The organism is Mesorhizobium sp. B3-1-6 (assembly GCF_006439555.1).
GTDB lineage: Bacteria > Pseudomonadota > Alphaproteobacteria > Rhizobiales > Rhizobiaceae > Mesorhizobium.
Genome location: NZ_VFTM01000006.1, coordinates 57672 through 115342, shown reverse-complemented (window position 1 = coordinate 115342; position 57671 = coordinate 57672). Strand labels below are relative to the sequence as shown.

The 57671-nt window shown below is 65.3% G+C and carries 49 protein-coding genes (1 of these 49 only partly in view); 18 read left to right on the top strand and 31 right to left on the bottom strand.

Going from position 1 to position 57671, the window contains the following annotated elements:
* The 18 genes from FJ414_RS07990 to tssA all read right to left on the bottom strand — a co-directional run.
* Positions 1 to 917, bottom strand: partial view of a hypothetical protein gene (locus tag FJ414_RS07990; RefSeq protein WP_140643177.1) — the 5' portion only. The gene continues 127 nt to the left of window position 1, outside the view; only the first 917 of its 1044 coding nucleotides appear in the window; it begins with the start codon at positions 915 to 917; the stop codon falls past the left edge of the window.
* A complete protein-coding gene (locus FJ414_RS07985; protein WP_140643176.1) occupies positions 914 to 1999 on the bottom strand; it encodes a DUF2169 domain-containing protein in 1086 nt (361 codons plus the stop codon). Before FJ414_RS07985 ends, FJ414_RS07990 begins: the two co-directional genes overlap by 4 nt.
* A 3-nt stretch (positions 2000 to 2002) precedes the next feature.
* Positions 2003 to 2482 (bottom strand): hypothetical protein, encoded by a 480-nt coding sequence (locus FJ414_RS07980; RefSeq protein ID WP_140643175.1) that lies wholly within the window; start codon positions 2480 to 2482, stop codon positions 2003 to 2005.
* 3 nt (positions 2483 to 2485) lie between these two features.
* A complete protein-coding gene (locus tag FJ414_RS07975) occupies positions 2486 to 2908 on the bottom strand; it encodes a hypothetical protein (RefSeq protein WP_140643174.1) in 423 nt (140 codons plus the stop codon).
* 9 nt (positions 2909 to 2917) lie between these two features.
* The gene (locus FJ414_RS07970; protein WP_140643173.1) at positions 2918 to 3790 is read right to left on the bottom strand and encodes a DUF4150 domain-containing protein; all 873 of its coding nucleotides are present in this window, start codon (positions 3788 to 3790) and stop codon (positions 2918 to 2920) included.
* Positions 3783 to 4334, bottom strand: a complete 552-nt coding sequence (gene tagF, locus FJ414_RS07965) for a type VI secretion system-associated protein TagF (protein ID WP_140643172.1) — start codon at positions 4332 to 4334, stop codon at positions 3783 to 3785. The genes FJ414_RS07970 and tagF overlap by 8 nt, the downstream gene beginning before the upstream one ends.
* Positions 4316 to 7858: a type VI secretion system membrane subunit TssM gene (gene tssM, locus FJ414_RS07960; protein ID WP_140643171.1), complete on the bottom strand. Its 3543-nt coding sequence runs from the start codon at positions 7856 to 7858 to the stop codon at positions 4316 to 4318. Before tssM ends, tagF begins: the two co-directional genes overlap by 19 nt.
* Position 7859: 1 nt before the next feature.
* Entirely contained in the window at positions 7860 to 9182 is a 1323-nt protein-coding gene (tssL, locus tag FJ414_RS07955; protein ID WP_140643170.1) for a type VI secretion system protein TssL, long form, read from the bottom strand.
* 4 nt (positions 9183 to 9186) lie between these two features.
* Positions 9187 to 10521 (bottom strand): type VI secretion system baseplate subunit TssK, encoded by a 1335-nt coding sequence (tssK, locus tag FJ414_RS07950; protein WP_140643169.1) that lies wholly within the window; start codon positions 10519 to 10521, stop codon positions 9187 to 9189.
* 43 nt (positions 10522 to 10564) lie between these two features.
* Complete coding sequence (gene tssJ / locus FJ414_RS07945; RefSeq protein WP_140643168.1) at positions 10565 to 11017, bottom strand: type VI secretion system lipoprotein TssJ; 453 nt, start codon at positions 11015 to 11017, stop codon at positions 10565 to 10567.
* 4 nt (positions 11018 to 11021) lie between these two features.
* The gene (gene tagH, locus FJ414_RS07940) at positions 11022 to 12476 is read right to left on the bottom strand and encodes a type VI secretion system-associated FHA domain protein TagH (protein ID WP_140643167.1); all 1455 of its coding nucleotides are present in this window, start codon (positions 12474 to 12476) and stop codon (positions 11022 to 11024) included.
* Positions 12473 to 13540, bottom strand: a complete 1068-nt coding sequence (gene tssG, locus FJ414_RS07935; protein ID WP_140643166.1) for a type VI secretion system baseplate subunit TssG — start codon at positions 13538 to 13540, stop codon at positions 12473 to 12475. The genes tagH and tssG overlap by 4 nt, the downstream gene beginning before the upstream one ends.
* A complete protein-coding gene (tssF, locus tag FJ414_RS07930) occupies positions 13504 to 15378 on the bottom strand; it encodes a type VI secretion system baseplate subunit TssF (protein WP_140643165.1) in 1875 nt (624 codons plus the stop codon). The genes tssG and tssF overlap by 37 nt, the downstream gene beginning before the upstream one ends.
* 1 nt (position 15379) lies before the next feature.
* Positions 15380 to 16132, bottom strand: a complete 753-nt coding sequence (tssE, locus tag FJ414_RS07925; protein WP_140643162.1) for a type VI secretion system baseplate subunit TssE — start codon at positions 16130 to 16132, stop codon at positions 15380 to 15382.
* The gene (locus tag FJ414_RS07920) at positions 16119 to 16568 is read right to left on the bottom strand and encodes an Hcp family type VI secretion system effector (protein WP_181166839.1); all 450 of its coding nucleotides are present in this window, start codon (positions 16566 to 16568) and stop codon (positions 16119 to 16121) included. Before FJ414_RS07920 ends, tssE begins: the two co-directional genes overlap by 14 nt.
* A gap of 71 nt (positions 16569 to 16639) precedes the next feature.
* Positions 16640 to 18145: a type VI secretion system contractile sheath large subunit gene (gene tssC, locus FJ414_RS07915; RefSeq protein ID WP_140643158.1), complete on the bottom strand. Its 1506-nt coding sequence runs from the start codon at positions 18143 to 18145 to the stop codon at positions 16640 to 16642.
* Between the two features lie 3 nt (positions 18146 to 18148).
* A complete protein-coding gene (gene tssB, locus FJ414_RS07910; RefSeq protein ID WP_140643156.1) occupies positions 18149 to 18685 on the bottom strand; it encodes a type VI secretion system contractile sheath small subunit in 537 nt (178 codons plus the stop codon).
* A 6-nt stretch (positions 18686 to 18691) separates the two neighbouring features.
* Positions 18692 to 19864: a type VI secretion system protein TssA gene (gene tssA, locus FJ414_RS07905; protein ID WP_140643154.1), complete on the bottom strand. Its 1173-nt coding sequence runs from the start codon at positions 19862 to 19864 to the stop codon at positions 18692 to 18694.
* Positions 19865 to 20200: 336 nt separating this feature from the next.
* On the opposite strand from tssA, the gene tssH reads away from it, so the two are divergent.
* The gene (gene tssH, locus FJ414_RS07900; protein WP_140643152.1) at positions 20201 to 23038 is read left to right on the top strand and encodes a type VI secretion system ATPase TssH; all 2838 of its coding nucleotides are present in this window, start codon (positions 20201 to 20203) and stop codon (positions 23036 to 23038) included.
* Positions 23039 to 23063: 25 nt separating this feature from the next.
* Here the strand turns inward: tssH and FJ414_RS07895 are convergent, their stop codons facing one another.
* The 3 genes from FJ414_RS07895 to FJ414_RS07885 form a co-directional block, all read right to left on the bottom strand.
* Positions 23064 to 23798: an SDR family oxidoreductase gene (locus FJ414_RS07895; RefSeq protein WP_140643150.1), complete on the bottom strand. Its 735-nt coding sequence runs from the start codon at positions 23796 to 23798 to the stop codon at positions 23064 to 23066.
* Between the two features lie 25 nt (positions 23799 to 23823).
* Complete coding sequence (locus tag FJ414_RS07890; RefSeq protein WP_181181559.1) at positions 23824 to 24594, bottom strand: fumarylacetoacetate hydrolase family protein; 771 nt, start codon at positions 24592 to 24594, stop codon at positions 23824 to 23826.
* 163 nt (positions 24595 to 24757) lie between these two features.
* Entirely contained in the window at positions 24758 to 25207 is a 450-nt protein-coding gene (locus tag FJ414_RS07885) for an Lrp/AsnC family transcriptional regulator (RefSeq protein ID WP_140643146.1), read from the bottom strand.
* A gap of 127 nt (positions 25208 to 25334) precedes the next feature.
* Between FJ414_RS07885 and FJ414_RS07880 the strand changes: the two genes are divergently transcribed.
* The 6 genes from FJ414_RS07880 to FJ414_RS07855 all read left to right on the top strand — a co-directional run bounded on the left by FJ414_RS07880 (position 25335) and on the right by FJ414_RS07855 (position 31959).
* Entirely contained in the window at positions 25335 to 25655 is a 321-nt protein-coding gene (locus FJ414_RS07880) for a DUF1330 domain-containing protein (protein ID WP_181181558.1), read from the top strand.
* Positions 25656 to 26315: 660 nt separating this feature from the next.
* A complete protein-coding gene (locus FJ414_RS07875; RefSeq protein WP_140643142.1) occupies positions 26316 to 27569 on the top strand; it encodes a sarcosine oxidase subunit beta family protein in 1254 nt (417 codons plus the stop codon).
* 13 nt (positions 27570 to 27582) lie between these two features.
* Positions 27583 to 27852 (top strand): sarcosine oxidase subunit delta, encoded by a 270-nt coding sequence (locus FJ414_RS07870; RefSeq protein WP_140643140.1) that lies wholly within the window; start codon positions 27583 to 27585, stop codon positions 27850 to 27852.
* A complete protein-coding gene (locus FJ414_RS07865) occupies positions 27849 to 30728 on the top strand; it encodes a sarcosine oxidase subunit alpha family protein (protein WP_140643136.1) in 2880 nt (959 codons plus the stop codon). Before FJ414_RS07870 ends, FJ414_RS07865 begins: the two co-directional genes overlap by 4 nt.
* Positions 30721 to 31245, top strand: a complete 525-nt coding sequence (locus tag FJ414_RS07860; protein WP_140643134.1) for a hypothetical protein — start codon at positions 30721 to 30723, stop codon at positions 31243 to 31245. The genes FJ414_RS07865 and FJ414_RS07860 overlap by 8 nt, the downstream gene beginning before the upstream one ends.
* 51 nt (positions 31246 to 31296) lie before the next feature.
* On the top strand, positions 31297 to 31959 hold the full coding sequence (locus FJ414_RS07855; protein WP_140643132.1) for a TetR/AcrR family transcriptional regulator: 663 nt from the start codon (positions 31297 to 31299) through the stop codon (positions 31957 to 31959).
* Positions 31960 to 31983: 24 nt separating this feature from the next.
* On the opposite strand, the gene FJ414_RS07850 is transcribed toward FJ414_RS07855, so the two are convergent.
* The 7 genes from FJ414_RS07850 to FJ414_RS07820 all read right to left on the bottom strand — a co-directional run bounded on the left by FJ414_RS07850 (position 31984) and on the right by FJ414_RS07820 (position 40606).
* Positions 31984 to 34011 carry a CocE/NonD family hydrolase gene (locus FJ414_RS07850; protein WP_140643129.1) on the bottom strand — a complete coding sequence of 676 codons (2028 nt, stop codon included), beginning with the start codon at positions 34009 to 34011 and terminating at the stop codon, positions 31984 to 31986.
* Between the two features lie 15 nt (positions 34012 to 34026).
* Positions 34027 to 35037: an oligopeptide/dipeptide ABC transporter ATP-binding protein gene (locus FJ414_RS07845; RefSeq protein WP_140643126.1), complete on the bottom strand. Its 1011-nt coding sequence runs from the start codon at positions 35035 to 35037 to the stop codon at positions 34027 to 34029.
* Positions 35034 to 36014: an ABC transporter ATP-binding protein gene (locus FJ414_RS07840; protein WP_140643124.1), complete on the bottom strand. Its 981-nt coding sequence runs from the start codon at positions 36012 to 36014 to the stop codon at positions 35034 to 35036. Before FJ414_RS07840 ends, FJ414_RS07845 begins: the two co-directional genes overlap by 4 nt.
* Positions 36011 to 36838: an ABC transporter permease gene (locus FJ414_RS07835; RefSeq protein WP_226892000.1), complete on the bottom strand. Its 828-nt coding sequence runs from the start codon at positions 36836 to 36838 to the stop codon at positions 36011 to 36013. Before FJ414_RS07835 ends, FJ414_RS07840 begins: the two co-directional genes overlap by 4 nt.
* Before the next feature lie 37 nt (positions 36839 to 36875).
* On the bottom strand, positions 36876 to 37823 hold the full coding sequence (locus FJ414_RS07830; protein ID WP_140643122.1) for an ABC transporter permease: 948 nt from the start codon (positions 37821 to 37823) through the stop codon (positions 36876 to 36878).
* A gap of 47 nt (positions 37824 to 37870) precedes the next feature.
* On the bottom strand, positions 37871 to 39430 hold the full coding sequence (locus FJ414_RS07825; RefSeq protein WP_140643120.1) for an ABC transporter substrate-binding protein: 1560 nt from the start codon (positions 39428 to 39430) through the stop codon (positions 37871 to 37873).
* A 183-nt stretch (positions 39431 to 39613) separates the two neighbouring features.
* Positions 39614 to 40606: a membrane dipeptidase gene (locus FJ414_RS07820; RefSeq protein WP_140643118.1), complete on the bottom strand. Its 993-nt coding sequence runs from the start codon at positions 40604 to 40606 to the stop codon at positions 39614 to 39616.
* Positions 40607 to 40808: 202 nt separating this feature from the next.
* Here FJ414_RS07820 and FJ414_RS07815 point away from each other — a divergent pair, with 202 nt between their 5' ends.
* On the top strand, positions 40809 to 42839 hold the full coding sequence (locus FJ414_RS07815; RefSeq protein ID WP_140643115.1) for a prolyl oligopeptidase family serine peptidase: 2031 nt from the start codon (positions 40809 to 40811) through the stop codon (positions 42837 to 42839).
* Between the two features lie 12 nt (positions 42840 to 42851).
* Positions 42852 to 44111, top strand: a complete 1260-nt coding sequence (locus tag FJ414_RS07810) for an FAD-binding oxidoreductase (RefSeq protein WP_140643113.1) — start codon at positions 42852 to 42854, stop codon at positions 44109 to 44111.
* Between the two features lie 13 nt (positions 44112 to 44124).
* Here FJ414_RS07810 and FJ414_RS07805 read toward each other — a convergent pair whose 3' ends face one another.
* Positions 44125 to 45018 (bottom strand): LysR family transcriptional regulator, encoded by an 894-nt coding sequence (locus FJ414_RS07805; RefSeq protein ID WP_140643111.1) that lies wholly within the window; start codon positions 45016 to 45018, stop codon positions 44125 to 44127.
* A 118-nt stretch (positions 45019 to 45136) separates the two neighbouring features.
* Here FJ414_RS07805 and FJ414_RS07800 point away from each other — a divergent pair, with 118 nt between their 5' ends.
* Complete coding sequence (locus FJ414_RS07800) at positions 45137 to 46489, top strand: aromatic ring-hydroxylating dioxygenase subunit alpha (RefSeq protein ID WP_140643109.1); 1353 nt, start codon at positions 45137 to 45139, stop codon at positions 46487 to 46489.
* 134 nt (positions 46490 to 46623) lie between these two features.
* On the top strand, positions 46624 to 47187 hold the full coding sequence (locus FJ414_RS07795) for a hypothetical protein (protein ID WP_140643107.1): 564 nt from the start codon (positions 46624 to 46626) through the stop codon (positions 47185 to 47187).
* 493 nt (positions 47188 to 47680) lie between these two features.
* Here the strand turns inward: FJ414_RS07795 and FJ414_RS32075 are convergent, their stop codons facing one another.
* Positions 47681 to 47791, bottom strand: coding sequence for a hypothetical protein (locus FJ414_RS32075; protein ID WP_348639996.1), 111 nt, complete (start codon positions 47789 to 47791; stop codon positions 47681 to 47683).
* Positions 47792 to 47997: 206 nt separating this feature from the next.
* Here FJ414_RS32075 and FJ414_RS07790 point away from each other — a divergent pair, with 206 nt between their 5' ends.
* The 7 genes from FJ414_RS07790 to FJ414_RS07760 are packed head-to-tail and all read left to right on the top strand — an operon-like array spanning position 47998 to position 56114.
* Positions 47998 to 50007, top strand: a complete 2010-nt coding sequence (locus FJ414_RS07790) for a CocE/NonD family hydrolase (protein ID WP_140643105.1) — start codon at positions 47998 to 48000, stop codon at positions 50005 to 50007.
* Between the two features lie 13 nt (positions 50008 to 50020).
* Entirely contained in the window at positions 50021 to 50971 is a 951-nt protein-coding gene (locus FJ414_RS07785) for an ABC transporter permease (RefSeq protein WP_140643103.1), read from the top strand.
* Between the two features lie 34 nt (positions 50972 to 51005).
* On the top strand, positions 51006 to 51842 hold the full coding sequence (locus FJ414_RS07780; RefSeq protein ID WP_246672325.1) for an ABC transporter permease: 837 nt from the start codon (positions 51006 to 51008) through the stop codon (positions 51840 to 51842).
* Positions 51839 to 52804, top strand: a complete 966-nt coding sequence (locus FJ414_RS07775; RefSeq protein ID WP_140643098.1) for an ABC transporter ATP-binding protein — start codon at positions 51839 to 51841, stop codon at positions 52802 to 52804. Before FJ414_RS07780 ends, FJ414_RS07775 begins: the two co-directional genes overlap by 4 nt.
* Positions 52801 to 53829: an ABC transporter ATP-binding protein gene (locus FJ414_RS07770; protein WP_140643096.1), complete on the top strand. Its 1029-nt coding sequence runs from the start codon at positions 52801 to 52803 to the stop codon at positions 53827 to 53829. Before FJ414_RS07775 ends, FJ414_RS07770 begins: the two co-directional genes overlap by 4 nt.
* Before the next feature lie 16 nt (positions 53830 to 53845).
* Positions 53846 to 55393 carry an ABC transporter substrate-binding protein gene (locus tag FJ414_RS07765; protein WP_246672324.1) on the top strand — a complete coding sequence of 516 codons (1548 nt, stop codon included), beginning with the start codon at positions 53846 to 53848 and terminating at the stop codon, positions 55391 to 55393.
* A 43-nt stretch (positions 55394 to 55436) separates the two neighbouring features.
* Entirely contained in the window at positions 55437 to 56114 is a 678-nt protein-coding gene (locus FJ414_RS07760) for a TetR family transcriptional regulator C-terminal domain-containing protein (protein ID WP_140643092.1), read from the top strand.
* A gap of 1 nt (position 56115) precedes the next feature.
* Here FJ414_RS07760 and FJ414_RS07755 read toward each other — a convergent pair whose 3' ends face one another.
* Entirely contained in the window at positions 56116 to 57654 is a 1539-nt protein-coding gene (locus tag FJ414_RS07755) for a trimethylamine methyltransferase family protein (protein WP_140643090.1), read from the bottom strand.
* Positions 57655 to 57671 lie beyond the last annotated feature (17 nt).

The following is a 57671-nucleotide window of genomic DNA, read 5'->3' as shown; positions in this document are numbered from 1 at the left end:
AGCGCGCCGCTGGCCGCGCCGGTGTCGCCGATCGTCATCGCCGGATAGGCCGTCGCCATCAGGGTGCGGTGCGTGCGATAGAAGCGCGGTCGGGCAATCAGCATCTCCCAGCCGTGGTAGCGCTCGCCATTGCCGTTCGAGACGACGAAGTCGATGTCGGGTTCCGATGGTCCCGATCCCGAAACGGCGTCGCGCAGCGCGCCGAGCATGGCGCGACCCTGACTGTAGCGCTCGGAAAGGACGCTGTCTGTCTCCTGGGCGATGCCGATACCATGAATAGCGGCCACGACGGGCTCGCGGTCGGGTTCCCGCAGCAGCCGCACGAAGACGGCAGCCTCGCCCGGAACCAGTCCTTGGGCGTTGTTCGCGCCCTGTAAACGCCCGGCCCGGCTGAGCCGGCCGAGGTCGGTGTGGTTGACAAAGCTGTCGACGCCGCCGAGCAGCACTTGCGCCACGCCTTGCTCCTCCATCAGCGCAAGCGCCGTTTCGATCAGCCCCACGCTTGCGGCCGCGCCGCCATCAACGACGCGCGAGGTGTGATGGAACCTCATGCCCGTCGCATCGACAACGGCGGCCAGGAAATCGCGTGCCGGAATATCCGCGAACCCCGGATGGTTGCGAAAGCTCTCCGGCGTTGTAATGAGCAGCGCGGTTGCCGCCGCGACACCCGGCCCGTCAGTGCCGAGTGCTTCGTTGATGGCGCGGGCGGCCATGTTGACCAGCCATTCGCCTTCGTTGCGGCGCAGATGCCGGTGAGCGGGTATGCGCGCGACAATCTGAGGTACCCCGAACGGTTCGGCGAGCGTGATTTCGTCGAAGGCCGAAAGGCTCGCCCGAATCGCCGCGATCGTTTGCCTCGCGTTCAACCCGGCGGGCGTGACGGCGCCGCCGCCGGCGAGGTAGAGCGGCCGCTTCATGGCTGCCACACAGCGCGGTCGAGGGTGCCGTCGCCGCCGCGCGGGCTGAGATAGGTCTTGCGCTTGCGCCGGGCCACGAGAAAGGCGGGCGTGACATGGCCGAAGACGATTTCCCGCAGCGCCGGTGTGTTCCGTTTTGTGACGTGTGAAAAGCGCGCTTTCAGTGTGACGCGCCACAGTTCCGGCTCGACAATCACCGTGTCCGCGGCAATCGGACGTTCTTCGACGCGATCGTCATAGATCAGCCGCACAGGCGCAACGACGCGAGGCAGGCGGAAATCCCAGCGGCCGTTCGGAACCATGCCGATGATCGTGACGGTCTCACCGCCATGGATTGCCGGCAGGTGCTGGTCCGCCGGGGAGCAGAGATTGTAGCGCGGATCGAAATCTCCGGGAGGCAGTGGCCACTGCGTGTCGATCCAGCCTTGGTCATAGGTGCCGGCGAGCGGCAGTCTCGGCGTCCAACCCCGCCCGAGCGGGCCGAAACCGGCCGGTTTCGGTCGATCGGAAGGGCTGAGATAAGGCTCAGCGGGATAGGTGACATTTGGGGCTTGTGTGCGCACTGCCGGATCGGCGGAGGAGGCATGGTGATAGCCGACACCGACCGGGTTGCGTCTGTCAAGCCGGCCATCTGGCAGCGTCCCGCCATAGGCTCGCTCGTAAACGATCGGCATGGTTCGGAACGGAGCCGGCGCGCTGTAGCCACCAGCGCCGTAGATGCGGTCTCCGACGACGTTGAGCACCTTTTGCAAGCCACCGACGCGAAAACCGACCTGCATCTCCGCCACCGGTCGGCCGTTCGGCGCGTGCGCCGAACCGTTGATAAGGATTTCGGCGGCCGGCTTATGCGGCGCGATATCGGCTTCGTAGCGAATGGAGGAATTGGCCGGATCGCCGAAAGGGATATCCCAGAGCGCGACCGGCATCTGGTCTTCGCAGATGTCCAATGCCGGTGCGCCGTCGAGCGCATCGAAGGTTGCCGAGAACATGACGACCAGAACTTCCTGGCCGTCGGCGTTGAGTTGAACGTGTGTCGCGGCGGCGAAGGGCGTGTGATTCTCGATTCCGACCGCAAACGCCATCGCTCAGCACCAATTGCCGTGTTCGTCGAGGCCGATCGGCCAGTAGGGCATGGCGGTCAGCAGCGTCGCATAATCGTCGTGGCCGCCCTGGATCAGCCACTCGAGAAGAAACACCTCGGGAGGCACCGCGCTCGACTCGGAGCGCCGGTTTTCCTCGTCGCACGCGAGCCAGTACTTACGCACGAGCCAGACCACTCTCGGGTGGCCGGCGGGGCCGGCAATCCCGTTGGCCTCGATCGTTCGGAGGATTGCCTCGTCGATCGGCAGGCCGGTCTCCGTGCGCTCCTCGACACTCGCGTTCCAGGTCTCGGAGGCGATGGCGAACGCGTCCACGAAATCGAGCAGATAGGCGGCGAACAGGTCGCGATGGCCGGCCGTGCCGACCGCTGCCGCCGTCTCTTTCGTACGGCCTCGGACGTCGCCGGGCGCTCGCAGCAGCCGGTAGGTACCGTTCTTGATGTTGTGGTTGACAAGCAGCGCCATCACTCAGCACTCCTCGAATTCCGGATCTTCCCCGACGGGAATGAAGTCGAACCTCCTCATGAAGTCCGCCAGCTCGGGCTCGGTATCGTCGAGCCAGGAGAGCAGCAGTGTCACCGGCGGGACCGGCCCAGCCCCTTCGCTTTCCTCGGATGATTGCTTGGCGTCGGAGCCCCACATCTCGTTCCCCTGTTGCGGCTCACCGCGCAAAAGCAAATCGTTCAGCCTTGTCGTTTCGAAGTAGTACTTCCGAAACAGGGCAATGATGCGAGGATGACTCGCGGGTCCTGCCGGCCAGCGAGCGTCGACAAGCCCCTTACTGACTTCATGTGCGTGTAGATCATTCCACCATTTCAGCAAAGGTGGAACGGCACTCTTCAATTCAGCTGTCCACTGATTGTATATTTCTTGATGCTTTCCCGAAATCATTTCGTATCTCTATATATTGAGACCCCTGATGTTCGCATTCATCGCGTCGTACAGTTCGCGGCGATCAAGCTCGCGCATGTCCCTGGACTGCTGCATGCTATGGGCATGACAATGCGGCTGGCACGGAAGGTCGCGCATCCGCTGGGCGAAGTTGTCCGCATCATGGCACGCTCCCATCTCCCATGCGACCTTCTGCGGCGGCTGGTGATCGGCGATCATCGTGACCTTGCCGTCGGTCTGCTTCTTGATTTTCGCGTCGATGGCCTTCAGCGCCTTGTCCTTCGCTGGCCCTGGAGTCCGACGAAGGATGTTGGCACGGTCCTTCTTGCACTGCCAGCAGGCCTGCCCCTGCACGGAGGCGCGCTGGGTCTCGGTCGTGGGGGTATAGTCCTCCGAGTATTTGTAGTCGCGCGGGCAGTCTTCCTTCATCGCATCCTTGCCGAGCACCACCGAGAAGTCCACCATGGCGGACACATCGACCGTGTTCGGCAGCGGGCTCGCGGTATTCTGCTCCATCGGATCGCCGTGGCGGCAGACTCCCTTGCCCTCGACCTTGACCGTGAACGACCAGAGCTTGAACGAGCCCTTGCCCTTGATGCGATGGGTGATCACGCCGGCTCCCAGTCCCGGCGTGGCCGCTTCGTTGCCCGTGCTCAGCGCCACTTCGGAAGAGTTCTCGAGCGCCGTCGGTGTTCCCTGCACCTTGACGCTCTTGCTGCCTTTGATGAGATCGCTGGCCGAAAGCATGTTGACATATGGAACCGGCACCGGTCCCGCCGGCGGCGGCGGCGGGCTGAGGCAGACGTCGCCCGGCGCGACGCCCTTGCCGCCGCTTGCCTGGTGGAAGAAGCCCATCTTTTCGGCGTAGACCGTGTTACCCATCGCCGTGGACTCCGCCGTCTCCGGCCGTGCCCGCACGCATGGCGGGCAGGGCATTTTTGGCAAGGTCGTGGATGTCGACGAAGCCGAACTCCGCAACCTCCCAGTCGTCGCTCCAGAATGCGATCTTGTCGGCCGCGGCGGCGGCGCCCGGAGGTGACAAAATCTGAAGGCTTTCGGCCAGTCGGGCCTGCGCCCAGGAGTTATCGACGCAGTTCTGAAGAAGCGAGGCCACGGCATCGTACCACGGGTCGCTGGGCTCCGGCGGTGGCCCCAGTCGGACGATGGCGAACGGATAACGGCGGCCGACGCGATCCTCGCTCATGCGCCAGGCGCCTGCACAGGGCTGGTCGCCGAAAATGCCGCCCTTGACGATGAAGCGCCAGACACGCGAATCCAACTCTCCTTCGTCCGGTCGCGCGCGCAGTTCCATCGACATCCACCGGTCCCAGCGGTCGATGAAGGTTCGCGGCAGATTCGCGGAAACGAAATCCCCCGTCGCCGGAATCTTGCCGAAGAAGCCGATGTTCAGATCTGTGGCGGACATGTGAACTTCTTGAACATTTCGAGCGTGTAAGGGTTCTCGACGCTGGCCGCCTTGAGCTCGAAATCGGCCCACATCCCCTTGGTGCCGAGCCGCAGGCTGTAGACGTCGGTGAGCTTGGTCGCGTTGAAGCGGCCGCCGCGCAGCATTCTCAGCCACGCCCAGCTGCCGGTCTCGTTGAGCATTATCTCAGGCGAGCCGTCGACCGGCTGGAAGGCGAGCGAGATCACGCCGGTGCCGTCCTTGCCGGGCCATGTCATCGGCTGCGGCCTTGTCGCGTTGTTGTAGTAGACGAGGTTCTGGCCATCGAGGTTGAGCGTCACCCGCGCCACGTTGGGCGACAGATCCTTCGGCTCCAGCGTAAAATTCATCACAGGGCCGGTGCCGCCGGGGAAGAGATCGTCGCGGATGTGGCGCGCCTGCTCGAAGGCCGCCAGCGCCGCCGGGTCCAGGCCGAAATCGGCGCGCCATTTCCACGGTTCGCTGGCGGTGTCGACGTAGTTGATCAGGTGGTCGTTGGTGAAGGCGTCGATCAGCCCGGTCGGCCCGAACAGGCGCTGGAAGTCGCGCACGTTGACGTCGACCGCGCTCTCCGGACTGAACGGATAGCGGTTGTTGAGCGCGGCCTGGCAGAAGGGCAGGATGTCCGCCCGCCAGATGGCGTTGAGCTCGTTGGTGACGGCCTTCTGCGACAGGCCGCTGGTGTCGCCGGCAATCCCGCCCAACCAGTCGTTGATCGGCGAAGGCAGGATCTGCGCTTGTCTGGCAACCGCGCCTGTCAGTTCGGCGAGGCCGCCCTGCTTCTTGATGGCGTCCTGCGGGTCGGGATTGGCGGTCACGGTCTGCAGCACGTTGGACAGCGCCGTCAGCGCCACGACGGCGGCATCGAGCGCCGGCGGTTGGCCGTCGACCTGGGCGATCGTGCCCTTGAGCGGCTTGAAATGCTCGGCCACCAGGCTGCCGGTCATGTCGACCTGGTCGGCCGAGCCCGCGCGGGGCAGCAATTTCGCGCCGGTCTTCACCACCTTGCCCAGTTTTCCGAGCTTGCTCAAGAGCTTCGAGCCGGTCTTGGCGGCGCCGCCGCTCTTGTCGTCGGCCGCCGCATCGTCCGAACGGGTCAGGTCGGTCTCCTGCACCACCGCGGTCAGCAGGCGCTTCAGCGCGGAGTCGGCGCTGGAAAGATCCTTGAGGTTCTCGCTGGCGACGTTGAGGTCGGTCAGCGGCGCCAGCCGCATGTCGCGCAGGAACGAATCCCACTGCGCGATATAGTCGTCGTAATAGAGCTTCAGGATGTCTTCCGACAGCGCCGAGACCGACGTCTCCGAATTCTCCGAGCAGCCGCCGGCAAACACGGCGCGGTCGAGCGCCGCCTGTCCGGCGACGTCCTCGACCCGGTCGAGGATCGCATCGTGGAAGCCGGCATAGGTGTAGGGGCCTGGAACGCCCACGCGCAGCGTCTTGTCGGAACGGCGCGCGAACACCTTCGCGCCGTTCGGTCCGGCGAAATTGGCCGGCACCCATTCCTTGACCGCTGCCACTTCCGGGTCGGCCAGAAGCTGCTTGTAGGCGCGCTCCGGCAGCGAGATCGTGCACACGGTCTTCAGCGCTTCGGCGACCAGCTCCTTGTCCGGCGCGATGTAGCTGTCGTCGACCGCCATGCGGCGGATGGCGGCGAGCTGGTGCTCTTCGGCGTCGGCGGTCGGGAAGGGTGCGGCCGGCGCGAATTGCGGCAGGCTGTTCACCCACCAGTTCTGGACGAAGTCGGTGTCCATCTGCGACAGGCCGGTCATCATCCGGTAGGTCTTCAGCGCGCCGAGCATGAAATCCGGATCGCGGATCTGCCGCCACATCGTGGCCTCCAGCAGCGCGACCATATGCGGCTCCAGCACGTTGCGCAGCGCATGGTCGTAGGTATCGGTCTGCGCGCGCACCAGCTCGGCCGATGCGGTCGGGCCGAGCAGGTTGTGGATCGCGTCCGGCGGTGCGGTGCGGGCCGTCGCCACCGCGTCCATCGCCGCCAGCGCGCCGTCCATGGTCGGCTGCTCGACCGCGGCCGGCATGGCGGCGACGTCGGTCAGGGGCTGCTGCAGCGCCTCGAATTGGCCGGCCTGCGCGGTGATCGCATTGCGGTTGTCGAGATAGGACCAGGTGAACAGTCCGCCGGCGAGCAAGGCGGCGAGCGCGCAGGCGGCGGCGGCTCCGCGCCAGATCCAGGCGCGGCGGCGCTGCGCCAGCGGATCGAACGTGCCGAGGCCGGCTTCCTTGAAGATCACTTCGGTGAGCAGGTTTCTGAGGAAGAAGCTGCGTTTCTCGACGCGCGCCGCAGGCATGGCGCGACGCGGCGGCAGTCCGAAGGATGAGGAAAGGGCGGCGGTCAGCCGGTCGATCGGCGCGCCTTCCTGCGTCGCCGAGGTCAGATAGAGGCCGCGCAACCAGGCGGCCTCCTCGTAGCGGCTTTCGCCGAACATCGCCTCGACCAGCACCTGGATCGGCTCGGAGAGGCTCGCGAGCTGCGCCGGGAAACGGAAGATCTCGGCGCGCTGGCCGAGCTTGTCCTCGTCCTCGAGCCGCGGCACCAGCCGCCGCTCCAGCTCGGAGGCCAGCCTGGCGAGTTCCGTCTGGATCGTGCCGGCGTTGACACGTGCGTCGAGCGGAAAAGTGGTTCCCCACACCTGCTCGCGCGCGGTTGTCGACAGGCCGCCGAAAAAGGCCTCGAAGCCTTTGATCAGGTCGGCCTTGGTCAGCATCAGGTAGACGGGCAGGCGAATCTCCAGCCGATCGTTGAGCTCCGCCAGCCGCCGGCGGATTTTTCTGCCATGCGCCTTGATCGCCTCGTCGCCCTCCGACATCGCGTCGATCGACAGCGCGACGATGACGCCGTTGAGCGCACGCCGGCCCCGGTGCTTCTTGAGCAGATCGAGGAAGCCCAGCCATTCCGTCGCATCGACGTCCGGCTGGCTTTCCTGCTGGACGTAGCGGCCCGCTGTGTCGATCAGCACCGCGTTCTCGGAGAAGAACCAGTCGCAATTGCGCGTCCCGCCGACGCCCTGCAGATCGTCGGTGAGGTCGATCGGGAAATTGAGGCCGGACTGGCGCAATGCCGTTGTTTTGCCCGTCGCCGGCGGCCCGACGATCACATACCAGGGCATCTCGCGCAGGAATTTTCTGCCGCCGAGCTTGCGCCGCTTGAGCTCGGCCATCACCTCGCCGAACTTGGCGCCGACGGCCGCGACGCTCTCCTCGCCGGGTGTGAGCTGCCTTTCGGCCACCGGCGCCGCTATCTCGGCGACGAACATGCGGTTGGCGCGGATCGCGCGGCGTTGCGCGACGATCAGCCAGATCAGCCACAGGATGATCAGCCCGGCGATGATGGCGATGCGCACATTGTCGGATTCGAACGGCGCGTAAGGGCCGACCTGCACGATCGGGCCGAACACCCAGATCAACAGCGAAAGCAGCGCGATGCCGATCAGCGTCCATAGGAATCGCGAGGTGATGACGGCCCAGAGGAAGCGCAGGATGAACATCTCAGAGCCTCTTCTCGACCAGAACCTCGACGCGCCGGTTGAGCGCGCGGCCTTCGCGCGTCGAGTTGTCGGCCACCGGATCGGTTTCGGCGCGACCCTCGGAAGAGATGCTCTCTTGCGGCACGCCGGCCTGCACCAGAAGCTTGGCTATGGTTTCGGCGCGCGCTTCCGACAGACGCTGATTGCTGGCAAACGGATTGGACTTTTGCAGGCGCACATTGTCGGTATGGCCGACGATGGTGATTTTCCCGATCAGCTCCTTGTTGTCCAGGATCACCTTGGCGATCGCTGCGATCAACGGCTCGTACCCTTCCGTCAGCGTCGGCCGCGAGGACTGGAACAGCTCCGGATTGGAGGACTGGACGATCAGCTTGGCCAGCGAGACGCTCTCCGTGCCGCTCAGCGCCCCCTTGAGGTTGTCCGGCGCTTCGGCCTTGAATTCGGGCAGCAGCGCGAAATCGACGGGCTGCGGCGGTTCGGGCGCATCTTGCTGTGGCGCGGCGCGGGTGATGTCGCCGCGCGAGGCCGGCGGCAGCGTGCGCACCAGCGCGGAGAGCTCGACCGCCTGGCTGCTCAGGCCCATCGACAGGCCGATATAGGCGGCTGCGGCGACGACGATCGCGGCAAGCGCCATCACCCAGATCGGAACGATGAAGCGCTGCGGCTCGTCGGAGGCGATCACGCCCTTCCAGTTCGGCGACAGCGGCGCGTCCTCGGCGTCCGCGTTGCGCAGGAAGCGCGCGGCCGCCACGCGCACGGCGTTGAGCGACCGGTCGCCGGCGCGGCCGGGCACGCGATACTTGCCGCGGAAGCCGAGCGCGAGGCAATAATATTGCAGCTCCAGCATTTCCCGGTCGCGGTTGGGATGCCGCTCCAGCTCGTCGAGCCGCGTGAAGAACTGTGTGCCGGCATCGACGTCGCCGCGCAGCATCACCACAAGCGGTTGGCGCGGCCAGGCGCTGGCGCCGCCCCATGGCGTGTTGAGCGCGAGATCGTCGAGCAGCGCCGCTACCGCCCATGCGGCCTGGTCGGCGCGCTCCAGCGATGAACCGGACGCAACCGTTGCATCGCGGGCCCGCACCAGCTCGTCGAGCAGGCGCGTGCGCATGACTTCCGGGTTCTCGGGCGCCAGCGCGCTTTCGAGCTCGGGCGCGAATTCGAGCAGCGGCGCGAAGATGTTGATGAGCGTATTGGGATGGGAGCGCGCCCGTTTGACCGGCGCGCCCGGCGTCAGCGGCGCCATCGGCCGGGGCGCCGCGCCGGTCAGCCGGATGCGGGTGCGCTCGCGATCCTCCGACAGTCCGAAAGGATCATCCCGGCTCATGGCCTCACCTGTTCACCGAATAGCAGTCGACCTGCGGCTCGCTCGGCAGCACACCGGAAACGCCGATGACGAAGCCGGGGGCGTCGAGCAGCGAGGCCCAATGCTCGCTCTTCTGGTCGAGCTCCAGGCACAGCCGGTCGCCGTCATAAGGGATCTCGCGCGGCTGCGAATGAAGCGGTTTCAGCGGAATGCCAGGCAGGCGAGACTTCCACAGGCCTTCGAACTGGTCGGCGGATCCGACCGTCGCCTGGTTGACGAAGATCTTGCGCAGCGCGTCTTCCGAAAGCTCGGAGCCGACGCGGATGACGATGCGGCTGGCGACCAAAAGCTTCGGGTTGTCGATGCGCACCTTCCAGACATTGGTCGCGTGCCGCATGACCGGCAGCGCGCGCGATTTCGGCTCGATGTAGCGCAGGCTGAGGATGAGCGAACGCAAGGCGTCGGCCAGCGCCATATAGGCGGGGCCGGGCGCCATGTGGTCGTAGGCCGGCAGTTCGCCGAGCCGCCGCGAGCTCGAGCCGTAGGTGGCCATCTCGCCGGCGAGGCCGGCAAGCTCGAGATAAAGCTCGGCCGGATGGAAGACATCCTGGGCCAGCATATGCGCAAGGCGTGGCCGCGCGGCGTTGGCGAGGTGCAGCATCAAAAGGTCCTCGACGCTGCGCCCGGCCCCGCCCATCACCATCTTGCCATGCGCCTCGGCGATCTGGTCGAGGCCGGTGACGACCTCCTGCAGCAATTGCCGATACCAGTGGACGGCGCCGGTGATCAGCGTCGGCGGCAGGAAGGACTGGTCGAGCGAGACGCCGCCATCGGCGCGCACGCCCGTGATGTCGGCGACCGGCAGCGCGGTGTAGCCGCCGACCGATTTGCCGGGCGCCAGCAGCACCGCTTGCGGTCGGGCGATTTCGATTTCCTCGGGATCGGCGCCGCCCTGCACGGCATCGCGCACCGGGACGATCTTGCCGTGGTAGCGCGCGCCCGTCGATGCGGCATGCGCCGGATCGAAGCCGACGCCGCCGGGTGGCTCGAGCGGCAACGCCACCAGCACCGGCCCGGCGCCGGTGTCGGCCGTGACCGGCAGCGGCTTCGGCGCGTCCATCAGTTCCGGGATGGAGAAGGGCGTGCCGTCCGGGAAGATGCCCCGGGCGGACACGATCGAGACCTGGCCGGCATCGAGCAGCGACTGGTCGAGCGTCAGCTGCTGGAAGCCGAACGTATGGAGCTGGCCGGCCTGCAAGGCGCCGCGCACCATCCCCTCGAAGAACCGGTCCTGCTGCTGGAAATGCTGGGTCCTGAGAAACAGGCCCTCCGACCACAGCACCCTGTTTGCGTCGCTCATGCCATTACTCTCTGCACTGCCCTGCCGCCTGGTTGCCACGTTGCTAAGCGGAGATGCCGCCCTTGCCGAGGCTGACGTTGATGGTGAATTTCGAGCCCGGCGACACCGACTTGGTCGTGCGCCAGTTGCGTCCGCCAGGCTCGCGGATCAGCGCCACGAAGCCGAGCGCGGTGGCGTTCGGTTCGACCGTGATGGTTTTTGCCGCCGTCTTGCCCGGAGCAACCGAGATCGCGTCCGAGCCGATGAGGTCGGCGCCGAGCGCCGAGCCGGCATCGCCCTGCAGCGCGAAATAATCCGCCGAGTTGAACTTGCCGGTGCTGGCAAGCCGCATCACCAGCACCGTCACCGGCCGGTCGCCGCCGCCCGGTCCCGGATTCATGCCGGCGCCGCCAGTCACGTTGACGGAGATGACCGATGGCTTCGGCGGGCCGCTCTGGCAAGCCGCAAGCAGCCCCGTGGCGCCGATGGCAATGATGAATTCGCGTCTGTCGATCATGTCCCTACTCCTCTTCATATGCATCCCTGAAGTCTGCGCCGATCTCGCCCAGGAAGCTCGATTCCGCGCTCTGGGCGATGTCGCGATGGCGTTTCTGGTAAAGTTCCCACAGCTTGGCATTGCGCCCCCCGGCGAGCAGATTGCCGATCGCGGAATTGGACTTGAGCTCTTCTTCGATCGCGGCCGGATCGAAACGGTCGATCATGCGCCGCAGCGCCGCCTGCACGCCGCGCCAGGCGCGCACGTGATGCTGCGCGAGATCCTTGACCGCGTCGCCGATCGCCGCCTCGCCGGAGAGAAAGCCGGGGCTGCGTTCCGCGATGATGGTGACGATGACATCCTCGACCGTCGGCAGGAATTTGAGCGGGTTGACCTCGGAGGCGCCGACCATGGTCTGGGCGACACGCGCGCTTCCCTTCTCTTCGGCGCGCTTGCGCAGGAGCTGCATCAGGCCATCGAGCATCAGCCGGTATTCCCGCCCGAACTTTTCCATTTCGGCAATCGCATCGCGCCCGGGAAAATCGGCCTCCTCGACGCCCATGCCGCGCAGGAACGCGGCGCGCAACGCCATGTCGCTGGACGCCGGTTGCGCCGGACGCGATGGCTTGGGAACGGGAACAGGGCGAGGTGGTGGCGCTGAGGGGTCGGCCGCCTGCGCCGGTATCTCCCATGGACGGGCGGCCTTCGGCTTCTCGGCGGGCCGCCCGTTGCGACCGGTTGCGTCAGCGCTGCTGCCGGAAGCGGGCGTCGCGGCTGGTCCGAAGCTGAAATCGTCGAAGCCGGACGGTTTCGGCGCGGGCTCGGGCATATCGTTGCGCGATGGCATCTCGCCGAAGCCGAAGGGGTCCGCCCGGGCGGCGTCAGGTTCTTCGCTCGAGGCCGGCGTCGCCACCGGATCGAGGCTGAACGGATCGTCGAAAGCGGGCGAGCTGCGTTGGCTCGAGGCGCGATCGTAAGCCCCGGGCACAGGCTGCTCGAACGGATCGGGCAGTCCGGCCGGGCGCGGCCGCTGCGGCTCTTCCTCGACCTTGGCCGAGAAGAAGTCGTCGCCGCCGATGCTGGGTGGCGTCCGCGATTGCGGCGGCGACCATGCCGGCGCGGCGTTGGAGATCGGCGCCTGACCGATCGAGGTGTGGCCAGCGCTGAGTTGAACCTCGACATGGAGCACATAGTCGCCCAGGCGCAGCCGCATGCCGCTTTGCAGGCGCGTCGACCTGCCGGTGCCGAGCGGGCTGTCGGAATCGTCGATGAACAATCCGCTGCTCGACGTGTCGGTGACGTAATAGCCGTCGCGGCCGCCGCTGATCTTGCAGTGGGCGCGTGAAACGAACATGTCCGGATCGTCGATCTGCCAGCCGGCATCGGCGCTGCGGCCGATCACCAGTTCGCCCTCGTCCAGCCGGGTCTGCCTGACCGCCTGCGAGCGCGGGCCTTGTTCCAGCGTCAGCAGCAGGCTCATGCGGCTGCCTCCGCCATTTCCGGTCGCCAGCCGACGATGGTGCGCAACCTGAGATCGTCGGCGTCTCCCTTTTCGGCGGGGCGTGAAAGCCAGGAGGTTCGGCCGAGCTGGATGGTTCCCATCTTCGGCGAAGGCACGGCTTCACGCGCGAGCACGATGCGCAGATCGACATCGAGCGCTTCGCCGATCATGTCCCGCACTGCCTTCTTGAACAGAGCAAGGCGCCGTTCTTCGGGCAGGAAGGACTTGAAGTCGTCGAGACTCAGCGGTCCGACGCGCAATTCGATCCGGCTCTGCCGGCTGAAGACGCGCGGCCCGATCGTCGCGCCGCCGCCGAGAGTCGCATAGGCCTTGCCGATACGGCTCTGCAGCGCCGCCGGAATGGTGATCCAGGCGGCGACGAATTCCTTGATCTGCACCGGCACCTTGAAGGCGGTGGCGAGAAACAGCGTCAGCCGCTCCGCGCCGTCGACCTGGTTTGCCAGCGATCCGGCCTGGCGCAGCCGCACCGTGTCGAGCTCGGGATCCTGCGTGCCGGGAAGGCCGATCCCGGCCATGGCTTCCAGCATGGCGCGGACGCGCCCGCCGACCGAACGTTCGACCTGAACCGCCGGATGCGCGTCCGCCCATGCGCGGTAGTAGAGCGCGATCATGCGATGCTGCAGGATGTTGACGAAGTCGACGAAGGTCGTGTCGCTGGTCTGCTCGGCATCGGCGCCGGTGAACCAGCGCTGCGACAGCCGGTCGAGCACCCAGCGCGTCAGATGCAGCGGCATCGGCCCTTCCGGCCCGAGCAGGCCGAGATTGGCGACGGTCACCCGCGCCGGAGCCTTTTCGCCCACATCCTGGAATTTGACCACGTCCCTGGCCGAGAAGCTCAGGCGCACATGCTGGCCGATCCTTGCCGGCTCACGGTCTGCGGTTCCGGAATGCCCGAACAAGCCACGCCGCTGCTCCAGGCGGCGCAGCAGCTCGAAGAAATCGTACCCCTCCGACAGCGGCTCCGCTTCGGTTGGGGCCAGCCGCGTTAGATCAGGTAGCGATTGCCGGGCGTCATCGGCCATGGCACATCCTCCTGCTTCTGCAGCAACCGCGTACGCGTCCGCACGAAACCATTTATCCCGGCGTGGCGGGCGAACAACCGCGCAAGCAGGGCCGAAAGCAGCAGCGTGCTCTGGCCCGCCAGCACCGACTGGTCGACATGCAGCGTCACCTCGGTGCCGCGGCCGAAACACATCGGCCCGTCGATCTTGAGCCGCTCGATCACCGGCCGCGAGTCGATGCGGGTGATCGAATGCACGTTGCGGGCAAGGCTCGGATCGCCGCGATCGGCGTAGAGTTCGAGCAAGGCGTGCAGCGGATCGACACCGCGACCTTCCTTGGCGAGACTGAGGAAGTTGAGCGAGAGCTGCGCCACCAGCCGCCAGGCGAGATTGTCGGCGCGGGATTCGCCTTCGGCGCCGGCCGGCAGGGCCGCCGGGATCGCCGGCTGCGGCGGCCGCAGCGCGCCGAGCAGCCGCACCGCTTCCACCGGATCGGCGGTCTCCAGCGTCAGCGCCGGCGTATCGTCCAGGATCGGCAGGTCGCGGTTGGTGCAGATCGCCATCACGTCGAGCCGCTTCAGCGGCCGGTTGGGCTGGCTTCCGGCTGGACGCGAGACGGCGAGGAACACGTCGTCGCCTGTGTAAGAGGTGCGGGTCAGGCCGTCGCGCCGCTCGTCCTCCGTGGCTCGGCGGGGGCGCCGCTCCGTAGAATAGACCCAGCCACTGCTGCGGTTCTGTCCCAGGCTGAACAATTCGGGAATGATCGCCTCGCTGCCTTCAGCGTCGGCGTCTTCCACCCGGGTGACCCGGAAAATCTCGAAGTCCCGTGCCCGGGTGCGGTCGGCATGCAGCACCTGGCGCGTCCGGCGCGGGTCGATCTCGATGACGTTGCACTCGCGTTCGAAGAGATTGATGATCGGCGTTGCGAACAGCTCGAAATCGGCCACCGCCACATCGGCGAGTTCCGGCACCGGACGCCGGAACAGGAAGATGATCTCTATTGCCCCATCGCACTTGCGCACCACAGGCTGCAGGCCGGCGACGCGCACATAGTGGAAACGCTCGGGGATCAGGAAATATTCGCGCAGCAGCCGGTATCCCTCGAAGGTCGGGCGGGTGCGCGGCATCAGCGCTTCGTCGTCGTGGATGCCGATCATTTCGGGCTCGCGCAGCGCCGTGAGCGGATTGGTCTTGCCCTCCGCCCGCGCGCCGACGGCCGAGCAGGCGCCGAAGATCGCGTCGAAGATGAGCGGCGCCTTGGTGCGCCCGGCGAAGTAGAGATCGAGCCGGTCGAGCGACAATTCGCTGAGCTTGCCCTTCCCGGTCCGGGTAAGCGCGATGCGGAATGCCGCTTCGCCGGGCACGCCGCCGACCGGCGCGATGCCGGCGGCGGCCAGCGCGCTGCGGTCCTGGAAATAGCTGACCGAATTGATCGCGATCGGCCACAGCGTGACCTCTTGCGCGGTGGTGAAGGTCGAGCGCGTCGAGAGCCCGGGATGCAGGCCGGAAACCAGCCGCGTGCCGCGCGCCACCGCATGGCCGGCGATCATCGACTGCACCTGCTGCCCGGGTTTCAGCACGGCCATCGCGGTCGCCGGCGCCGGCGTCACCAGGTCCGGATAGAGCACGTCGAGCACGGCGCGCGAAAAGCGCGAGCGCTCGGCGTCGATCTTGAGCCGCGTGCGCGCGGCAAGAAAGGCGACGCCGTCGAGCAGCCGTTCGACATAGGGATCGGGGCAAGGAACGGTGTCGAGGGAAAGGTTGCGGGCGACCGCCGGATGCATGTCGGCGAATTCCGCGGCCAGCGCGCGGATATGGGTCAGTTCCTCTTCGTAATACTCCACGAAGACCCGATCCATCTCAGGTCTCCCGGAATTCGGTTCGCGCCAGGCCGTTGTCGAGATTGATCGTGGTGCGCAGCCGCATGCGTTCCGGCGTCGGCGTCATGATCAGCACGGCGTCGATCTCGATCTTGAGGCCGACGGTCTTGTCGCCAAGCGTGACGTTGACGGTCGTAGCGCTTTCCTTGAGGCGCGGCTCGAAAGTGGCGAGCACCGCGCGGATCTCGCGCGCCAGCGTGTCGCGGTCGAAATCCCGCGACGAGCGGCCGGAAAACGACGGCACGCCATAGTTGACGACGCTGCGGCGCACCTCCGGAAAGTCGGCGAGCGGCGGCAGCTCATCCAAAGGCTGTTCGTGCTCGGCGTCGGAGAGCATCGGCACGGACTCGAAACGCTCGGTGTTGAACAGGGCCTCGATGTCGCGCCGGACCGCTTCCCTGAGCACCCGCGCCGACACCACCACGCTGCGGCTTTCGATCTCGGTGCGATGCTCGGTCTGGAAGACCAGTCTGTGCAGTCGTCGTTTCTGCTCGGATGTCAGTTCGGCATCGGCATCGATGACGCGCGCGCTGCCGGCAAGAAGAGCCTCGACGCGCTCGGCGCCGAGTTCTTCTTCCAGCAGACGGCGCAGCCCGTCGATCTCCGACGTCAGCCCGGGCAAGTCGTTGACGAGGCGGTCCCAGAGGGAGGGCTGGACCGCCTCGCGCTTTGCCCGCGAGCTACCGGCAAGCTGCGCTTTCGCGCCAGGCCGCTTGGCCTCACTTGCCGACATAGACGTCCATTTCGATCTCGTCGTCCTTGTCGTAGACGAACTTGATCTTCTTGTAGGCGAAGCTGACTTCTTCCTCGATCAGGTCCGCCTCGTCGTGGGCCTGCCGCATGTCGTATTCCATGACGGAGGCGTCGGTGAGCGTCACGACCAGATAGTCGCTGGTCTCGCCGTCAATGGTGCGGCGGGCCGAAAACACCACTTCGTCCAGCGCCTTGTTCTCGAACAGCGCCTTCTTCAGGTAGGGCGACGACTTGTCGTAGTGCTTGAAGAATTTGATCATTCCCATCGACACGCGGCCGCGCCGCGACAGCGAATTGGGATCGTAAGGCGCGATCATCTTGTAATCGACGCCATGGATCTCGATCTCGTCCTCATGGCCGTCGCGCTTGCTCGGGCCCTTGATATCCGGGACTTTCAGGAAGCCGTCGATCTTCATCGAAGGCGCATCGGCTCTATCAGGCATTGTCTTTCTCCACCGCTTTCAAACGAAACAAGATGACTGCGATTTCAGCCCTTCACTGACGGCAATTCCGACACCAGCCGGAGCGAGGCGTTGATGCCTTCCAGCTGGTAGTGCGGACGCAGATAGAAACGGGCATTGTAGTAACCGGGCCGGCCCTCGACGCTGTCGACCTGGACCTCGGCCGCGGCAAGCGGGCGCTTGGCGCGGGCCTTGTCGTCGGCAAAGGCAGGGTTGGCCAGTACGTACCGGTTGATCCATTCGGTCAACCAGGTCTCCATGTCGGTGCGTTCCTTGAACGAGCCGATCTTGTCGCGCGCGATCGCCTTGAGGTAGTGCGCGAAGCGCGAGACCGGGAAGAGGTAGGGCAGGTTAGCGCTCAGCCGTTCGTTCGACTGGGCATCGGGGTCGACCAGACGCCCGGCGCGCGTCTCGTCGTCCTGCAGCGAATGCGCGCCGATGAAGGCCGCGAGATCAGTGTTCTTGCGGTGCAGGATCGGCATCAGACCGAGCTTCGCCAGTTCCGCCTCGCGCCGGTCGTCTATGGCGACTTCCGTCGGGCATTTCATCGCGATCGACCCGTCGTCGGTCGGGAAGGCGTGCACCGGCAGGTTGAGCACCGTGCCGCCGTTCTCGACGCCGCGGATCTGCGTTCCCCAACCATAGAGCTTGTGGCTGCGGTTGATGTTCACGCCCATCGGGAAGGCGGCATTCATCCAGACATATTTGTTGTGGTCGCCGCCCACCTCCTCCTCGAAGGTGAAGCCCTTCACCGGAACCGTCTCGGAGCCATAGGGCAGGCGCGCCAGCACGCGCGGCATGGTAAGGCCGATATAGCGGGCGTCCTCGCTTTCGCGCAGCGATTGCCATGAGGCATAGGCCGGGTTGTTCACGATCATCTGCAGGTCCTGCGGGTTCGGCAGTTCCTGCCAGCTGTCCATGCGGAACAGCCGTGGCGAGGCGGCAGCGATGAACGGGGTGTGCGCCGAGGCGCAGACGCCGGAAATGTTGCGCAGCAGCCCGACGTCGCGCGGATGGTTGGAGAATTCATAGGCGCCGATGATGCAGCCGATCGGCTCGCCGCCCAGCATCGAATACTCGTCCGTGTAGACCTTCTTGAAGATCGGGCTCTGGTCCCACATCTGGCCTTCATAATCTTCGAGCGTGTCGGCCAGCTGCTCCTTGGAGATGTTCATCACCCGGATCTTCAGCTTGGTGTCCGTCTCGGTGTTGTTGATCAGGTACCAGAGGCCGCGCCACGTGCCTTCCATCTCGCGCACTTCCGGCGCGTGCAGGATCTCGTTGACCTGCGTCGTCAGCATCTTGTCGATGCCGGCGATCAGCGACTTGATCGACTTGATCGCATTGGACGAGATGGTCGTGCTCTCGGAGCGCGATTGCGCGGCAAGCGCCAGGTTGCGCACCAATTGCTGCAGCTTCTCGCTGTCGTCCTTCTTGACCTTGAAATCCTTTTCAAGGAGGCCGCTGAATTCGCCAAGATCGATGGCTTCCGCCTCGGCGGTGGCGGCTGCGGTCTTTTGCTGTTCGGCCATGACTTACTCCTCGCCCTTGCCGTCATCCATCGCCTGGCTGGCGATCTTGCTCAGCAGCGGCTCGTTGTTCAGAAGCTGCGCTATGCGCTTTTCCGCGTCGACGCGGCCGTCCATGAAGCCAAGCAACTCCTCGAGCTGACGGCGCATCTTCAGGATTTCGGCCAGTTGCGGGACCTGCTCGGCGACCTTGTCCGGCGCGAAGTCGCCCATCTTGGAGAAGGTGAGATCGACCATGAGCTCTTCGTCCCGCTCCTGGCCCTCGGCCTGCGGCAGGGTGTTCTTCACCCGCGCCTTCACCCGCGGCCCCATCGCTTCCATGAATTTCGGGAAGCGGTTGGCGTCGGTTTCGACGAAGTTGCGGTCAAGCACCGACTTCGACGCTTCCTTGGTCTGCGAAGCGCCCGAAAGGTCGGCCATCACGGCCATGACGAACGGCAGTTCGATCGTCGTCGGGCTGCCGTAGGTTTCAACATCGTAGGCGATCTGCACGCGCGGCGCGCGGTTTCTTTCGATGACCTTCGCTTTGCTCTCTGCTGGCATGCTTTTCTACCTTTCATCCTTCTGGGCCGGCTTCTTGGGATCGGGGACGCCGGCAAGCTGCCGGAACTCCTTCAGCCCCGACGGGGCGAGATCTTCCATCAGTTCCACGAAATCCATGTGCACCATCCGGCGCACGCGCCGGGCGAGATGCGGGATGGGGCTGGACGGTTCGGTGCGGTCGTAGAAGGCGACCACGAGGTCGAGGCATTTGACGACCTCGTCGCGCGAGTTAATCCGGTCCGGCAGACCGGCGCTCGCGTCCACAGGACTTGCCACACTTGCCATCGTCTCGGCTCCATGACCGTTGCGGGCGGGCATCGCTGATTCCGCCGCCGCCTGCGGAGCGGGCTTTGCGGCGCCGTTCGCCGTGGCGCCGCCACTGGAATTCCGCTCCAGCGTCGTCAGCAAACGCTGCAGGAACTTCTTCAATTCCGGGACGGTGGCGCCATGGCCTTCGATGCGGGCGTTGAGTGCGGTGTCCACCGCCTCGAGCGCGGCGATCGCGGCACGCGCGTCGGCCAGCAGCGACGTCATTACATCCGCTGCTTGATCGATTTGCGCCGCGCATCCGGTGCGCACGCGGTTCAACAGCTGGTTGTGGGCGCTCGTCAGCGCCGCCTTTTCGGCGGTCCCGAGGCCAGAGGCTGCTTCCTGGAGCATGACGCGTTCGTCGAGCGCAGCCTGTTCCAGGTCCCGGCCGCTGATCGGCCCGATCGCGCGCGGGGAGAAGAAGGCCACCTGCCTGAGGTTCGCCAGCAAGCCTTCTTGGCCGTTTTGCAGATCGAGCAGCGCGTTGATGCGGCGTAAGGCAGCTTCGCGTGGCGCGCCCGTCCGCAGCGACGGGTGCATCGTGTCCCAGTACTGCTCGAAGGTTCGCGCAATCAACGTCAGCCCTTGGGCGAGGCCGGCCAGCCCTTCCTCGTTGGCCAAGGCCCGCGCGACGATGACCAGCAGGCGCAGGTCCCGGCCGCGGGTGCGCAACTCTTCGGCTCTTTCGAGCACCGCCGCCCAGTCGACTGGACTGGACTGCGACGCGGGCTTGCTGTTGCCGTCATGGACAACTTTGAGCTGAGGCTCGGTCAAGCGCTCCAGCTCATGAAAGGCCGGGTCGTTGCGCAAGTCCTCTCCCGACGGATTCTCACCGTTCAGAGGATTCAGCCAGAGTGCGAGATCAATCACACCAACCCCCAGCCAGCGGCCCTGAGACCCCTATGTGACGCAACGTTATCACCGGCCTCACGCGACGACAATTGAGCACCTGCGCAAAAACTAACGGAAGCTAAACGCGACCGTTCTTTCTTTGGCCAAACCCATTGCGCGATTGCCGGACCCGGTATGTGAAATGGCTCGCATAGCCCGGGCAGCAATCCGGTGTTTGTTGCAGCGAGTTTGCAAGGCTTGTGTAACCGGGCGGTGCCGCCCGGATAGATTCAAAAAACCTTATCCGCCACGCGGCTTTGTCAAGCAGCAGCTTATATGGCAGGGTACGGTCGGCAGGTTGCGGGAGCAGGTTCGATGGAACAGCGCCGGTCATCGCAGAGTTTCAAGCGTAAGGAACTGGTTGCCAAGCTCAACGCCACGGGGGTGCGCGCCTTCAAGGCCGCGGCCGACACGGCCAAGCTGCGCGGCAATCCTTATGTCGAGCTTGTCCATTTCATCCAGCAGCTGGTGCTGTCCGAGCGTTCGGATGTACAGATGATCGTCGCCGACGCCGGTATCGATGCCAGCCGGCTGACGGCCGACATGACCCGCGCCATCGACAAGCTGCCCTACGGCGCCACCTCGGTGGAGGAATTCTCCGACCACATCTTCCACGCCATCCAGGAAGGCTGGAACCTGGCGACGCTGGAGTTCGGCGTGGAAGAGGTGCGCAGCGCCCATATCCTGCTTGCCTGCCTGAAGACGCCGGTGCTGGAAGGCCTGGTGTCCAAGATCAGCGCCGAATTCGACAAGATCGACGCCGACGGTGTCGTTTCCCGCTTCGCCGACGTCACCGAAGGCTCTCTCGAAGCCGGCTCACCGCCCGCCGCGGCCGCTACCGAGACGCCGATGAAGCGCGGTCCGGGCGGGGATTCGGCGCTGGCGAAATACGCAACCGACCTCACCCAACGCGCCCGCGACGGCAAGATCGACCCTGTCGTCGGCCGCGATCCGGAGATCAGGCAGATCGTCGATATCCTGATGCGACGCCGGCAAAACAACCCGATCCTGACCGGCGAGGCGGGCGTCGGCAAAACAGCGGCGGTCGAGGGTTTTGCATTGCGCATCGCCCAGGGCGACGTGCCGCCGACATTGCAGAACGTCAGCGTGCGCATGCTCGATGTCGGGCTGATGCAGGCAGGCGCCAGCGTCAAGGGCGAGTTCGAAAAGCGGCTGAAGGCGGTCATCGACGAGGTCCAGGCCTCCGAGGTGCCGATCATCCTGTTCATCGACGAGGCGCACACGCTGATCGGCGCCGGCGGCGCGGCCGGCACCGGCGACGCCGCCAATCTGTTGAAGCCGGCATTGGCGCGCGGCGAGCTTCGTACCATCGCCGCCACGACCTGGGCCGAATACAAGCAGCACATCGAGAAGGACCCGGCGCTGACCCGCCGTTTCCAGGTGGTCAAGATCGACGAGCCCTCGGAAGCCGTGGCCGTGCTGATGCTGCGCGGCGTTGCCGGCGTCCTGGAGCAGCACCACAAGGTGCAGATCCTGGACGAGGCGATCGAGGCGGCCGTCTCACTTTCGCATCGCTATATTCCGGCAAGGCAATTGCCGGACAAGGCGGTCAGCCTGCTCGACACCGCCTGCGCCCGCGTCGCGGTCTCGCAGCATGCGACGCCGGCCGAGGTCGAGGACATCCTGCGCCGCCGCCAGGCGCTCGAGGTCGAGAGCGGCATCATCGGCCGCGAGGCGGCGATCGGCATCGACGTTGCCGACCGGCAGGCTCGTGTCGACGCCGGGCTGGCGGAAACCGAGACCAGTCTGGCCGCTGCCCAGGCCCGCTGGGACCGGGAAAAGGCTTTGGTGATCGAAATCCTCGACCTGCGCGCCAAGCTGCGCGGCGAGGGCGTGCCGCTCGACGAGGCTGCGGTTGAAGAGGCCGCCGTGGAGACGGGGAGCGTCGAGGGCGCGGCAAAGGCGCCCGAGCAAAAGGCGCCCGAGAGCAAGACTGGCGAGAGCAAGGCCGGCGACGGCAAGGCTGCCGGTTCGAAGAAGGCCAAGTCCTCGAAAGCCAAGGCTGCGAAGGCCGAAACAGCTTCCGCCGAGCCGGCTGATGAAGCCGCCGCCGATCTCGCGCGGCTGCGCGAACTGATGGCCGAGCTTGCCGACGCGCAGGGCGAGACGCCGCTGATCCTGCCGTCGGTCGACCGCAATGCGGTTGCTGCCGTGGTGCAGGATTGGACCGGCATCCCGACCGGACGCATGCTCTCCAGCCAGACCGAGAAGGCGCTGAAGCTCGCAGCGACCCTGTCCGAGCGCGTGGTTGGCCAGGACCACGCTATGGAAATGATCGCCAAGCGCGTCCAGACCAGCCGCGCCGGTCTTGGCGCGCCGGAAAAACCGGTCGGCGTGTTCCTGCTTTGCGGCCCCTCCGGCGTCGGCAAGACCGAGACCGCGCTGGCGCTGGCCGAGACGCTTTACGGCGGCGAGCAGAACCTGATCTCGATCAACATGTCCGAATTCCAGGAAGCGCACACCGTCTCGACGCTGAAGGGCGCGCCGCCCGGCTATGTCGGCTACGGCAAGGGCGGCATCCTGACCGAGGCGGTGCGCAGGAAACCCTATTCGGTGATCCTGCTCGACGAGGTCGAGAAGGCGCATCCGGACGTGCACGAGATCTTCTTCCAGGTCTTCGACAAGGGCATGATGGATGACAGCGAGGGCCGGCGCATCGACTTCAAGAACACGCTGATCCTGCTGACCTCGAATGTCGGCTCCGACGTCATCATGGACCGCACCAGGAACGGCACGTTGCGCACCGGCATCGACGATCTCGACACCGCGCTGCGCGCCCCGCTGCTGAAGGTCTTCCCAGCCGCCTTCCTCGGCCGGGTGGTGACCATTCCCTACTATCCGCTCTCGGATGCGATGATCGAGGCGATCGCCAGGCACCAGTTCGGCAAGATCGCCAAGCGCCTCAAGGCAACCAACGATGCCGAGCTGGTCATCGGCGACGGCGTGATGGACCTGGTCAAGGCGCGCTGCACCGAGATCGAGTCCGGTGGGCGCATGATCGACGCCATCCTCACCAACACGCTGCTGCCGGAACTCAGCCGCGGCGTGCTCAACCGCTCGCTCGAGGGCAAGAAGATGGCGAAAGTCACCGTCGGCGCGTCGCCGGAAGGATTTACCTACTCGTTCGAATAGGCCTCCACGGTGAGGGACCCGGCTCTCAGATGGACCAGAGCGCGCCGCCGTCGCAGGCGACGGCCTGGCCGGTGATGTAGGAGGCGCGGTCGGAGGCGAGGAAGGCTGCCAGCGCCGCGAACTCTTCGGGACGGCCGATGCGCTTGGCGGGTATGGCCTGGCTCACCTTTTCCAGGTCGAGCTTCGCGTCCGCCAGTCTCTCGGTCAGCGTATAGCCCGGCATCAGCGCGTTGAAGGTGATGCCGTTGGCGCCCTCTTCCTTGCTCAGCGTGTTGATCAGCCCGTGGATGCCGGCGCGCAGCGAGTTGGAGAGCGCGAAGCGGTTGATCGGCTCCTTCGCGGCGATGGAAGTCACGAACAGCACGCGGCCCCATTTCTTCTCGCGCATCGAAGGCAGCACCGCCCGCACGATCTCCACCGCGCTCATGAACAGGTTGTCGAAGGCGGCGCGCCATTGCTCGATCGTGATCTCGTCGAAGGGCGCGGTGGGCGGGCCGCCGGTGTTGACCACCACGATGTCCGGCGCGCCCAGCGTCGCCTTGGCCCGCTCTACAAGTTCCGTCGCCGCACCCGGCTTCGCGAGGTCGCAGACGAGCGCCGTCGCGCCGATCTCGCGGGCGGTCTGCTCCAGCGCCGCCGCGGTGCGGGCGCAGATCGCCACGCGCGCGCCTTCGTCCAGCAATTCCTTGGCCACGGCGCGGCCTAATCCTTTCGAAGCGCCCAGCACGAGCGCGTTCCTGCCCTTCAATCCAAGATCCATCCGTCCTCTCCGATAATGCCGCGCCTCAGGCGCCGCTGACCTCGACGCTGCCAAGACCGGCAATGTCGAACCGATAGGAAAAAGCCTTGTCGGGGAAACGCGTGCGCACGATGCTGCCCGTCATGACGATGTCGCCCGCCTTCATGCCCCTGCCGGAAGCGCCCAGATGGTCGGCCAGCCAGGCCAGCGGCTCATAGGGGTGACCGAGCGCATCGGCGCCGACCCCTCTGCCGATCTCGGCGCCGTCCTGGTAGACGATCGCTTCGACTTTCTCCAGCGCTGCGGGCGGGGCGACGAAATTGCCCAGCACCACGCCGGCATTCCAGGAATTGTCGGCGACCAGCGAGCGCACGTCCAGCACCGAATAATCGGCATGGCGATCGTCCACCACCTCGACCGCCGCGCAGACGCCGTCGACCGCCGCGGCGACCTCGTCGCGCGTATAGGGCGCGGCGCGCCGCGCGAGATCGCGGCCGAGCCGGGCGCAGATCTCGAATTCCAGGCCGAGATGGCCGTAGCCTCTCAGCGAGAGCTTTGCTCCGCTATGCATCACCCGCCGCCCGAAAACGGCGCCGGCGACAGGGTGGTCGATCCCGCACATGCTCTGCATGCTGTGCGAGGTCAGGCCGATCTTGTAGCCGGCTATGCGGTCGCCGCCGATGATCGCCCCGACATAGGCATCCTGCACCTTGTACGCGGATACAAGATCCGACAATCCCTCGATCGTCGCGAACTGCGTGTTGTCCTGATGGCCGCGCACCAGCGCTTGTGCGGCACCCACAATATCGAACGCCATATCAAATCTCTCCATTCCCGTCCGACAATTCGCTCGCCGATTGCCGGACAAATTCGTCGTAAGCCCCAGACCACCTAAGCGGTTTTCGGCATCGGGATTTCCCGACGTCGTTCCGATGCATGTCGTTATCCCGGAACCGCTGCACATTTCTGGGCGACATGCATCAGAGATTGGTCTCGTCGGGGTTGAGCACCACCATCGTCGACGTCTCGGCCACCGATGGGATCGATTGCAGCACGTTGCTGATGAATTCGCGAAGCGCCGCGATGTCCTTGACCCATGCCCGCAGCAGGTAGTCGATATTTCCCGTCACGAGCAGGCATTCGGTAATCTCCGGGTGTTTCGCCACTTCGTTGAGAAACAAGCCGGCTCCTTCCGGGCCTTGCTGCCCCAGGCGCACGGAAACCATCACGCAGACGCCGAGGCCCAGCGCCGCCGGATCGATCCGCGCCGCATACCCCTGGATCACGCCCGTCTCTTCGAGCCTCTTCAGCCGGCGCGCGCAGGGCGTGGGCGAAAGGCCGACGCGCTCGGCCAGTTCCACCGTCGAGATGCGGCCGTCCTGCCGCAGCTCGCGCAGGATGCGATGGTCGATACCGTCCAGTGCGATCATGGCGCTTTCAGCTAAAATTTCCTCCAACCTTGGTGACTATGCGCGAAAAGTTGGCGATGACAAACGAAATTTATCGTGAATGCGCTTTGATAAAGCGATAAGCTCGATCGAAAATAAGGAGGAGGCCATGGCCGCTTATATGATCTGCACGATGAGGATCCACGACCCCGAAACCTACAAGAAGTACACCGCGCTCACCCCTGCCACGTTGAAGAAGTATGGCGGGAAGTTCCTGACGCGGGGCGATCCGGTGACCACATGCGAGGGCGAGACTTTCACCGACCGGATGGTCATCCTCGAATTTCCGGACGAGGCCACGGCCCAGAAATGGTACAACGACACCGACTATCAGGCGGCGTCGAAATTCCGCCGCGCCTCTTCCGATCGCGGACGGATGATCCTGCAGCAGGGACGTGGCGAAAGCGCCGCTCCCGACCCGCTCGTCTGAGCGGACCAAGCCGTTGAGCCGGCAAAGTGCGTCCTTGATGCATGTCGCCCAGAAGTGTGCAGCGGTTCTGGGACAACGACATGCATAAAAACAAAACTTAGAGCGCGGTCCGGGAACGCATCTGCGATCCCCGGAAAAGCTACAAACGTGAGCGGAACAGTGCGAGTTTTCCTTGAAACGTCGACCCGCTTCAGGTCGAACTTGCGAGGCAGAATTTGGCTCGTCGGAGGCCGGTCATGAGGGCCGAGCATTTGCAGGTCGCGCGGGAAGCGTATGAGAATTATGCGGAATTCTACCGCAAATCTTCCTACTCCGCCTTTCCCCAGCAGCATCGCACCATCTAGGGCACCGTGAGTGTCGGGGCGCCAAGTTAAAGCGGTCCAGCTTGCAGGGAACACTGCTTACGAAGGCTTTCGGCGCTTATCGGACTCGTTGGACCAATGCCCAAAATCTGTGAAACGCGCGAAAAGCGAGCTCATAGCTTTGAATGGACACAGGTGTACATTCACGCTAAGTGTGTGCTTGGCGCTGCTTTGCGGTGTTCGGCACCAACGGCAGGTATCTTAAGAGGCGATCGATGCACATGTTCGAGCTGGAGGCCCGGCGACCAAGCCCTTGCGGTGGAGCGACGTCACTGGCCTCTGACGGCGGTTTGGGCGCATGACGAGGCAGTACTCGGCGCTTTCGCTCTTCAAGGAGGGCATCGCCGGTCAGACCGGTTGGGAAAAGGCCTGGCGCTCTCCTGATCCGAAACCGCGCTACGACGCGATCATAGTCGGCGGCGGCGGGCACGGCCTCGCCACCGCCTACTATCTCGCCAAAAATCACGGCATCACCAACATCGCGCTCTTGGAGAAGGGGTGGATCGGAGGCGGCAATACCGGCCGCAACACGACGGTGGTGCGTTCGAACTACTTCTACCCGGAAAGCGCGGCGATCTACGGGCTGGCCCACAGCCTCTACAAGAGCCTTTCGACAGACCTGAACTACAATGTGATGTTTTCCGCGCGCGGCATCCTCACGCTCGCGCACAGCGAATCCGCAATGGAAACCGCCGCGCGGTCGGTCAACGCCATTCAGGTCAACGGCATCGATTGTGAGTTGTTCTCGGTCGAGGACGTGCGTCGCGTCGTGCCGATCTACAATTTCAGCCCGCACACACGCTTCCCCGTCTATGGCGGCACCTGGCAGCCAAGCGGCGGCACCGCCCGCCATGACGCTGTCGCCTGGGGCTACGCCCGCGCGGCGAGCCGTCTCGGTGTCGACATCATCCAGAATTGCGAGATTTCCGATTTCATCATCGAGAATGGGCGCTGCCGCGGCGTCGTCACCTCGCGCGGCGCAATCCGGGCCGAGCGTACAGGCATGGCGGTGGCCGGCCATTCGTCGGTGCTGGCGGCGAAGGCGGGCTTCCGGCTGCCGGTCAATTCCTATGCGCTGCAGGCCTGCGTGTCCGAACCGGTCAAGCCGATCATCGACACGGTGGTGATCTCGCCCGACACCGGCGTCTATGTCAGCCAGTCGGACAAGGGCGAACTGGTGATCGGCGGCGCGCTCGACCGCATCCCGTCCTATGGCCAGCGCGGCAACCTGCCGGTGCTGGAAAGCGTGATCGCCGGCATGCTCGAAATGTATCCGATCTTCGGCCAGCTGAAGATGATGCGGCAATGGGCCGGCATCGTCGACGTGGTCCCGGATTCCTCGCCCATCATCGGCGAGTCGCCGCTACCCGGCCTTTTCCTGAACTGCGGCTGGGGCACGGGCGGCTTCAAGGCTATTCCCGCGGGCGGCACCCTGCTTGCTCATCTGCTTGCCACCGGCAGGCATCACGACATCAGCCGGCCTTTCGATCTCGACCGCTTCGCCCGCGGCCGCCTGATTGACGAAGCGGCCGGCTCCGGCATTGCCCATTGAAGGTGTAGAAAAGATGCAGCTCTTTCCCTGTCCGTTCTGCGGGCCGCGCGAAGAAAGCGAATTCCACTATGGCGGCGAGGCCGGCAATCTCCGGCCCGACGGCAGCGACGTGACCGCGGAGCGCTGGGCCGGTTATCTCCACACGCGCGACAATCCGAAGGGGCCGACGCGAGAGATCTGGGTGCATATGACATGCGGCGAGTTCTTCGCTATGAGCCGCGACAGCGTCAATCACAAGGTGTCGGGCTCTTCCGTGCTCGGCGAAGCGGAGCATGGCGCATGAGCGCTTCCCGTCTCAACGCCGGCGGCAGCGACATCGACCGTGACTGCCCGCTGAGCTTCACCTTCGATGGCAGGCGTGTCGAGGGTTTTGTAGGCGACACAATCGCCTCCGCCTTGCTCGCGAGCGGCCAGGCCGTGGTCGGCCGCAGCTTCAAATACCATAGGCCGCGCGGCATCTGGGGCTCCGGCGTCGAGGAGCCCAACGCGCTGGTCGATGTCGAGAGCGCGATCGGCCGCGTGCCGAATGCGCGCGCCACGACCATGCAAGCCGTCGACGGCATCAAGGTCAAGAGCGTCAACGCTTCGCCGACGGCCGAGACCGACCGCAACGCCGTTCTGGATCGCTTCGCCCGCTTCCTGCCCGCCGCCTTCTACTACAAGACCTTCATGTGGCCGGACTGGCACCTGTTCGAGCCGCGCATCCGAGCCATGGCCGGACTTGGCGTCGTCGATCCGGACTGGAAGCCGCGTCAGGTCTCGGACCAGGTCAACCATTATTGCGACGTCCTGGTGGTCGGCGCCGGGCCCGCAGGCCTTGCCGCGGCAGCCAGCGCGGCGGCGGCCGGCCACTCGATCGTCCTGGTCGACGACAGGACGCATCCCGGCGGGTCGCTGCGTCATCGCGCCGGCGAGGTCGATGGCGTCGAGGGCAAGGCGTGGGTCGACGCGACAGTTGCCAGGCTGAAGAGCGATGGCCAGCTCGTGCTCAGAGATACGACCGCTTTCGGCCTTTACGACCACAATCTGGTCGCGCTCAACCAGCGCCACTCCGACGGCAGGCCGGACACGCTTTGGCGCGTGCGGCTCCGCCGCATCGTGCTGGCGACAGGCGCGATCGAACGGCCCGTGCCGTTCGCCAACAACGACCTTCCGGGAATCCTCTCCGCCGACGCGGCGCTCAGCTATCTGCGCCGGCATGGCGTGCTTGTCGGCCGGGAAATCGTGGTCGCGACCAACAACGACAGCGCCTATGAACCCGCCTCCGCGCTCGCCGCCGCCGGCGCTTCGGTGACGGTGGTCGACTGCCGGCGCGACGGCGGCGCGCGAGGAAGAGCCGATATCCGAGTCGTGGCTGGGCGCACGATCACGGCGGCGCGCGGGCGCAACGTCGTCCAGGGTGTCCTGCTGGACGATGGCACGACGCTTGCCGCCGATTGCGTTCTCGTCTCCGGCGGCTGGACACCCACAGTGCACCTGTTCTCGCAGGCGAAAGGCAAGCTCGCCTGGAGCGACCAACTTGCGGCCTTCATTCCCGGCGAAGCCATCGACGGGATTGGCGTCGCCGGCGCCGTGGCCGGCACGGTCTCGCTTTCGGATGCCTTGGCCAGCGGCGCCGCGGCGCCCGGCGACTTCGGTTCGTCGACGCCGGCGCCTCGCGGCACGGGGGCGGAAGCATCGCTCGGCGTCGCCAGCCTGTGGCCGAAACCCAAGGCCAAGGGTCGCATCTGGATCGACTATCAAAGCGACGTCACCGCAAAGGATGTCGAGCTCGCGGCGCGGGAGAACTTCGTCTCGGTCGAGCACCTGAAGCGCTACACCACGCTCGGCATGGCGACCGACCAGGGCAAGACCTCGAACCTGAACGGTCTTGCGCTGCTGGCTGACATCACCGGGCGCGGCATTGCGGAAGTCGGCACCACGACCTACCGGCCGCCATTCACGCCTGTCCCATTCGCCAGCCTTGCGGGAGCGCGCCGGGGCAGCATGCACGCGCCGGTCCGCCGTCTGCCGCTGGAGGCGAACCATCGCGCCGCCGGCGGGGTGTTCCAGGAATATGGCGGCTGGCTGAGGCCTGCCTATTATGGCGGCGGTGAAGCCGGGGCCTCGATCCAGGAGGAGGCACGCCGGGCCCGGCAATCCGTCGCGCTCTTCGACGGCTCGACGCTGGGCAAGATCGAGGTGATCGGCCCGCGCGCGGCCGAGTTTGTCGACTTCATCTATTACAACACCATGTCGACCCTGAAGCCGGGCCATTGCCGCTACGGCTTCATGCTGTCGGAAAATGGCGTCGTCTTCGATGACGGCGTCCTGGTCCGCCTGGACGAGCATCGCTTCATCGTGTCCTGCTCGTCCTCGCATGTCACCGCGGTCCACGCGCGCCTCGAGGAATGGCGGCAGGACCGCTTCGGCCGCGACGCGGTCTATATCCACGATGCCACCGCGCACTACGCCACCTTGACCGTTTCGGGTCCGAATGCGCGCCAGGTCGTGGAAGCGCTCGATCTGGGCGTAGCACTTGACGATGCCAGCCTGCCGCATATGGCCGTCGCCGCCGGCCGCTTTGCCGGTGGTGAGGTGCGCATCGCCCGGGTCTCCTTCACCGGCGACCGCAGCTACGAGATCTCCATCCGCGCCGACCGGGCGGAGGCGCTGTGGGCGAGGATGCAGCAGGAGGGCCGCGCCTTCGACGCCGTTCTGCTGGGACTTGAATCGCTGATGATCCTGCGCGCCGAGAAGGGATACATCGTCATCGGCAAGGACACCGACGGAACCACCATGCCGCACGATCTGGGCGTCGCCGGACCGCGGACCAAGCGCGCCAACGAGTTCGTCGGCCGGCGCTCGCTTTTCACCGAAGCCGGCAACGGCATGGACCGCAACCAGCTCGTCGGCCTTGCGCTGCGTCAAGGCGAGGCGCCGCTGGCGACCGGCGCGCATGGCGTGGAGAAGCGCGAGGGCCGGCTCAGGAGCATCGGTTTCGTCACCTCCAGCTATCAGAGCCCGACCCTGGGACGTCCTGTCGCCCTGGCGCTCATCGAACGGGGCGCGGCGCGGCACGGCGAAACGATCGACGTTCAACATCTGGGTGTCGTGCGACAGGCGATGATCGTCGCGCCTTGCGCCTTCGATCCGGAAGGGAGCCGGCTCCATGCGTAACCTTGCCGAAAAGTGGCCGGCGGCGCCCGACTGGGCCACCGCTACGCTCAGCAAAAGCAGCGTCGGCATGCGAACGTTTGGCGGGCTGAACCAGCTTCTGGTCAGCGGCGACCTCGCCGCCTGGTCGAAGGCTTCGGGGCTTGCTGGCGAGGGCTTCGGCGCCGGCGCAATTGCCAGTGGCGACAGATACATGGTGCGGATCGCGCGCGACCGCGTTCTTGCGGTCGCGGAGCAGCCGTTCCCCATTGCGGCCGGCTGGCACGCGGCCGGTTTCGCGGTGACGGCCATGGATGCCGGACTGCATGTCTTCGAGATCGAGGGGCCGAACCTGGATCGCCTGATCGCCAGGGGCACCGCGCTCGATCCCGGAGCGGCAAGCCGCTCGGCTTCGATCCTTTTTGCCGGCGTCGGCGTTCTCTTCTACCGGTTCGGGAATCCCCATCGGGCGCGTCTCCACGTCGACCGGGGCCTTGCCCCGTATCTTTGGGAGTTGCTTGGACAAGTGCAAGTATTGTAGCGTGGTAGTTTCAGGTCTATCTAGCCGGCGTTCAAACTTGGCCGGTCCGCTATGTTCTCCGATTCCAGTGCTGATGAAGTCGTGCGGCGGTCCGGTCTGATCGGCAACACCAAGGTGACGCGCGAGGACTGGATGAACCTCGCGCTGGAGACGTTGATCTCCGAGGGCGTGGAGGCGGTGCGCGTGCTGGCGCTCGGGCAGAAGCTCAACGTCTCACGTTCCAGTTTCTACTGGTACTTCAAGAGCCGCCAGGACCTGCTCGACCAGCTGCTGGATTACTGGCGCAACAACAACACCCGTTTCATCGTCGAGCAGGCCGGCCGGCCGGCCGCGTCGATCACGCAAGCCGTGCTCAATATTTTCGAGTGCTGGCTGGACGAAACGCTCTTCAATCCGCGACTTGACTTCGCCGTGCGCGCCTGGTCGCGCCAGTCCGCCGACGTGCACCGGGTCGTGAACGAGGAGGACGACGCGCGCGTCGAAGCCATCCGGGCGATGTTTTCACGGCATGGTTATGAAGCCACTGAAGCGTTCGTGCGGGCGCGCGTGCTGTACTTCACGCAGATCGGCTATTATTCGCTCGAGATCGTCGAGCCGGTAAGCAACCGTCTCTTCCTGACGCCGGCCTACCTGCTCACGCACACGGGCGAAGCTCCTCGCGAAGGAGAGGTGGAGGCCTTCGCCAAAAAGATGCTGCCGAGACGTCCCGGCTGAGCAGTCCCGCCATCCACGATCACATCAATTCAGATCGCGTGGAAACTCCTTGACCTCTTCGCGGTCGACCACGACCTCGTCGCCGGCGCGTGCGATGAGATGCGTTTCCATGCGCCAGACATCGCGCAGCGCGCGCACCGTGGCGGAGACCGAAACACCGGCGTTCCAGTCGCCGCGCGAATAGGTCTTGTCCCACGTCACGGTCCCGCGCGCCGAGTTCGGATCGTCCGGATGGACGACGAAGACCTCGGTCTGTCTCTGCGACAGGGTCATGCCGGTGTGTGGATGGCGCACCGTTCCGGCGTCGATGACGACCGTATAGCTCGTCTCGCCGGTGATCTGGTCCGTGGTCACCTCGCGCCGGAAAGGCTCGCCCGCCTTGATCGCTTCCTGCGCCATCGGCGTGGCGCTTTCCGGTCCCTCGAATTCCGGGAGTGTCTTGTCGAGCGGCTGCGGCTTGCGCACCGGCAGGACCAACCTGCTGCCGGCGCAATGGATCGACAGCGTCGTCTTCTCCGGCCCCGGGAAGACGATCGGCCAATGCGCCGTTGCAACGGCAAGCCGGATGCGCTGGCCCTTCTCGAAGCGCTGGCCGCAGCAGCGCAATTTGACGCGCACCGTTTCGGCCATGCCCGGCGTCATCGGTGCCAATTCGAGATCGTCATGCCGATGCGTGAGGTTGAGGATGCCGTAGCTGACGCGCGAGGCCGCGCCGTCTTCAAGCACGAGCGACAGCGTGGCCGAGATCAGCGCGACCGGCTTGTCCGAGGCGAGCTTCACCTCGAATTCCGGGAAGCCGAGGATCTCCACGGCTTCCTCGAGAGGATCGGTTTCGAAGACGAGCGCGTTGCCGGCTTCCATGCGCTGGTCGACCGGCAAGGTCGGCAGGACGCCGTAGCCGCACCACGCGCCGGACGAGAGCCCCGCCGTCGAGGGCGAGCGGATCGTCAGCACGTCGTCGCTGCCCGCGCCCTCGGCAAGACGGCCGGGTGACAAGGCGAGCGCGCGCTCGCCGATGCCGGGTCCCGGCCATGACGGCTCGGCAACCCAGCGGCCTGGGCGCTCCTCATAGATGGCGGCCGGCGGCGCCGGCTCCTGCATCCAGGCGCGCAGCATGGGTTCGTCGGCGATGCCGGCGTCGATGCCCTTGAGATACTGGTCCCACCAGCGCAGGCATTCCTGGAGGAAGCCCATACGCGGGCCCGGCATGGCGAAGTGCGGGTATTTGTGGCCCCATGGGCCGATCAGTCCCTTGCGGACACCCGGCAAGCTTTCAAGCATGCGGAAGATCGGGTTCGGATAGCCGTCCGCCCAACCGCCGACGGCGTAGACCGGGATTTCGACGTCGGAATAATCCTCGCAGATCGAGCCGTGCTTGTAGAAGTCGTCGCGGCGCTGGTGCTCGAACCAGTCCTGCATCCAGATGCCGTTGCCGTCGAGGCGACCCTCCCACATCTCGCGCCAGCGGTCGCCGACGATCAGCGGGTCGGGAGGCGTCATGGCGATCGCCCAGGCCGTGGTGCCCCACATCAGATTGTCGCACATTTGCGCGCCGCCGAGATAATGGACGTCATCGTTGTAACGGTCGTCGGTGGAGCAGAGCGAGATGACCGCCTTCAGCGCCGGCGGGCGGCGGGCGGCGACCTGGAGTCCGTTGAAGCCGCCCCAGCTGATGCCGATCATGCCGACCGCGCCCGAGCACCAGGGCTGATTCGCCAGCCATTCGATGACGGCAAGACAATCGTCCTGTTCTTGCTTCAGATATTCGCCCTTGCAGACGCCTTCGCTGTCGCCGGTGCCGCGCATGTCGACACGCACGCCGGCATAGCCGTGGCCGGCGAAATAGGGATGGGTGAGCGCGTCGCGCTCCACCGTTCCGTCGCGCTTTCGATAGGGCAGGTATTCGAGGATGGCCGGCACCGGATCGGCTTCGGCGTCCTGCGGGAGCCAGATGCGTGCGGCGAGCTTCACGCCGTCCGGCATCGGGATCCACAAGTTTTCGATCTGGCGTACCTTGCGCGGGAAATCGGTGACCACGCGGATGTCTTTCATCGGACGGACCTTCTCTTAACTTGCGGCGATTGCCTCGACGGCGCTTGGGCCGGCATTGAGCGGGAAGTGACAGGTGAGCCGGCTCGAGCCGACTGCGGACGAGGTCGGCGCCTGCGTTGTGCAGATGTCTTGCGCGAACGGGCAGCGTGTGTGGAACTCACAGCCCGAAGGCCTGTCGAGCAGTGACGGTACTTCGGCCGGCAGCGCGATGCGGTTATGCACCTTGTCGGGATCGGGCTCGGGGTTCGCGGACAGCAGCGCGGCCGTGTAGGGATGATGCGGCGCCCGGAAAATCGCCTCGGTCTCGCCTTCCTCGACAAAGCGCCCGAGATACATCACCGCCATCCGGTCGGCGATCTGGCGCACGACGTGCAGATTGTGCGTGATGATGAGCATCGACAGGCCCATGCGGTCGCGCAGGTCGTTGAGCAGATTGAGCACCTCGCCCTGGATCGATACGTCGAGCCCGGCTGTCGGTTCGTCGGCGATGATCAGCACCGGGTCGAGCGCGACGGCCCTCGCGACGCCGACCCGGCGCGCCTGGCCGCCGGAGAGCTGGTGCGGATAGCGCTCGGCGAAATCGCGCGGAAGCCCGACCAGGGCGAGCAGGCGCTCCACCTCGGCTTCGAGGCTGCGGCCGGACAGGTCGTGGATGGCGAACGGCTCCGCCAGCAGCGAACGGACGCTGAGGCGCGGCGACAGCGAGCCGACCGGGTCCTGGAACATCATCGACATCTTGCGCCGCAGCGGCTTCCATTCCGCCTTGGTCAGCTCGTTCAGCTCTCGGCCCTCGAAGCGGACCGAACCGCCAGCCGTCGCCTGCAGGCCGTTCACGGCGCGCGCGAGCGTGGTCTTGCCCGATCCGGACTCGCCGACCAGTGCAAGCGTCTGGCCGCGCTCCAGCGTGAAGCCGACACCGGCGACGGCCTCGATCTCCGTCCGCCGGCCGGCCAACGCGCTCATCATGCCGCCGACGCGGAAGCGCACGCGAAGATCGGAAACGGAAAGCAGAGGTTCTGTCGTCATGCGGCCGCTCCGGCCGTCTCATCGGTGTGCCAGCATCGCGCGACGTGCGACGCGCTCAGCGCGGTATCGGGCGGCATCGCGGAGCAGACATCGTCCGCCAGCTCGCAGCGTGCCTGGAAAACGCAACCCTTGGGGCGGTTACACAGGTCCGGCAGCGTGCCGGGAATGGTGGGCAGCCGCGGCTCGCGCCGCGAGAGCCTTGCCGGATCGCAGGCGAGCAGCTTCTTCGTGTAGGGATGTCGCGGGTTGTGGAAGATGTCGCGGGTCGAGCCGCGTTCGACCACTTCGCCGGCATACATGACGATCATCTCGTCGCACAGTTCCGCGACGACGCCGAGATGATGCGAGATGAACAGCACGGAGCAGCCGATCTGCTTCTGCAAGTCCTTGAGCAACTCGATGATGGCGACTTCGAGCGTGGCGTCGAGAGCCGTTGTCGGCTCATCGGCGATCAGCAGCGAAGGCTGCATCAGCAGCGCCATGGCGATCGCGATGCGCTGCTTCATGCCGCCCGAGAATTCGTGCGGAAACTGCGCCAGCCGGCGCTCAGGATCGGGAATCCGGACCTTGCGCAGCATCGCGATGGAGAGCGCGTCCTTCGCCTTGCGCGACAGTCCGGAGCGGTATTGGATGTCGCGCATCTGCTTGCCCACGGAAAGCACCGGGTTCAGCGCCCCCATCGGGTCCTGGAAGACGGTTGCGATCTTCTGGCCGCGCAACGCCCGCATGCCTGTGCCGTCGAGACGGACGAGATCGCTTTTGCCCTCGAACAGAATCTGGCCCGACGTGACCCTGCCGTTGTCTGCGAGCAGGCCGAGAATGGCATTGATCAATGTCGATTTTCCGCAACCCGACTCGCCGACGACGCCGACGATCCGGTTCGTCGGCACCTCCAGGCTCACCTTGCGCAGCGCCTGCAACGTGCCGGCTTCGGTGGCGAAGTCGACGCTGAGGTCCTTGACGTCGAGGACGGTCATCCGCGCCTCTTCAGCCGGGGGTCGAAAACGTCGCGCAGGGTCTCGCCGAGGAAGGTGAAGCCGAGCGTTGTGAGGATGATCGGCAGGCCGCCCGCGACCACGATCCAGTATGAATCGCGGATGTTGACGAAGCCGTCGTTCAGGATCGCGCCCCAGCTTGGCAGAGGCGGTCTGACGCCGAGGCCGAGGAAGCTCAGACCGGCCTCGATCGCCACGACGACCGGGATGTCCATCGACGCGAGGATGAGGATGGGGCCGATGACGTTGGGCAATATGTGGACGGTGAGAATGCGCGCGGTGCTTGCGCCCATCGAGCGCGCCGCCATCACATGTTCAGCGGACTTCAGCACGAGCGTCTGTGTCCTGATGATGCGGGCATAGCCGGGCACGTTGACCAGCACGACCACGATCAGCACCGCAAGCAGCGAAGGTCCGGTCAGCGTGACCAGCGTAAGCGCCAGCATCACGGTCGGGAAGCTCTTGATGGCATCGAAGAGCAGGAGCATCAGATTGTCGAGCCAGCGCGGCCCGTAGCCTGCGATGAGCCCAAGCGCGATGCCGCCGATGAGCGACAGTCCGGTCGCGCCAAGCGCAATGGCCAGCGCGATGCGGCCGCCATGGAGCACACGCGAGAACAGGTCGCGTCCCAGATGGTCCGTGCCGAGCAGGTGATGCAGGCTTGCGGGCGCGAAGCGCTCGGCCGGGGCGAGTTTCGTCGGTGGGTAGCTGCTGAGCACGTCGGCGAAGAGAGCCGAGAGAACGACGATCACGACCAGGGTGAGACCGAACGCGCCGAGCGGCTCGCGAACGATGCGCCGAAGCACGCGGCCGATCTTGGCGACGCGCTGCCGTGATGGCCGGTCAATTAAGACTTGTTCTGACACGGGGGTCCAACGCACCAATGAGGATGTCGGCGAGAGCGTTCACGACGACGAAGAAAACGGTCGTCACCAGAACGGCGCCGGTGACGACCGGATAATTGCGTACCGAGATCGCCTCGTAGACCAGCTTGCCGATGCCGGGGCGGGCGAAGACGATCTCGGCGAAGACGGCCGAAGACACCATATTGCCGATGCCGACGCCGAGCAGCGTGACGGTCGGCAGGATGGCGATACGCAAGGCATAGGAATAGGTGATGCGCCGATCCGTCAGGCCGAAAGCGCGCGCGGTGCGGATGTGGCTGGCTTCCAGCGTTTCCAGCATGGAAGCGCGCACCATGCGCGCGATGTAGCCGACCCAGCCGACGCCGATTGCGAGCGAGGGCAGGGCAAGATGCTTCAGCTGGCTGGCGAGATTGCCGGGCTCGCCGGCGCCGATGGCCGGCAGCCACTGCAGGGCGACGGCAAAGATCAGCAGGGAATAGATCGCGATGACGAAGGATGGCACCGCGATGACCGCGACCGACAGGATGCCGATGACGCGGTCGACGAAGCCGCCGCGCCGCACCGCCGCGATGCAGCCCAGCGGAATGCCGAGCAGCACCGACCATGAGATCGCGCCCGCGATCAGCGCCAGTGTGTACGGCAACTGCTCGAACACGACGTCCAGCACCGGCCGCCCGGACAGCACCTCGGTGCCGAGGTCGCCGCGCAACGCGGACAAATAGAACCGGAGGAACTGGATCCAGATCGGCTGGTCCAGCCCCATGCGGCTGCGCAACGCCTGAACCATCTCGGGCGTGGCGCGCGGTCCGAGCGCCACGGATGCCGGGTCGCCCGGGATCACATAGATCATGGCGAACAGCATCACCATCGCGACGCTCACGATGATGATGCCCAGGCCCAGCCGTTTCAGCGCATAGCGGAGCATCTCAGGAGCCGGCCATTCCGCCCCATGCCGTGCCGTTGTCCATCACGTCAGGCAGGTTTGAAGTCCGCGAAGCAAGGCTCGCCATTCGGCTTGAGCCCGGCGGCAACGCTCTTGCGGTACATCACGCCGGTGACTTCATGGGTGAGGAAGACGTAGCAGCCGCTCTCCTCCATCAGGTCCTGCATCTTCTTGTACATGACGTCGCGCTTGGCCGGGTCGAGCTCGATCTTGCCTTCGGTGACCAGCTTGTCGAATTCAGCGTTGCTGAACTGCTCCCAATTCCACTCACCGATCTGGCTGGTCGTGTACCACTCCGTCGCCCAACTCGGATCAGGCTGCATCGAGAAGCGCGACAGCACCATCTGGAGCTTCTTGTAATAAGGGTTTTGCTTCGACCCCAGCGTCCAGAACGTGCCGCTGTCATTCTGCTTGATTTCGACGTTGATGCCGATGTCCTGCAGGTTCGCCTGCACGACCTGCGCCGCCGACAGGCGTTCCGCCTTGTTGAGGATGTCGAGCGTGACGATGACTCCGCTGGCGCCGGCCTTGTTGACCAGCTCGCGAGCCTTGTCGGGATCGTATTCGTAGAGGTTCTTCTCGCGATGGCCGACCAGGCCGGGCGCGATGATGCCGGTGGAGGTGGCGGCGGCGCCGAAATAGGCCGCGTCCACCACGGCCTTGCGGTCGACGCCATACTGCACGGCGCGGCGCAGGTCCGGATTGTCGAAGGGCGCCGCGATCTGGTTCATGCCGAGCCAGACGAAGGCCAGCGACGGCTTCTCGACCACGACGGTGTCCGCCGGCGGCGTTTCCTTCAGCCGCTTGATTGAGGACACGGCCGTCCAGGTGTAGTCGAGGTCGCCTGCCTCATAGCCAAGCTCGGCGGTCTTTTCGTCCTCGATCGGATGGACGTGGATCTCGTCGTAGCCGCCCTGCTCGTATTTCCAGTCCGGGTTGCGCACGAGCACGGTGCGCTGCTTGGGCGTCCATTCCTTGAGCAGATAGGGGCCTGACTGCGCCACGGGTTTCACGCCGAGCTTACCGCCAGCCTCGGTCACGGCGCGCTTGGACAGGATCGTGCTCGACGGCGTCGGCAAGGTCGAGGTCCACAACGGCGCGAACGCCTTGTTCAGATGGATGATACCCGAAAGCTTGTCCTTGACCTCGACTTCCTTGAGCGTCGCCCAGTCGCCCGCATAAGGGGACTTGTTGGCGGGATCGGCGATGCGCTCGATCGAGAACTTCACGTCCTCTGCGGTCAGCTGACCGAAACCGTCGGTGAAGCCGATATTGTCGCGCAGCTTGAAGGCGATCGTGAGTGGGTCGAGCTGCTCTATCTTCTCCACAGCCATCGGCTTCCAGCCCCAGCTGTCACCGGGCGTGGCGACAACCAGGCCGGCGAAAATGACGTTGGTGATGTCGCCTTCGGGCGCGGCCAGGCGAAAGGCCGGATCCAGCGTCTGGATATCGCCGTATGAGCGCACCTTGAGGATGGAACCCGCCGCTTGCGAGCGTTTCGTCGAATAGATCAGCGAGGCAAGGCTTAGCGCGCCGACGCCGGCCAGCACGCCGCGGCGCGTCATGTTGATGTTTGCGGTTTTGATCATGCTCTGCCCCTCTTGTTTATATTGTCCGCCGGCATCGGCCGGGCTTCGGGAGATCCTTCCAAAGGCCCCCGTTTCGATCAGCCTGCCCCGGCTATACACATATGTCTAGTGAAAAAAATGCATCCTGTGCCGTCGGACCGGACGCCTTTTATCCGCGACCGACGCGATTGCCATTTCGATCGGCTATTTCCAGATCTCGCGCGCCAGCCGCATGAAGTTGCCGCCCATGACGTCGCGAACAGTGCGTTCCGGATGGCCGCGGCGCAGCAGCACCTCGATAAGCTCCTTCGTCTGGCCCGGGCTCGAATAGGTCGTCTTGCCTTCGGGATATTCGTTCTTTGGCCAGAAATGCGGATTGCTGGAGATGATGTCCTCGATGCCTTCGACCTCGACCGGGAAAGCATAGTCGAGCCCGATGCCGACATGGCGCGGACCGGCAAGGTCGATCAGATATTCGACGTGGTCGGCCAGCCGCTCGGAATCGGTGCGGCCCTCGTCGAGGAAGCGGTTGAGGCCCACGACGCCAATGATGCCGCCGGTACGGGCGCAAGCCTTGATCTGGTCATCGGTGATGTTGCGCCCGTGAGCGCAGAGCGCCTTCGGGTTGGAGTGCGAGAAGATCACTGGCCGGTCCGTATACTCCATCACGTCCATCGTGGTGCGATAGCCCGTATGGGTCACGTCCACGAACATGCCGAGGCGGTTCATTTCGTCGATCACCTGCCGGCCGAATGCGGTCAGACCTGTGTCCTCGTCGTGGCACCCGCCGCCGGCGAGATTGTTGCGGTTGTAGGCGAACAGCATCTGTCGCACGCCGAGGCGATGGTAGAACTCGACCATTTCGACCCGGCCGTTCAGCGCATTCATGCCTTCGATGTCGAAAGTGACCGCCAGCTTGCCTTGCGCCTTCGCGGCGAGGATTTCGTCGGCCGACGAGACGAGCGCGTAGTCGGCCGGACGCGCCAGGATCCAGTGCCGGAAACAGGCAAGCGTGGCGACTGTCTTTTCCCAGGGCAGGAGATCGAAGCCGACATCGATGGAAAGATAGTCGACGCCTGCGTCGCGCCAGATCCGCAGATTGTTCAGGTCCGCGGCCGGGTCGGGCATGAAGCCGGAATGCGCATCCCAGATGACTTCGCTCTTCAGGATCGACTGGACTTTGTCGTCAAGGTTCATCGCGTCTTTGTCCGGTTGTTACGTTGCTTCGAAATCTGCGCGTTCCGATCATGGCGGGTCAACCGCCCATCGTGCCGTCAAGGCCCTTGGCCCAATCTAATGTACACCGGTGTCTAGACAATGCTCCGGCTGTCGTTATGGTTGGGTCCGGGAGCTTGCCGTGGCGATAGCGCCAGGTTGAGCGAGGTGTTGGGAAGTCGAGATGAGCAGCGTGCGGAACTCCGGATCGATGATCGCGCCGATTGCCGGCCGGATGTCGGGGGATTTCCGCTCCGCCGCGGAATTCGCCGAGGCAGCGGGTTTGTATGCCGCTCTCTTCGGGCTGGACGGGCACGTCTTCGCGGCTCGCTCTCTTTGCGGTCACGCCTCCAGCGATGCGATGTTTTTCATCGGCCAGAGCTTCGAGGGCGGCCTCGATGGCGCGCCGGTCAGCCGTCTCTATCAGGTGGGGCGCGGCGGTGAATCGCCTCAACGGCTCAATGATGCGGAGACCAGGCAAATCAGTCTTGCGCCGGACGGAGAGAGCCTGGCGGTCGCCTACGCCGGTGGAGAGGCGGGCGTCGACCGCATCGAGATCTGGTCTGGCGGCGAAGGCACCGCGGTGGCGGATGTGCCCGGCCGGATCGAGCTGATGGACTGGGCGCCCGACGGCCAAAGGTTGCTGCTCGTCGTTGCCGGCGTCGGCGCGGATCTGGCTGGAATTCACGGTGGCTACGCGCAGAAGCAGAAGACGGATGCGCCCGCATGGCTGCCCGAAGTCGGTTGGGGCGAAGGCGAGGACCTTTGGCGCCGGGTTTGGATCTGGGATATGAAGGCCAAACCCGCGCCGCTCACATCGGCGCCGGTCAATGTATGGGAAGCGAGCTGGTGCGGCGCCGACAAGATCGCCGCCGTGACCAGCGATGACCATGGCGAGGGCAGCTGGTATGCGGCGAAGCTTTCGCTGATCGACGCGAAGTCGGGATCGGCCACCCTTCTTCACACGCCGCGCGACCAGATCGGCGTTCCTCGCGGCTCGCCCGACGGCGCCCGTATCGCCTTCATCCAGGCCTTCTGCAGCGATCGCGGCCTTGTTGCCGGGCAGCTGTCGATCCTAGATCCGTTCGGCGGCGAGGTTGCAGTCGTGCCGACCAATTCGATCGATGTCACCTCGATCGAATGGCGCTCCGCGTCCAGCTTGCATATGGCAGGCATCCGCGGCCACGAGACGGTGCTGGCCGATTGCGATGTCTCCGCCGCAGGGGTGACCGAACGCTGGTCGTCGACCGAATTGACCTGCGGCGAGTGGGTGCCCTCCAGTGTGCCGGTCGGGGCCGCGGGCTCGCTCTTCATCGCGGAGGCTTATGACCGGGCTCCATTCCTGGCCGAGGTCGCCGATGGCGGACTGCGCGAGATCGCGTCGCTCATGGCGTCCGATGCGCAGTCCGCGATGGCCGGCCGCGGCAAGGCCGAGCCGTTTTCCTGGCGTGCCCGCGACGGACTCGAAATCCAGGGCTGGCTTGTCCGCCCGCTGGCGGCGGCCGGGCCGACGCCGCTGCTGGTCGATATCCATGGCGGGCCGATCTCGTCCCATCGCAACCGCTGGATGGCGCGAACGCGTTCCGCTCCACTGCTCGTCTCGCGCGGTTGGACGATTTTCTTTCCCAACCCTAGGGGCAGCACGGGACGCGGGGACGCCTTCGCCCGCGCCGTGCAGGGCGACATGGGCGGCGCCGATGCCGACGATATTTTGAGCGGCATAGATGCCCTGGTGGAGAAAGGCCTGGTCGACCCGGATCGCGTCGCCGTCACCGGCACCAGCTATGGCGGCTTCATGTCCGCATGGCTGCCGACGCGCAGCGGCCGCTTCGCCGCCGCCATTCCGATCTCGCCCGTCGGCGACTGGTACAGCCAGCATCGCACGACGCAGATACCGGAATTCGACGCGCTGATGCTGGAATCCTCGCCATGGGAAGAAGGCGGCGCCTATTTTACCCGCAGCCCCGCCTTTTACCGGCAGCTCAGCAAGGTCCCGACGCTGGTCATGGCCGGCGGCATCGACAAGAGCACGCCCCCCGGCCAGGCGCTGGAGTGCCATTTCGCGGCCTTGCGCTCGGGTTCGCCAAGCGCGCTCGCGACCTATCCGAGCGCCGGCCATAGCCTGCGCGGCTATCCGGAATATATCGACACCGCCGCCCGCATCGTCTGGTGGCTTGACACCTATGTTGGCGGTTCTTCGACCGCGAAGATCTAAGGAGGAAGAGAAATGCCGGCAGCAAGCAACAGCAAGCATATCGTGGTCGTGGGCGGCGGCATCATCGGCTGCTCCACCGCCTACCATCTGCTGAAGTCGGGTGTGAAGAACGTGACGCTCGTGGAGGCAACCGAGCCGGGCTCGGCAACGACCAGCGCCGGCGCCGGCTTCGTCTCGCATTGGTCGGCCGGCATGATCCCGGCCGGCGAGGAAGGCCTTCGCCTGCAACAATACGGTCTCGACTTCTACCGCATGCTGCATGAACTGGGTACCGAGATCGGCTACCGGCCGAACGGCACGTTGATCATGACGCTCACGCCGCAGGGGCGCGAGGATTTCGTCATGCCGGTGCTCAGCTCACCCTATGCGCCGAAGGAGATGCAGGATCTTAACGCCGCGCAGATCGGCGAGAAGATGGGCGGGCTGGTCGATCCGGCGAAAGTTCACTCCGGCGCCTACAACCCGCATGGCATACAGGTCGACACCAAGCTCGCGCTCGGCGTGCTGGTCAACGAGATCAAGAAGCTCGGCGGCGTCGTGCGCGACAGGACCAGGGTGCGGAAGATCAGCGACGTCGGCGGCAAGGTCACGCTGGAAACCGACCGCGATAGCATCGAGGCCGATGGCGTGGTCGTGGCGGCGGGCGCCTGGAACAACGAGGTCCTCGCCAGCCTCGACTGGCACCTGCCGCTGCTGCGCGTGCTGGCCACGCGCGTGGTCACCGACGATCGAGGCTTGCCCTCGACGCTGCCGACCATCCAGTGCCGCGAGTTGCGGCTTTGGCTGCGCGAGACCTTTGGCGCGATCATGTGGGGCACGGGGAGCCACTACACGCCGATGCATCGCCTGGAGGAGAGCGACCTCGAACCCGGCCAGCCGCACAATCGCGAGCTGATGCAGTCCATGGTCGATCACCAGATGGGCAAGCTGCAGGAAGTCTTCCCGCCGCTCCGCGACTCGAAGGTCGCGAACTGGTCGCAAGGCATCCCCTGCTACACGCCGGACGTTGGCTTGATGGTCGGGCATGTGCCGGGCCACGCGAACATCGTCGTCGCGGGTGGCGACAACGAGACCGGCGTCAGCCATGGACCGGGCCTCGGCAGGCTGGCCACCGAGATCCTGCTGGACACGCCGCGCTTGGTCGATCCGGCGCGCTTCAGGGTCGACCGCTACGCGCGCGATGCCTTCCCGAGCGAGGAAGATGTCGAGGCCTCGATGCCCGCATGGAGCGCGCGCCACGGCGCCAGGCGTTTCGCCACCGCCGCGGAATGAGACCAGCGGCAGGTCAGCGGGCTGTCGCGCTGTCGAGCAGGGCTTGCGCCACCATCTGTTCGGTTGGCGTCGTCTTCCTGCGGGTGACGATGTAGAACGCATCGGCATGGCGGCGCGGAGTCCTGGTCAACCGCACCAATTGCCCGAGCCTGAGCTGCTCTTCGACGAAGCCGGCCCAGGCGAGCGCCGCGCCGCGGCCGGCTATCGCCTCATGCATCATCGACAGATAGCTGGAGAATGTCGGACCGGGCAGGCTCCGCGTAGTGCCGATCCAGGATCTCCAATTGTCGATCGCATCTTCGGGAGCCGCGAGATGCAGCAGCGGCACGTCGAGGAAGGCTGCCGGATCCTCCGAGGCCAGAGCAGGGTGCCTTTCGAGGAAGCCCGGCGAGCAGACAGGAAACCACTCCCCGTCGAACAGCTTGCGGGCGGCGAGGCCAGGCCAAAGCTCGGGACGTCCGAAGCGTATCGAAATCCCGACTTCCGGCCGGCCGAAATCGTCGGGATTGCTGGAGGTCAGCAGCGTGACACGGCCATGCGTGACGAGCGAGGTCACAAGGTCGAAGCGCGGCATCAGCCAAGCCTGGACGAGGTCGTAGCCGCTGGCGATGACGAGGGAATCGCGATCGGCCTCCTGCAGGCGCGCGACGGCGTCGCGGATCGTGCCCAGCCCGTCTCGTATCGCCTCGGCCAGCGCGGCGCCGTTCTCGGTCAGCGAGACGCGATTGCCCTTGCGGGCCAAAAGGTCCAGCGCGAGCCGCTTTTCCAGATTGGCGATGTGGCGCGACACGGCCGATTGCGCGATGGCAAGCTCCTCGGCGGCGGCCGTCAGGTTGCCGCGTCGCGCGGTCGCTTCGAATGCGACCATCGCGTTGAGCAAGGGAAGCGAGGCTTTGAGCGTCTTCATCGAGGATAAGAGTATTCCATGACTTTTCGAGATGGAAGCCTGCCAAATCCATGGTTGATGAGTGCCGCAATTCGCTGCAACCCTGATCAAAAGGCATTTGCCAGCCCCGGAGCCTGCCATGTATGCAAACGACAAGATGTTGTCCGGCCTCGATCGCGCGCGCGTGGTCAGGCTGATTGACGAGCATCGCAAGGACTGGTCGCTGCAGCAGGCCTTCTACCTCGACCCGGATATCTTCGCGCTCGAGCGCGAATTGTGGTTCCCTCGCCAATGGGTCATCGTCGCCCATTTGAGCGAGGTGCCGGAGAAGGGCAGTTACGTCATCCGTCAATTGTTCGACGAGGAGATCATCGTCGCCCGTCATGGCGATGGCGAGGATGATATTGCCGCCTACTACAATGTCTGCACCCATCGCGGCTCGCGCCTGTGCATCAAGGATGGCCGCGGCAAGCTGCTGGTCTGCCCCTATCATGCCTGGTCCTTCCGGCTGACCGGTGAGTTGCAGACCCGGCGCGACCTGCCCGAAGGCGTCGATGGCGACAGCCTCGGACTGCACAAGGTGCCGACGAAGGTGATGGGTGGTCTGGTGATATGCGGCCTCGATGCCTCCAGCCTGCCTGACATCGAACCGGCGGCGGCCGGGCTAACGGATCTTCTGCGCGAGAACGGGATCGCCAACGCACGCATCGTCGCGCGCAAGAATTACCTGACCAAGGCGAACTGGAAGCTTGTGCTGGAGAATTTCCTCGAGTGCTACCACTGCCGCCCGGCTCATCCCGAATATTTCCGCGTCAACGGCCATGTGAAGGTGACCGCCATGCGCGACGACTACAACGCCGCCGAATGGAGGCAGGAGATCGACGCCTGGCACAGCGTCATCGGCGACGCCGAGTTCCACAAGGGCGTGTGGGAGCCAGGCGACCTGGACACGATGCCCTACGCCATGCATCGCAAGCCGATCGGCTCGGGCCGCCTCACGCTTTCCGACGATGGCCAGCCGGTCTCGTGCCTGATGGGCGGGCGCGGCAAGTATGACGGCGGCGAGAATGGGTTCCGGATCGGCCGGCTTTCGTTCCTAAGCGCGCCCAACGACTATCTGACGATGTTCCAGATGATTCCGCGCAACGCCAACGAGACCGACGTGATCCTGACCTGGCTCGTCGACAAGGATGCCGATCCGGCCGCGGACGCCGACAAGATTTCATGGATGTGGGACGTGACGACCGTCCAGGACAAGAAGATCACGGAAGACAACGCCGAAGGGATTGCCTCGCGCGCCTATCGCCCCGGGCCTTATACGCCGCTGGAGTCGCAGACCGCCTTTTTCATAGAGACCTATCTATCGCAGATGCGCAGCCTGGTCACCGGCGAACGTAGGGAAGGGGACGAGGCTTGGGCTGCGCCGTCACAGCTCTATGCCTCGCCGCAAGCGGCCTGCAGGGCGCAAAAAAATGGCCAGGCCGCATCATAGATGTTGTGACCACGATCCAAATGTAGGTTGTCGCCTCGCGATAATCGCTCGCTGGCGGCAGGCCGACACGCGCGAACAATGGTCAGGAGCAGCCCTGTCGCCTGTATAGGCGTTTTCAGCCTGATCGTCGTTCCGTGATCCCTGCCGCACGTCTGCAAGCCACCCTCGATCTTATGCACGAAGTCGATAGCGTCGCGCGTCCCGCGGATGCAGCCGTCCCGGCCTGGTTTGGCGCCCGACGCTATATCGGCGACAAGGACCGTGGTCAGATTTTAGAGTCGCTCTATGCGCTCCGGCATCAAGGACGGCTTGGCTGGTGGCTGGTCAAGCATGGGCGCGAGGATATGCCCCGCACCCGGCTGCTGGCATGGTTCACGCTGAAGGAAGGCAGGACGCCCGAACAGACCAAACGCCTGTTCAATGGGGTGAAATTCGCGCCTGCCATCCTGATGGATCATGAGCACGCGCTGCTGGTCAAATTGCAGGGATGCACAATCGACCATCCCGGCATGCCGGAAGAGGTGCGCCTCGAGTGCCCGTCCTGGGCGGCCGATCCCCTACGGCGCCGTTTCAAGGAAGCGCATTCGTTCCAACCGAGCGCCGTCATCTCGGCGCGGTTCATCGACAGGAACGGCGCGCCCGTCCGGCATGAGGCCGGTGGCCGGTGGCGGAACGATTTCTTTTTGGGCGCTGGCTAGGGTTTCCATCCGCAACGTAGAGGACGCCGCCAAAGTGGATGGTTCGGTTCCCGAATATTACTCGCAGCTCCGGCCCGGCGCAGCTTGACTGCCGCCGGTCGGGATACGTCGTTGCAGCAGTCCGAGTCGCCAATGCCATGGCACAGGTCGACCACAAAGTTCTGAATGACTGCTTTGCGACCGTCGGTGTCGACTTTCTGGTCCTCCGAGGTCGATTCTGGGAGCGGCTGGCGGTAAATATTGGGATAGTTCGTGTGTTTGCCGCTTTTTATCTTCTATTCCTTCGCCGTAGGTAGACCAGACGCGCTCTGATCGCGGGCTGCTGGCAGCGTGGCCGAGTGTTCATCCTTTAGGTCGGTCTGGGTGAGCCGCCGCTGGTTGGTGACATTGCCTGAAAATTCAACGGATAGCGCAGTTGCGCCTGCTGGACGCCGACTTCGCTGCACACAGAGATGGTTCTTGCAGCCGAGCGCGGCAGGTCCGATCGCGCGCTCTACCGCGTTAGTGTCGAGCGGGTTCGACCGTCACGCAGGAATCGGGTCAAGCCCTCCCAGCGTGAGTGCGCGCAGCCGGCGGCTTCAGCGAGCGAACTACCACTTGTCAACGACGGCAGCTGTGCTTCGAGCCAGGCGCGCGAAGAGGCTCATTGCAGGCGCGGGAGCGCCTCACCTGAACGCCAATTCTCGGGTACCTTCAGCGGTGGGTGAATACAGTTCTGCCTACCCTTTGGTCGCACCTGACTAAAACACCATTGCATCCCGGCTGCTCTTGTTGTACGAACGTTCAACAAGGCATTGATGGGCACCCGCCGTGGTACGGACCGAGTTTCCCTTTGCCGTCGAAACCGTCGATCCATACTGGATCGCGCTGGCTGACGGCACGCAAATCGCCGCCACGGTGTGGCGCCCGCGCACCGAGGGCAAGGTGCCCGTGGTGGTCGAAATGGTGCCTTACCGGCGCCGAGACGGCACCGTTGCCCGTGACATCGACATCCACCACTGGCTTGCCGGCCACGGCATCGCCTGCGCCCGCATCGACATCCGCGGCTCCGGCGATTCCGATGGCGACCTGGCCGACGAATATCTGCCGCGCGAGCAGGAGGACGCATGCGAGATCATCGCCCATCTGGCGGCGCAGTCCTGGTGCAACGACAATGTCGGCATGACCGGCATTTCCTGGGGCGGCTTCAACGCGCTGCAGGTCGCGGCGCGCCGGCCGCCGGCGCTGAAGGCCATCATCGCCAACTGCGCCACCGACGATCGCTATGCCGACGACATCCACTATATGGGCGGCGCCCTGCTCACCGAGCAGGAGATGTGGTCGAACTTCATGCTGGTGAAGAAGTCGATGGCGCCCGACCCGCAGATTGTCGGTGACGCCTGGCGCGCCATGTGGATCAGCCGTCTGGAAGCGACACGCTCGCTGTCGGAAATCTGGCTCGCGCACCAGCGTCGCGACGACTACTGGCGGCAGGGTTCGGTCTGCGAGAATCATGCCGCGATCGAATGCGCCGTCATGGCCGTTTGCGGTTGGGAGGACAGCTATTCGAACTTCGTGCCGCGCCTGCTGGAGCATCTGCCGGGGCCGAAGCTTGGCATCGTCGGACCGTGGTCGCATGCCTATCCCTGTCGCGGCGCGCCGGGTCCGCTGATCGGCTATCTGCAGGAGGCGCTGCGCTGGTGGCGTCATTGGCTTTGCGCCGAAGACACCGGCATCATGGACGAGCCGCTCTACCGGGTCTGGATCACCGGCGAGGAGCGGCCGCAGCCTTTCTATCTTCCGGATCATGCCGGCAGTTGGGCGGCCGAGGACCAATGGCCGTCGCCACGTGTCGAGCGCCGCGTCTTGCATCTGAACGCCGCCGGACTGGACGGCCAACCGGTACCTGGCGCCACGCTGTCGGTATGCTCTCCCGCCACCGCCGGCCGCGACTGCGGCCGCTGGGGCGGCTACGGTGGTTCCTGCCCCGATATGCCCATCGACCAGCGCCGCGAGGACGGCCTGGCGCTGTGCTTCGACACTTTGCCGCTGGAAGATGATTTGACCCTGCTTGGCGCGCCCGAGCTCGATCTGCTCGTCAGCGTCGACCAGCCGCATGTCAACCTTGCCGCCCGCCTTTGCGACGTCTATCCCGACGGCACCTCGGCGCTGATGACTTATGGCGTGCTCAACCTCAGCCATCGCGACAGCCACGAGCATCCGACGCCCTGTCCGATCGGAACGCCGTTCCGCGTCAAGCTCAAGCTCAACGATTTCGCCCGCGCCATACCCAAGGGGCACCGCGTTCGGCTGGCGCTGGCCAACCAGCATTGGCCGATCCTATGGCCGCAACCGAAACTTTCGGTGCTGTCGGTCTCGAGCGGCGACAGCAAGCTGGTTCTTCCGGTGCGGCCGCCGTCGCCGCGCGACCGCGACGTCCGCTTCGAGCCGGCCGAAACCGCGCCGCCGGTCCCGACCACGACGCTGGACGAAGGCTTCGACCGTCGCATCGTCACCGAGGACGTCGGCTCGAGCCTGCAGATCATCGCCCTGACCTCGGATCATGGAAGCAGGCGCTATGACGATCGCGCGATCACCGTGTCTTCCGCCAACAGCGATACGATGAGCATCAGCAGCGGCGATCCCCTCTCGGCAAAGCTCATCACCGAATATCGATGGGCGATCGCCAGCGCCGATGCCGATACCGAAGCGAGGGCGGTGACCGAGCTGACGGCGGATGAAACGCATTTCGACCTGAGTTGGCGCCTTGAAGCCCGAGAACGAGGCAAGCTCGTGCACAGCGCCTCGGCGACACGGCGCATCAGGCGCGATTTCGCCTGAAGGAGGGGAGGCCATGCTCGCATACGCAGTGAAGCGCATCGGTCTCGGTCTCCTGATCCTCGTCCTCGTCATGGTCGCCATGTATGCTGCCGTCTTCCTGGTTCCGGGCGATCCCGCGACCGTGGCGCTCGGTCCGCGCGCCACGCCGGAATTGAAGCGGCTACTGATCGAGCGCATGGGGCTCGACCAGCCGGTCTGGTGGCAGATCGTCGAATTCTTCCGCAACGCGCTGACCGGCAATCTCGGCTACGATGTCTGGTCGAACCGGCCCGTTTCCACACTGGTCCTGGAAGCGTTGCCGAACACGCTTGTCCTGGGGCTGACGGCGCTCGCCGTGGCGCTGCTCATCGGCGTGCCGCTCGGCTGCCTCTCGGTGATGCGGCGCGGTACGGCCGCCGACGCTTTCATCGGCGTGCTTTCAGTCGGTGTCATCGCGGTGCCGTCCTTCGTCGTCGCCATCTATTCGCTGCTGCTCTTTGCCGTCACGCTGCGCTGGCTGCCCGCCATCGGGGCGGGCGAGGCCGGCGATCTCTTCAGCCAGGCCAGGGCGCTGGTCATGCCGGCCGCGGCGATCGCCCTCGGCTGGATCGGCTATATCGCCCGCATGGTGCGCGCCTCGATGATGGAGGTGATGGGCGAGCCCCATATCCGTACCGCGCGTTCCTTCGGCCTGCCGGAATGGAAGATCGTCTCCAAATATGCGCTGCGCATCGCCATCATCCCGACCATCTCGCTGGTCGCGGTCGGCCTCGGCAGCATCCTGTCCAGCGCCGTCTTCGTCGAGGCGGTGTTCGCCAGGCCCGGCATCGGCAAGCTGATCACCGACGCCGTCAGCACCCGCAACTATCCGGTCGTCATGGGCACGGTGCTGATCATGACCGCCATCTACGTCTCCATCACCATCGCCGCCGATCTTCTCATCGCGCGGCTCGACCCGAGGGTCCGTGATGTCTTCCGTGGCTGAGGCCTCTCCATCCAGGCCCGATCGACAACGGCTTGTGCTGCTGCGCGCATTGCTCGCCGACCCCTTCACCCGCGTGGCGCTGATCCTGGTTACCGGCTTCATTGTCACCGCGATCTTCGCGCCCTGGCTGGCGCCTTATTCACCGGTCAAGATCGACGTGCTGCACAAGCTGCAGCCGCCATCGTTGGAACACTGGTTCGGCACCGACCATCTCGGCCGCGATCTCTTGTCGCGCGTCATCTACGGCGCGCGCACGGCGCTCACCATCGCCATGGTCTCGGTGGCCATAGCCGGCGCCATCGGCCTGCTGCTCGGCCTCGTCGCCGGCTACGGTCCGCGCTGGCTCGACGCCATTCTGGTGCTCAGCTTCGACAGCATGAATTCGCTGCCGATGATCATGTTCGCGCTTGCCATCATCACCGTGCTCGGCGCCGGTACCGGCACTCTGATCATCGTCATCGCCGCGACGTCGTTCCCAAGCTACGCGCGGCTGATCCGGGCCCAGACGCTGGCGCTGAAGAACAGCGACTACATCCTTGCCGAGCGTCTGCTCGACGCGAGTGCGACACGCATCATCTTCATCCACCTCCTGCCCAACGTCGTCGGTCCGCTGATCATCCTTTTGTCGATGGACATTCCGGTCGTCATCATGGTCGAGGCCGGCTTGAGCTTCCTCGGCCTCGGCGTGCGACCGCCGACGCCGTCCTGGGGCTCGATCCTTTATGACGGCTACACCAGCATCCGCTCGGCACCGTTCATGGTGATCTTCGGCGGCCTGCCGCTGGTGCTGGCGACGCTCGGCTTCACCTTTCTCGGCGAGGGCCTGCGCGACTATCTTGACCCGCGCCTGCAACTACGGAGGCCGGCATGAGCGGCTCGCTTGCCGCCAACGGTCTAAGCGTCCGCTATGAGACGCCGCACGGTAGTGTCCACGCCCTTCGCCATGTCGATATCGAAGCGCATCCCGGCGAGGTCATCGGCATTGTCGGCGAGAGCGGCTGCGGCAAGTCCACGCTGGTCACCGCTCTGGCCAACCTGTTGCCGGCCAACGCCCGCATCGACGGGGCGATCCGTTACAACGGCGTCGACCTGGCAAAGCTCGACGCGCATCGCCAGCGGCTGCTGCGCGGCGATGAGATCGCGCTGGTCGGCCAGGACCCGATGACGGCGTTCAACCCGGTGCTGACCATCGGCGACCAGCTCATCGATTTCCAGCACCACCGTAAGGATCTCAGCCGCGCGCAAAAGCGGGCGCGCATCGCCGCCATGCTCGGTCGCGTCGGCATCGCCGATGCCGAACGGCGCATGCGGAGTTACCCGCACGAGCTTTCCGGCGGCATGCGCCAGCGCGTGGCGATCGCGGCCGCCTTGCTGACCGATCCCGGCCTGCTCATCGCCGACGAGCCGACGACCGCGCTCGACGTCACCATGGAGGCGCAGATCATCCATCTGCTGCGAGAGCTCAGGCGCGAATATAACGGCATCATCATCGTCGTCTCGCATCATTTCGGTGTCATCGCCGAGCTCTGCGATCGTGTCTATGTCATGTATGCCGGCGAGGTGGTCGAGGGCGGCGAGGTCGATGTGATCTTCCACGATCCGCGCCATCCCTATACCCAGGCGCTGCTCGCCTGCGATCCCGCCCGCTTCCATGATCGGCTGGACAGGCTGCCGACCATTCCCGGGTCATTGCCGAGCCTGACCCAACCACCACCGGGATGCGTTTACGCGCCGCGCTGTGGCAGGGCCTTCGCGCCATGCAAGACCATCGCGCCGCCGCTGGTGAAGCTCACCGCATGCCATGCTGCCCGCTGCCATGCGGTGACGCCATGAGCCCGCTGCTTGCCGTCGAGGACCTGTCGGTCAGCTTCGTTCGCAGCAGCTTGCTCGATCGGCTGACCAATCCGTTCCCGCTGCCGAGCATCAACGTCATCGACGGCGTCACGCTGTCGCTGATGTCGGCCGAGACGCTTGGGCTGGTCGGCGAATCCGGCTCCGGCAAGACGACGCTTGCCCGCACCATTCTCGGCCTCGTCCGGACTGCGGCCGGCCGCATCGTCTTCGAGGGGAGGGAGGTCGCGACCCCGTTCGATTTTCGCGCCATGCGCCGGCGCTCGGCGATGATGTTCCAGGATCCGGTCGCCTCGCTCAGCCCGCGCCTGCGGGTCGGCACGCTGCTCACCGAACCGCAGGTCATCCAGGGGCTGCCAATGCAGGACCGGCGCGCTGCAGCGAAGGCGCTGCTGGCGTTGGTCGGCTTACCTGCCTCCTTCGTCGACCGCTTTCCGCATGAACTGTCGGGAGGGCAGGCGCGTCGCGTCGGCGTCGCGCGGGCGCTTGCGATGAAACCGCATCTGCTGCTTGCCGACGAGCCGACCGCCGGGCTGGATGTCTCGGTGCAGGGCGATGTGCTCAACCTGATCGCCGAGCTCAAGCGCGAGCTCGGCTTCGCCGCCATGATCGTCACCCACAATCTGGCGATGATCCGCCATGTCAGCGATCGGCTCGCCATCATGTATCTCGGCCGACTCGTCGAGACGGGACCAACGCAAGAGGTCTTCTCCGCCCCCTTGCATCCCTACACCGCAACGCTGATCCGGTCCGAGCCGATCCCCGATCCGCGCCGGCGCAGCCAAAACCCTGCCGTTACCGGCGAAATCCCGAGCGTGTTCCGCCGGCCTTCCGGCTGCGAATTCCACACGCGCTGTCCGCTCGTGCAATCCCGCTGCAAGACCGAGGCGCCGGTCTACCGGCCGATGGGCGCCGGTCGCCTGGTGCGCTGCCATTTCCCGCTGCAGACCGGCGGGCAAGAACGGGAGGCCGTCTCACGCGCTTCCGCAAACCAAAGGGGAAACTGAGATGACGAAATGGACCATGGACAGACGTGCATTCCTGAAAGCCGCCGGCGTGTTGGGCGCCGGCCTGACGATGAAACCGGGATTTGCCTGGTCGGCGGCTGGCGACACGCTGCGCATCCGCATGGAAGGCGACCTGCAGACGCTTGACCCCGCCTTCATGATCGGCGGCATCGAAGACGTCATGATGCGCGGCATCTATGTGTCGCTGAACCGCCTCGGCGATCTCAGGCAAGGTTCGCCGTGGTCGCTCTGGGGCGCGGAGAAACTCGAGCTGAAGGATCCGAAGACCATCGCCTTCACCCTGATCGATGGGCTGAAATGGTCGAACGGCCTTGGCCCGGTCACCGCCGAAGACGTGAAATTCTCCTACGAGCGCATAGCCGATCCGAAGCTGTCGTCGCCCTGGGCCTATCAATTCGAGAAGCTGGACCGTGTCGAGGTCGTCGACGCCAGATCCGGCATTATCCACCTCAAGGATCCGTACCAGCCGATCTTCGTCACCAGCCTGCCTTATTATGGCGGCCACATCATCAGCCGGGCCGGCACCGAGAAGGCGGGCGGCAAATTCACCACCGAGCCCCCGGCGACCTGCGGTCCTTATCTCTTCTCGGACTGGCAGCAGAAGCAGAAGGTGACGCTGACCGCCAATCCGGACTGGCCGGGACCGAAGCCGGATTTCGGCAAGGTCGAGATCTATGTCGTCGCCGACGATCAGGCGGCGCAATTGGCCTACGAGGCTGACGCCTTCGATTACACCAAGATCGCCATTTCGGCGACCAAGGCCGTCAAGGCCAAACCGCCCGCCAATACGAAACTGATCGAGGCGCAGTCGACCCGCTATGTCTGGCTGACGATCAACATGCTGAGCCCGCGCCTCAAGGATCTGAAGGTGCGGCGAGCCGTGCAGTATGGCGTCGATGTCGGACAGATCCTGACCGGCGTCTATGACGACCTCGCCAAGCGTTCCACAGGCGTGGTCCAGCCCGGCACGAAATTCGCGCGCCCGAGCAATCTGATCCCGGCGCCCGACTATGAGAAGTCCGCCGCGCTGCTCGCCGAGGCAGGCGTGAGCGACTTGTCGTTGACGTTGACGGTGATGAATGATTCCATCCGCACCGCGACCGCGCAGATCATCCAGGCCAGCCTCGAGCAAGCCGGCATCAAGGTCGAGATCCAGCCCTACGACGAAGCCGCCTTCTGGGGCGTCGGCGACAAGACGCAAGGCGACGGCTACAAGAACATCGACCTGGCGCTGATGGATTTCGCGGGCGGCGTCGATCCGTCCGAGAACCTGGTCTGGTTCCGCCCCGACCAGATCGGCGCCTACAACTGGTCCGGCTTCGACAGTCCCGAATTCGAGACCAGCTATCAGCAACTGGTTGCCGAAAGCGACGAGGCCAAACGCATCGTCTTGTCCAACCGCCTGGAGGATCTGATGGAACAGTCCGGCGGATTCGTCTTCATCTGTCACCAGCCGCTGGTCGCCATCCATAAGACCGCGTTCGAACCCGTCATCTATCCGGACGGTCACCCCAATCCTGTGCTGTTCAAGAAGACGGCGTGAACGCTTGATGGACAGGATCGGCGCAATCGATTAGCTGGGTTGCATGACGCAAGCCCAACCGGAAGCTGCAAAAAAGAAGCGCGGTGCGAAGAAGGCGCCGCGCTTCAGCCGCGAACAGGCCGATGTGCGCCGCTCCATGCTGATCGAGGCGGCGACACGGTGCCTGTCCGTCGGCGGCATCGGCGCCTTCACCATAGATCGCATCTGCAAGATGGCCGGCGTCTCGCGCGGTCTCATCAACCACCACTTCGAAAGCCTCGATGGGCTGCTGGTCGAGGTCTACAAATCCTCGCTCTATGCCAGCGTCAACAACCAGATCGACGAAGCCAAGCGCCGCCGCGCCGAGGTGTCCGACTGGCCTCCCGAGGCCGCGCTGGCCGCTCTGGTGCGGTCCAACTTCGCGCCGGAATATTTCAGCCGCGAGAACCTGCTGATCTGGCTGTCGCTGTGGGGCGAGATCGCCGTCAACCCGCGACTGAAGGCGGCGCATCGCGAGCTCTATGACGCCTACCGCGCGGAACTTGCCGAGGACATCGCGGCGGTTGCGGTTGAGCGCGACAGACGGGTCGACGCGCCCGCGCTGGCGCGCAATTTCATCGCGCTGGTCGACGGGCTCTGGCTCGAATGGTGTCTCGACGAAAGCGTGGTGACGCCGCAGGCGGCCGAGGCCGCCGGCTTCGAGATGCTCGAGGCGCAGGTCGGGCCTTTGCGGAACGCCTGACTCAGTTCAACGGCGATCCGCCCTCGCGCTTGCGGCGCTCCATATAGTCGCGCAGCGCCTCGTCGATGCCGGGATCGATCGGCGGTTGCTCGTAGTCGGCGACCATGCGTTTCCAGATCACGTTGGCCCGTTCCCGCGCGGTGATCTGGCCGCGTTCCATCCAGGTGTCGTAATTGTCCCAGTTGGACACCAGCGGCGAATAGAAGGCGCGCTCGTAGCGCTGCATGGTATGCGCGGCGCCGAAGAAATGCCCGGCTGGGCCGACCTCGCGCACCGCGTCCAGCGCCAGCGTGTCGATGTCGACGACGGGCGGATCGAAATAGGCCGACATCATCTGCAGCATCTCGGCATCGACCACCAGCTTCTCGAACGACGCGGTCAGCCCGCCGCCGAGCCAGCCGGCCGCGTGCAGCACCAGGTTGGCGCCGCCCATCAGGCAGCCCCACAGGGACATCGCGCTCTCATAGGCGGCCTGCGCGTCGACCGCATTGGCGGCGGTGACGTTGCTGGAGCGGAACGGCACGCCGATCAGCCGGCAGAGCTGTCCGGTGATCTGTGCCGCCTGCGTGTATTCCGGCGTGCCGAAGGCGGGTGCTCCGGTCTTCATGTCGACATTTGAGGTGAAGCCGCCATACATCACCGGCACCCCAGGTCGAACGATCTGCGTCAGCACGATGCCGGCCAGTGCCTCGGCATGCTGCTGCGACAGCGCGCCGGCAAGCGTCACCGGGCTCATTGCCCCGGCCAGCGTGAACGGCGTGATGACGTTGACCTGACCGTGCTCGGCCAGCGCGATCAGCCCTTCGGCCATCGGGTCGTCGAGCTGCAGTGGTGAATTGGTGTTGATGATGCCGGTGAACACCGGCATCTCCCGCGCCAGGTTTTCGCGCGTCGTGCCGAGCGAGATCGCCACCATTTCCAGCGCGTCGATGGCGCGGCCATGACCCAGCGCCTGCGGCTGCCAGTTTTTGTCGAGCAAGGTGATCTCGGCATAGTAGAGGTCGAGGTGGCGCGTATTCTGGTGCAGGTCGAGCGGCTCGAACGGTCCGCCGCCTTCCTGATGCAGCACGTTGAACGACTGGATGAGCTTCAGATAGTCGCGCATCTCGGCATAGGTGCCGGGACGGCGGCCGCGGTCATTGTCCATGACATAGGCCGGCCCGCCGACCGACGACAGGATGCAATGCCGCCCGCCGACCTTGACGTTCTTCTCAGGGTTACGGGCGCGCAGCTCGAAGGATGACGGCGCCATGGCGACGCACTCCATCACCATGGCGCGGTCGAAGCGCACGCGCATCTCGCCTTCGTCGACGGTGCAGCCCGCGGCACGATAGAGCTGGCGCGCCCGCGGCTGCAGCACGCGCATGCCGATCTCCTCCAGGATGGTGAGTCCCATCTCATGGATCGCCTGCACCTGGTCGGCCGACAGGACCTCGATCGGCGCGTAGGGCCGCGTCAGCTGCTTCCATGGTCGCTGCGCGATGCCGCCTATCTCGCGCTGCGGGCGACCGGGCCTGCGACGTGCGGCGATACGCTCCATGGCTTTCTGGACCTCCC

Bases quoted from the DNA above. Each gene is read 5' to 3' on its own strand.
- FJ414_RS07985 (WP_140643176.1), bottom strand. From the start codon at position 1,999: ATGGCGTTTGCGGTCGGAATCGAGAATCACACGCCCTTCGCCGCCGCG.
- FJ414_RS07980 (WP_140643175.1), bottom strand. From the start codon at position 2,482: ATGGCGCTGCTTGTCAACCACAACATCAAGAACGGTACCTACCGGCTG.
- FJ414_RS07975 (WP_140643174.1), bottom strand. From the start codon at position 2,908: ATGATTTCGGGAAAGCATCAAGAAATATACAATCAGTGGACAGCTGAA.
- FJ414_RS07970 (WP_140643173.1), bottom strand. From the start codon at position 3,790: ATGGGTAACACGGTCTACGCCGAAAAGATGGGCTTCTTCCACCAGGCA.
- tagF (WP_140643172.1), bottom strand. From the start codon at position 4,334: ATGTCCGCCACAGATCTGAACATCGGCTTCTTCGGCAAGATTCCGGCG.
- tssM (WP_140643171.1), bottom strand. From the start codon at position 7,858: ATGTTCATCCTGCGCTTCCTCTGGGCCGTCATCACCTCGCGATTCCTA.
- tssL (WP_140643170.1), bottom strand. From the start codon at position 9,182: ATGAGCCGGGATGATCCTTTCGGACTGTCGGAGGATCGCGAGCGCACC.
- tssK (WP_140643169.1), bottom strand. From the start codon at position 10,521: ATGAGCGACGCAAACAGGGTGCTGTGGTCGGAGGGCCTGTTTCTCAGG.
- tssJ (WP_140643168.1), bottom strand. From the start codon at position 11,017: ATGATCGACAGACGCGAATTCATCATTGCCATCGGCGCCACGGGGCTG.
- tagH (WP_140643167.1), bottom strand. From the start codon at position 12,476: ATGAGCCTGCTGCTGACGCTGGAACAAGGCCCGCGCTCGCAGGCGGTC.
- tssG (WP_140643166.1), bottom strand. From the start codon at position 13,540: ATGGCCGATGACGCCCGGCAATCGCTACCTGATCTAACGCGGCTGGCC.
- tssF (WP_140643165.1), bottom strand. From the start codon at position 15,378: ATGGATCGGGTCTTCGTGGAGTATTACGAAGAGGAACTGACCCATATC.
- tssE (WP_140643162.1), bottom strand. From the start codon at position 16,132: ATGTCGGCAAGTGAGGCCAAGCGGCCTGGCGCGAAAGCGCAGCTTGCC.
- FJ414_RS07920 (WP_181166839.1), bottom strand. From the start codon at position 16,568: ATGAAGATCGACGGCTTCCTGAAAGTCCCGGATATCAAGGGCCCGAGC.
- tssC (WP_140643158.1), bottom strand. From the start codon at position 18,145: ATGGCCGAACAGCAAAAGACCGCAGCCGCCACCGCCGAGGCGGAAGCC.
- tssB (WP_140643156.1), bottom strand. From the start codon at position 18,685: ATGCCAGCAGAGAGCAAAGCGAAGGTCATCGAAAGAAACCGCGCGCCG.
- tssH (WP_140643152.1), top strand. From the start codon at position 20,201: ATGGAACAGCGCCGGTCATCGCAGAGTTTCAAGCGTAAGGAACTGGTT.
- FJ414_RS07895 (WP_140643150.1), bottom strand. From the start codon at position 23,798: ATGGATCTTGGATTGAAGGGCAGGAACGCGCTCGTGCTGGGCGCTTCG.
- FJ414_RS07890 (WP_181181559.1), bottom strand. From the start codon at position 24,594: ATGGCGTTCGATATTGTGGGTGCCGCACAAGCGCTGGTGCGCGGCCAT.
- FJ414_RS07885 (WP_140643146.1), bottom strand. From the start codon at position 25,207: ATGATCGCACTGGACGGTATCGACCATCGCATCCTGCGCGAGCTGCGG.
- FJ414_RS07880 (WP_181181558.1), top strand. From the start codon at position 25,335: ATGGCCGCTTATATGATCTGCACGATGAGGATCCACGACCCCGAAACC.
- FJ414_RS07875 (WP_140643142.1), top strand. From the start codon at position 26,316: ATGACGAGGCAGTACTCGGCGCTTTCGCTCTTCAAGGAGGGCATCGCC.
- FJ414_RS07870 (WP_140643140.1), top strand. From the start codon at position 27,583: ATGCAGCTCTTTCCCTGTCCGTTCTGCGGGCCGCGCGAAGAAAGCGAA.
- FJ414_RS07865 (WP_140643136.1), top strand. From the start codon at position 27,849: ATGAGCGCTTCCCGTCTCAACGCCGGCGGCAGCGACATCGACCGTGAC.
- FJ414_RS07860 (WP_140643134.1), top strand. From the start codon at position 30,721: ATGCGTAACCTTGCCGAAAAGTGGCCGGCGGCGCCCGACTGGGCCACC.
- FJ414_RS07855 (WP_140643132.1), top strand. From the start codon at position 31,297: ATGTTCTCCGATTCCAGTGCTGATGAAGTCGTGCGGCGGTCCGGTCTG.
- FJ414_RS07850 (WP_140643129.1), bottom strand. From the start codon at position 34,011: ATGAAAGACATCCGCGTGGTCACCGATTTCCCGCGCAAGGTACGCCAG.
- FJ414_RS07845 (WP_140643126.1), bottom strand. From the start codon at position 35,037: ATGACGACAGAACCTCTGCTTTCCGTTTCCGATCTTCGCGTGCGCTTC.
- FJ414_RS07840 (WP_140643124.1), bottom strand. From the start codon at position 36,014: ATGACCGTCCTCGACGTCAAGGACCTCAGCGTCGACTTCGCCACCGAA.
- FJ414_RS07830 (WP_140643122.1), bottom strand. From the start codon at position 37,823: ATGCTCCGCTATGCGCTGAAACGGCTGGGCCTGGGCATCATCATCGTG.
- FJ414_RS07825 (WP_140643120.1), bottom strand. From the start codon at position 39,430: ATGATCAAAACCGCAAACATCAACATGACGCGCCGCGGCGTGCTGGCC.
- FJ414_RS07820 (WP_140643118.1), bottom strand. From the start codon at position 40,606: ATGAACCTTGACGACAAAGTCCAGTCGATCCTGAAGAGCGAAGTCATC.
- FJ414_RS07815 (WP_140643115.1), top strand. From the start codon at position 40,809: ATGAGCAGCGTGCGGAACTCCGGATCGATGATCGCGCCGATTGCCGGC.
- FJ414_RS07810 (WP_140643113.1), top strand. From the start codon at position 42,852: ATGCCGGCAGCAAGCAACAGCAAGCATATCGTGGTCGTGGGCGGCGGC.
- FJ414_RS07805 (WP_140643111.1), bottom strand. From the start codon at position 45,018: ATGAAGACGCTCAAAGCCTCGCTTCCCTTGCTCAACGCGATGGTCGCA.
- FJ414_RS07800 (WP_140643109.1), top strand. From the start codon at position 45,137: ATGTATGCAAACGACAAGATGTTGTCCGGCCTCGATCGCGCGCGCGTG.
- FJ414_RS07785 (WP_140643103.1), top strand. From the start codon at position 50,021: ATGCTCGCATACGCAGTGAAGCGCATCGGTCTCGGTCTCCTGATCCTC.
- FJ414_RS07775 (WP_140643098.1), top strand. From the start codon at position 51,839: ATGAGCGGCTCGCTTGCCGCCAACGGTCTAAGCGTCCGCTATGAGACG.
- FJ414_RS07770 (WP_140643096.1), top strand. From the start codon at position 52,801: ATGAGCCCGCTGCTTGCCGTCGAGGACCTGTCGGTCAGCTTCGTTCGC.
- FJ414_RS07765 (WP_246672324.1), top strand. From the start codon at position 53,846: ATGGACAGACGTGCATTCCTGAAAGCCGCCGGCGTGTTGGGCGCCGGC.
- FJ414_RS07760 (WP_140643092.1), top strand. From the start codon at position 55,437: ATGACGCAAGCCCAACCGGAAGCTGCAAAAAAGAAGCGCGGTGCGAAG.
- FJ414_RS07755 (WP_140643090.1), bottom strand. From the start codon at position 57,654: ATGGAGCGTATCGCCGCACGTCGCAGGCCCGGTCGCCCGCAGCGCGAG.